The following is a 57,671-nucleotide window of genomic DNA, read 5'->3' on the forward strand; positions in this document are numbered from 1 at the left end:
GATCCCCCGGGGCGGCCCGCCGCGGATCCCCCGGGGCGGCCCGCCGCGGATCCCCCGGGGCGGCCCGCCGCGGATCCCCCGGGGCGGCCCGCCGCCGTGCCGCCCGAGGGGGTCCGCCGGTCGCCGGGTGTACCGGGGACGGCGTCGTCGAAGAGGGGTGCCGGTCGCCGATCGAGGTCGGGGACCGGGGGTCGGGTGCCGCCCGAGGGCGGGTCGGGCTCCTCGCGCCGGTGCGCGGAGACAGGGGTGCTGGCCTCGGAGTCCGGTCGTGTCACTGCGCCTCGGCAGCGACGGGAGCGGACGACGGGACAGCTCCGACCACGGGGGGCAGGTGGGGAAGCCAGGCCGTCAACATGAGCGCCGATGCTACCGGCGGGTTCGCGGCGTCCCCCGTGCGGCCGAGCGCGACCGGGTGTGCTGCGCGGGACGAACCGGACGTCCCGGGACGGCTGGCCCGCCCGTGTACCCGGTGGGGCGATCCGGGCCCGCGCCGACGCGCTGGGGATCACCCGATGGGGTCCTTGTAGGGTCCGGTCCCGAGATCGCCGCCGCACTCAGGGGGGACCGGACGGAATGGGGGACGGGTACACAGTGGAGAGCAACGGTCCGATCGGGATAGCCGTCGTCGGCGGCGGGTACTGGGGTCCCAACCTCGTCCGCAACGCACAGCAGACCCCGGGCCTGCACCTCGAGTACCTGTGCGACCTCAACGCCGACCGGGCCCGGCAGGTCCTCGGCAACTACTCGACCGTGCGGGTGTCCACCTCGCTCGACGAGGTGCTGGCCGACCCCGCGGTGTCCGCCGTCGCGATCGCGACCCCGGCCGCCACCCACTTCGACGTGGCGATGCGCGCGCTCGAGGCCGGCAAGCACGTGCTGATCGAGAAGCCGCTGGCGCCGACCTACGAGGAGGGCCGGCAGCTGGTCGAGGCCGCCGAGCGACTCGGCCGCGTGCTCATGGTCGACCACACCTTCTGCTACACGTCCGAGGTCCGGCACATCCGCGAGGTCGTGCGCAGCGGCCGGCTCGGCGACCTGCAGTACATCGACTCGGTGCGGATCAACCTCGGCATCGTGCAGCCCGATGTGGACGTCCTGTGGGACCTCGCCCCGCACGACCTGTCCATCTTCGACGCGATCCTTCCGGACGACGTGTTCCCGGTCTCGGTGGCCGCGCACGGCTCGGACCCGGTGGGCGCGGGACACGCCTGCGTCGCGCACCTCACGCTGCGGCTGTCCAACGGCGCGCTCGCCCACGTGCACGTCAACTGGCTCTCCCCCACCAAGATCCGCACCTTCGTGGTGGGCGGGTCGAACCGGACCGTGATCTGGGACGACCTCAACCCCACCCAGCGCCTCTCGGAGCACGACCGCGGCGTCGACCGGATCTCCCCCGAACTGGAGGACGCGGACGTCCGCGGCCGCCGGCTCGTCTCGTACCGCACCGGCGACACCGTCGCCCCGGCCCTGGCCAACCTGGAGGCCCTGCGGTCGGTCATGGTCGAGTTCGCGGCGGCCATCGCCGAGAACCGGCGCCCGCTCACGGACGGCTTCGCGGGCCTGCGGGTGCTCGCGATCCTCGAGGCCGCCTCCGAGAGCCTCGCGAAGGACGGCATGTCCGTGCCGATCCGCGCGATCCAGGAGACCCCGCGCACCACCGCCGGGGTGATCGAGGACGTTCCGACCACGATGGCCCAGCGCGGCCGCGGAGAGGTGACGGTGTGACCAGCAGCGAGAAGGCGGCCCAGCCGGTCGAGGGCCAGCGGGTCCTGGTCACCGGCGGTGCCGGAACCATCGGTTCGACCCTGGTCGACCAGCTCGTCGAGGCCGGCGCGGCCGAGATCGTCGTGCTGGACAACCTGGTGCGCGGGCGGCGGGAGAACATCGCCGCGGCGCAGGAGGCCGCGGGCGACCGGCTGACCCTCGTCGAGGGCGACATCAACGACCGCGGTCTGGTCGGTGAGCTGACCGCCGGCAAGGACCTGGTGTTCCACCTCGCCGCGCTGCGCATCACCCAGTGCGCCGAGCAGCCGCGGACCGCGCTGGAGAGCCTGGTCGACGGCACCTTCACGATCATCGAGGCCGCCGTCGAGCACGGGGTGAAGAAGATCGTCGCGAGCTCGTCGGCGTCGGTCTACGGGCTGGCCGAGGAGTTCCCGACCACGGAGCGCCACCACCCGTACAACAACGACACCTTCTACGGCGCCGCCAAGGCGTTCAACGAGGGCATGCTGCGCAGCTTCCACGCCATGAACGGCCTGGACTACGTCGCGCTGCGCTACTTCAACGTCTACGGCCCGCGGATGGACGCCTACGGCGTCTACACCGAGGTGCTGATCCGCTGGATGGAGCGGATCGCCCGCGGCGACCGCCCGCTGATCTTCGGCGACGGGAAGCAGACGATGGACTTCGTCCACGTCCACGACATCGCCCGCGCCAACGTGCTCGCCGCGCAGGCCCCGGTCACGGACGACGTCTACAACATCGCCACCGCCCAGGAGATCAGCCTGGCCGGCCTGGCCGAGGCACTGCTGAAGGCCATGGACTCCGACCTCACCCCGGAGTTCGGCCCGGCCCGGCAGGTCAACGGCGTCACCCGCCGGCTCGCGGACATCTCCGCCGCCGCCCGCGACCTCGGCTGGAAGCCGACGATCGGGATGGACGAGGGCCTGCGCGGGCTCGTGCAGTGGTGGAGCGAGGAGACCGGCACGAAGGTCGGCGCATGATCCCGGTGATGAAGCCCCTCCTCGGCGAGGAGGAGGCGGAGGCCGTCGCGGCCGCCGTCCGGTCCGGCTGGGTGGCCCAGGGTCCCCGGGTCGCCGAGTTCGAGAAGGCGTTCGCCGCCCACGTCGGCGCCGCGCACGCCGTCGCGACCTCGAACTGCACCACCGCGCTCCACCTGTCGCTGTACGTGCTCGGTGTGGGCCCGGGCGACGAGGTCGTGTGCCCGTCGTTCTCGTTCATCGCGACCGCCAACGCGATCCGCTACTGCGGTGCGACCCCGGTGTTCGCCGACGTCGAACCGGGGACGGGGAACGTCACCGCCGAGACCGTCGCGGCGGTGCTCACCCCGCGGACGAAGGCCGTGCTGGCCGTCCACCAGGGCGGGCAGCCCGCCGACATCCCGGCGATCGAGGCGGTCTGCGGGGACGTCCCGGTCGTCGAGGACGCCGCGTGTGCCGCCGGTGCCACGCTGCACGGGAACCCGGTCGGAACCGGTGCGCTGCTCGCGGCGTGGTCCTTCCACCCGCGCAAGCTCCTCACCACCGGTGAGGGCGGCATGGTCACCACGGACGACGCCGGGTGGGCCGCGCGGATCCGCCGGCTGCGCGAGCAAGGCATGACCGTCTCCGCGGCCGACCGGCACGCCGCCGGCACGAAGGTCGTCCTCGAGGGCTACGACGAGACCGCCTTCAACTACCGGATGACGGACATGCAGGCCGCGATGGGCCTGGTCCAGCTCGGCCGGCTGCCCGGCATCGTCGCGCAGCGCCGGGCCATCGCGGAGCGCTACCGCGAGCTCCTCGCCCCGCTCGGGGTGCGCGCGGTCGGCGACCCGCCGCACGGTACGTCGAACTACCAGTCCTTCTGGGTGGAGCTGCCCGAGGGGGCCGACCAGGTCGCCGTGCTCGGCGCGCTCGCCGAGTCGGGGATCTCCGCCCGCCGCGGGATCATGGCCGCGCACCTGGAGCCCGCGTACGCCGGGCACCCGCACGGGCCGCTGCCCGTCACCGAACACCTCACGCGCCGGACCGTGATCCTGCCGGTGCACCACGAGATCGGGGAGACCGAGCAGCGCGCCGTCGTCGACGCGCTGGCCGGTGCCCTCGGCCTCGCCACCAGCTCCCCGAGCCACTAGGAGCCGCATGGCCGCCCCCACCACCCCGGTCCCGCACGCCCCGATCCCCCTCGTCGACCTGGCGGCCCAGCACGCCGAGGTGGCCGCCGAGGTCGCCGAGGGCTGGGAGAAGGTGCTCGCCCGCACCGCCTTCGTCGGCGGACCGGCCGTCGCCGAGTTCGAGGCCGACTACGCCGCGTATTCCGGCGTGGACCACGTCGTCGGCGTCGCCAACGGCACGGACGCGCTCGAGCTCGCCCTGCGCGCCCTCGGCGTCGGACCGGGTGACGAGTGCATCGTCCCGGCCAACACGTTCATCGCCACCGCCGAGGCGGTCGCCCGCGCCGGGGCCGAGGTCGTGCTCGTCGACTGCGAGCCCGGCACCGCGCTGATCGACGTCGACGCCGCGCTGGCCGCGGTCACCGACCGGACCCGCGCGGTCATGCCGGTGCACCTCTACGGCCAGGTCGCCGACGTCGCGCGGCTGAAGGCGGGCCTGCCGGACCACGTCGCGATCTGCGAGGACGCGGCGCAGTCCCAGGGCGCGCGGCGTGACGGGCTGCAGGCCGGCGCGATCGGCGACATCGCCGGCACCAGCTTCTACCCGGGCAAGAACCTCGGCGCCTACGGCGACGCGGGCGCGGTGCTCACCGGCTCGGCCGAGCTGGCGGACCGGGTCCGGCTGCTCGGCGCGCACGGCTCGCCGCGCAAGTACGAGCACACCGTCGTCGGCGTCAACAGCCGGTTGGACGCGCTGCAGGCCTCGGTGCTGTCCGCGAAGCTGCGGCGCCTCGACGCGTGGAACACCCTGCGCCGGGAGGCGGCCGCGCGCTACGACGCCCTCCTCGCCGACCTCCCCGGCGTCACGACCCCGACGGTCACGCCGGGCAACGAGCCCGTCTGGCACCTGTACGTGATCGAGGTGGACCGCCGCGACGAGGTCCTGGCGCACCTCAACGCCCACGGCGTGGGCGCGGGCATCCACTACCCCACGCCGGTGCACCTCACCGGCGCGTTCGGGCACCTCGGCAAGACCGGCGACTTCCCGGTGGCCGAGGCGACGGCGGAGCGCATCCTGAGCCTGCCGCTCTACCCGCAGCTCACCGAGGAGCAGCAGCAGCGCGTGGTGGACACCCTCCGCACCGCCCTGTAACTCCCCGTGAGTGGCGATAGTCGCCAGAGCGACTATCGCCACTCACGAGGTCAGCGGGGGCCGAGGAACCACTCCTCCCAGTTGTCGAAGGCGCCGTTCAGGGCGGCGCGGAAGATCAGCGGGCGGTCGATCTGGGTGATGAAGGTGCGCGGGATCGTGCCCGCGGGCCGCGTGTCGACGGCCTGCGCGTACACCGTGCGGTAGACGCGGCTCGCGATGGCCCCGGCCTCCGGCGTCCAGTTCGCCGACTGCCCGAACGGGATGGCGAACTCGTCGATCCCGTGACCGAGCATCGTCTCCAGCCGGCGCCGGGACTCGACGAGCTCGCGCTCGGCCGCGGCCGGGTCGAGCCGGCCGAAGTCGGGGTGCGACGCCGAGTGGCTGGCCAGCGTGACCCCGGCCGCCTCGAGCCGGGCCAGCCCGGCCCAGTCGAGGACGTGCGCGTACCCGGCGTCGTGCCCCCCGTCCGCCCACCCGCTGACCGCGAACATGGTCGACGGGACGCCGTGGTGGCGCAGCACCGGCACGGCGTTGTCCAGCACGCTGGTGGCGCCGTCGTCGAACGTGATCGCCAGCTGCCTGAGCTCCGGGGCGGCCAGCACCTGGGCCGGGGTGGCGAAGGTCCAGCCGTCGTCCACGGCGACCTGCAGGTGCCGCTCGAAGTCGGCCGGCCGCACGTCGTTGACGCCCCACTCGTCCGTGCCGATCGAGTGGTAGGCGAGGATCCGGCCCGTCGCGGCGCCGCGGGGGCGGGTCAGGCCGGTGCGGGTCCGCAGCGCCTCGTCGAGGGCCAGACCCCACCGCTCCGCCCGCATCCGGCCGGCGACGGCGCACCGGTAGGCGGCCTGGGCGGCGGGGAGCTCGCCGAGGCTGCTGCGCAGGGAGGAGACCGGCACGTCAGCCCCTCCGGCCGACGCCGCTGAGGATCACCCCGGCGAGCAGCGCGGGGACCGTCCACTCGACGGCGTGGATGGTCGTCTCGGGGACCTCCTTGCTCCCCAGCACGGCAGTCCCGGCCACCGCGCCGACGGCGGCGGTGGTGAGACCGAGGCCGACCAGGTCGGCCCTGCTGCGGCGCTGGGCCAGCAGCCCGACGCTGCCGAGCAGGTGCGCGGCCGCCGCGGCGCGGAAGATCGGGGTCCAGCGCGCCCAGCCGGCGGAGACGACGCGCTCGCGCTCGAGCGGGCCCCCGGCGGCGTCTGCGGCGGCGTTGAGGCCCGACGCCCCCATCAGAGAGCCGCCGAACCAGGCGGCCGCGCCGACGTCGCGCAGGGCGCGCAGCGCTGTGCTCGCGGTGGAGGCGGTGGTCTGGGCGGCACGGGCCATCTCGGTCTGCTCCTCGGTCCGGTGTGGTCGGCACGGGACGCCCGGCTCGCTCCGCCGTCGGGGTGGCGGAGGCGGCGTCCCGCGGCGGGGCGGCCGGCCGGACGCCGGCGGGGACCCCGGTGGACTCTCCCGCCGGGGGACTCTAGCGACGGGCCGCTCGGGTCCGGACGCGCAGTCCCTCCCCCGCCCGCTCGTGCGCGGTCCCGCACTCCGGGCACACCAGGTCCTCGCCGAGCCGGTCGCCGCACACGCAGACCCAGCCCTTCACCCGCGCCGGGTTCCCGGCGACGAAGGCGTGGGCCGGCACCGAGCGGGTCACGACGGCGCCCGCGGCGGCGAAGGCGTGCTCGCCGATCTCCGTGCCGCACACCACGACCGAGCCGGCCCCGAGGGTCGCGCCCCGCCGGACCACGGTGGGCAGCAGGGCCTCGGGCCCGCGCTTGATCGCCGCGCGCGGGCGCAGGTCGTTGGTGAACAGCACGTTCGGGCCGAGGAAGACGTCGTCCTCACAGGTCACGCCGGCGAAGACGAGCGTGCCGTTCTTGACCGTGACGTTGTCGCCGAGCACCGCCCCGTCCTCGACGAAGGCGCAGTCGCAGATGTTGCAGTCCCGGCCGACCCGGGCGCCGGGCAGGACGTGCGCGAAGGCCCACACCCGGGTGCCCTCGCCGACGTCCGTGCTCTCGCAGAGGCCCTGCGGGTGCACCCGCACCCCGGTCGTGCTGCCCGTCGTGGCGGTCATGCGCGCTCCCGCTCGTCGTCCGTCGTGTGTGGCGCCGACGATAGCCGCGGGGTCCGACGGTCCCGTCCCCCGATCCCGTGAGCGCCGGGTGCGGTGGCGCACCGGGACGGGGCGTAACGCGCTCCGTGGGGTGACCGATGGACGACCGAGGGTCCGCCTCCGGACCCCCGCGCGCGAACCGGGCAGGTTACACCCGGAGATCGACGCCGGCGAGTCGACCATTAGGCTCGGGCGAACCGAGACGAAGAGCGGCGACCGGCGCCCGGCGGGTGCGCGCGGCACGGACAGGTCTGACGGGGTACTGCGGTAGTGGAGCGAGACAGGGGTCCGGTGCGCGGCGACGAGCGGATCGCGGGCGGCCCCGGCCGTCCCGCCGCGGCGGTCAACCGGATCAGCGGGCCGGGTGCGGACCCGTACGCCGATCCCCCGACCGAGCGCTTCGCCGCCGTCCAGGTCCCCGCGCCGGGCACCGCGGAGAACGCCGTGCTCGACACCGTCGGCCTCCGCACCGCGCAGGTGCCGGAGGTCGCGGAAGCCCCGGCGGTCCCGGCGGCCGAGCCGACGTCCCCGGAGACGGCCGAGCTCCCCGAGACGCCGGGCGCCGAGACGCCGGGCACCGAGACGCCGCGCAAGCGGCGCTCGCTGCTGCCCAGCCTCGAGCTCAACGCCTTCGCGCTCATGGCCGCGACCGGCATCACCGCGCTCGTCGGGCTCGGCTTCTGGGCGATCGCCGCCCGGCTGCCCGCCGCCGAGGTGGGCCGGTCCTCGGCGATCCTGTCCACCGCCACGATGCTGTCGCAGGTCGCGGCGTCGAACGTCGGACTGCTCTTCGGTCGTGTCCTGGCCTCCGCCGGCACGAAGGCGCGCAAGCTCGTCGTGGGCGGCTACGCCATCGCGACCACCATCGCCCTGCTGCTCGGCGCGGGCTTCCTCGTCTTCTTCCCGCACGACGAGCTGTTCCCCACCCTGTGGGACCGGGCGGCGTTCCCGCTGCTCGTCGCGCTGCTGGCGCTGTCCACGCTGCAGGACTGGGTGCTCACCGGGCTGCGCCGCTCCACCTGGATCCCGCTCGAGCAGCTGCTGTTCGCGCTGGGCAAGATGGGGCTGCTGATCCTCTTCGCGAACCTCGCGTTCGAGAAGGGCATCCTCGTCGCCTGGGCGCTCCCCATCATCGCGCTGCAGCTGGTGATCTCGCCGATCCTGTTCCTGCGGCTGCTCCCCCGCGTGCCCCCGCCCGGCGAGGGCACGCCGCCGATGCCGGACCGCCGCGGGCTGCTGTCGATCTTCCTGGCCGAGTACGCCACCGGCGCCGTCACGGTGATCATCCCGCTGGTGCTGCCGCTGCTGGTCGTGGCACGGCTGGGCACCGAGGCCAACGCCTACTACGCGCTGCCCTGGCTGATCGCCGAGTCGTTCAGCGTGCTCATCTGGAACATCAGCTCCTCCTACGTCGTGGAGGCCAGCCACGACCGGCGCGAGCAGTGGGCGCTGATGAAGCGCACCTTCCGGCTGAGCTACCTCATCGGCGGCCTCGGCGTGCCCGCGCTGTTCTTCCTGGCCCCGTGGGTGCTGTCCGTGCTCGGCGACACCTACTCCGACCAGGGCACCTGGGTACTGCGCTACGCGGTGCTCGCGATCCCGTTCACGATCATCAACATGAACTTCATCAACACCTCCCGGCTGCGCAACCAGATGGGCCGCGTCGTCGTGCTCGAGGTGTTCACCGCGGCCCTCGTCATCGGGCTCGCGGTGGTGCTCATGGACCGCATGGGCATCGGTGGCGCCGGCCTGGCCTTCCTCCTCGCCCAGGCCGTCACGGCGCTCGTCGTCGCCGTCCCGCTCGTCCGCTTCATGCGGACGCTGCGGCACGACGCCGTCGAGGAGGAGACCGGCCGTACGTCCGGGGACGGGGACGACCCCGCCGGCCCCACCGACCGTTCCGACCCCCCGACAGAGCCGACCCCCGTCGCCGGACTGGCGACGGGAGCAGGCCGGCGCCCGTCCTGACGGACGGCCTTCTTCACACACGAGGGAGACCCGAGGAGTGAACGCGCACAGCGCTCCCCGCGCGAGCCGCTGGCCCACGGACCGGCCGCTGCGCCTGCTCGTCGTCCTGCACAACCTGGACATCGGCGGCAGCCAGCGCAACTCCGTGGACCTGGCCGCCGGTGTGCGGGACATGGGCCACGAGGTCGTGGTCGCCGGGCCGCCCGGTGTCCTCGAGGACGTCATCCACAAGCGCGGGGTGCGGTTCGAGGCGGTCGAGGAACTGGTTCCGGACAACATCGCGCCCACCGCGCGGGCCGCGTACAAGCGGGTCCGGGACCTGTCCCGGCGGCTGCAACCGGACCTGATCCACGCCTACGAGCTCACGCCCTCGCTGCTGACCTTCCTCGGCCCGCACCGCCTGGACGACGTGCCGATGACGATGACGATCAACAGCATGTCCGTGCCGGACTTCATGCCCGGCTCGGTGCCGCTGCAGGTCTGCGGGCCGTTGATCGCCATGGAGACCCGGGAACGCAGCGGCTCGATCGGCGTCCTCGAGATCCCGACGGACACGGTCGGCCAGTACCCCGACTACCCCGGCGGCGACGCGTTCCGGGCCGAGCTCGGGATCGCGCCGGACGAGATCGCCGTGGTCGTGGTCAGCCGGTTCGCCCGGGCGCTCAAGCAGGAGGGCCTGGAGACCGCGATCCGCGCCGCGGGCCGCATCCCGCCGCACCACCGGCTCCGGCTGGTGATGGTGGGCGACGGGCCGGCGATGCCCGAGCTGCGGGCCCTGGCCGACGCGACGAACGCCCGCGCGGGCCGCGAGGTCGTGCTGCTGCCCGGGATGCGCGTCGACCCGCGCCCCGCCTACGCCTCCGCGGACATCGCGCTCGGGATGGGCGGGTCGATCCTGCGGGCGATGGCCTTCGGGAAGCCCTGCATCGTGCAGGGCGAGCGCGGCTACTTCCAGACGCTCGACCGCGAGTCGGCCCGGCTGTTCCGCTGGCGCGGCTTCTACGGCATCGGCGACGGCGGCACGGGCGAGGACGCGCTGGTCCGCGAGCTGACCACGCTCCTGGACGACCAGGTGCGCCGCAAGGAGAACGCCGCGTTCGCCCTCGAGCTCGTGCGCCGGCACTACAGCCTCGAGCACGCCCTGCGGGTGCAGATGGAGTGGTACCAGAAGGCGCTCGCCGAGCACGTCCGCCCGAGCCGCAGCGAGGTGGCGCGCACGGTCGCGTCCGTCGGCGCCTGGTTCGCGGCGCGGGCGGCGGGACGGGTCAAGCCGGACACGTTCAACAGCTCCGAGCGCATCGCGCCGGGCATCGCCGGCCCGGTGCCGGACTGGTTCGACCCGGACATCGACACCGACACCGGCAGCATCGACATCGCCAACGCCAAGACCCTGAAGCTGAGGGCGGTCCGCCGGGCCTGATCCCGCCGCGGCCCCGAGAACGACACCGGCCGGTGCCCCCGCGGGGCACCGGCCGGTTCGTGTCCGGAGGGATCAGCCGGAGTACTTGTACTCCTTGATCCAGTCGACCTGCATCTCCGAGGGCTTCACGTTGTTCGGGTCGCCGTCCTCGGGGAACCAGTCGAGCTGGATGCACAGGTGCATCGGGCCCGGCGGCAGCGTGTCCTTGTCCTCGATCCGGTACCACTCGCGGCCGTCGAGGTAGCCGATGACGTGGTCCGGGGTCCACTCCACGGCCCAGTTGTGCCACTCGGTGCCGTCGACGTCGACGGAGTGCTCGATCTGCTTGTTGTCCTCGCTGTAGTGCAGGAACGAGTTCACGTTCTGCCGGTCGCCCGAGGTCGCCTCCATGAAGTCGACCTCGCCGCCCTCCGGCCAGTTCTCCTCGTCCGGCCACAGCAGCAGCAGGGCGTGGTAGGTGGGGTCGCTGGCCGGCATCTTCACCCGGCCCTCCCAGCGCCCGTACATCTGGCCCGGGTTGAGCGCGAGGCCGCCGGTGTTGCCCTGCGCGTCGCCCTTGATGGTGAGGATGCCGTCGTTGACGTGGATCGACTCGGTGGTCCGGCGGCCGTTGCCGTCGTGCCCCTCGCCCTTGTAGATGCTCCAGCCGGCGGGGCGCGGCCCGTCGAACTCGTCGACGCGGCTGGGCTCACCCCAGCCCTGCAGGGTGGCGGCGCTGGTGTCGGAGCCCGCGCTCTGGGTCTGCGTGGGCGTGGTCGGGCCGGGCGGCTCGGACACGCTGCCGCTCCCGGAGGTGTTCCCGGAGTCCGACGACGGGCTGCCGACGAGCACGGCGATCAGCGCGAGCACGGCCACGACGGCCACGCCGCCGATGATCAGGCCGGTGCGGCGGGAGATCCCCCGGGTGGGCGCTCCGCCGCCACCGGGCCCGGACTCTTCGGACACTGGGACTCCTCGTCACATCGGACAGCTCAGATCGGACATTCCGGACAGATTGCGAGCGTAGAGCACCGCGTGGACGCCCCCGTCACCGAGTCCAACGACGTCAGCGGTCGGACGTGACGTACGAGTTCACCGGGGACAGCCGGGGCACCCGCCCGCCGACCCGCCGGGTCGCCCGGCGCCCCCGGACGTAGGCCGAGCCGCCGTCGACGATCCACGCGAGCCGCTCCCCCAGGCTCCCCGCGGCGACGCCCTCGCCGGCGGTGGACTCGCGCGCGCCGATCTGCCGGAACTGTGCGAACGCGGCCGGGATGCGCTTGGCCGCCATCGCCCCGGCCCGCGGGTCCAGGGCGATCTTGGTGAGGAACGCGCCCAGGCCCATCGAGTAGCCGCGCAGCTGGCTGCGCAGCTCCTCCGGCGACGACCGGTGGTGGTGCCAGACGAACGCGCCCGGGTCGTAGCCCACCCGGTGCCCGGCCAGGACCAGCCGGACCATGAACTCGCAGTCCTCGCCGCCGCGGGTCGGGGCGCCCGCGCCGAGCGCCTCGTCGAACCCGCCGACGGCGCGCGCGACGTCCGCCCGGACGGCGAAGTTCGCGCCGATCCCGAACAGGCCCGGCGAGAAGGGGAAGATCGCGGAGTCCGCGGGCGGGTCGGCCAGCGAGTAGCGGCGCGCCTCGAAGCCCCGGTTCCACACCAGGGCACGCTCGGCGGCCAGCTGCTCCTCGGTCTCCAGCACGGCGCCGATCACCGGGCCGCTGAGGCAGGCCAGGTCCGGCTCGGCGGCGAACACGGCGGCGATGCGGCCGGCCCACTGCCGGTCCACCTCGGTGTCGTCGTCCGTGAACGCGACGAGCCGGGTGACCGCCTCGCGCAGCCCGCGATTGCGGCCCACCGAGAGGCCGCGGCGCCGCTCGCGGACGTAGACCACGCCCCGGTCGGCGAACTCCTCGGCGACGAGCCGGGTGCTCTCGTCCGGCGGGTCGTTGTCGACCACGACCACGGTGACGGCCGGGTGGTCACCGGCCACCACGGCGGCGATGCTGGTGCGCAGGCTCTCCGCCCGGCCGCGCGTCGCGATCACCACGGTGAGCGGCTCGACCGACGGCGGCAGCGCCTGCTCCTCCCCCGTGTCCGGACCAAGCTGCTCCTCGATCGCGGCCCGCACGGTCGACGTGGTCGCGCGGCCGCCGGTGAGGCCGACCGAGATCAGCCCCGCGGGCACGCCGCCCGCGGTCACCAGCAGCCGGGCCGCCAGGTACCGGGGGTCCACCGACAGGTCGAGGGCGTCCGGCCCGTCGGTCCGCCGCTCGACCCGGCCGACCCAGGCCGGCGCCCGCCCCGGCAGCTCCATGGTTCTCCTTCGTGGTTCGTCGGCGGTGCGCCTCCCGCACCGCCCGGTCGCGTCAGGCCTGGCCGGCCGGCGCCACCACGTCCTCGGGGGCCGCGGACGGCCGCGCCTGCGAGACGACCTGCGGGCGGGCGAGGTGCACCGGCTCCAGCGGCGTGTTGCCGAGGATCATGTCCGACGCCTTCTCGGCCACCATCAGGGTGGGCGCGTAGGTCTGGGTGTTGGTCACCGTCGGGAAGATCGACGCGTCGACCACGCGGATCCCGTCGACGCCGTGCACCCGCAGGGTGTCGGGGTCCACGACGTCGTCCGGGGTGCGGCCCATCCGGGCGCTGCCCGTGGGGTGCAGCCCGGTCTGCGCGGTGTGCGAGATCCAGTCGAGGATCTGCTCGTCCGTCTGGAACTCCGGCCCCGGGACGACCTCGCCACCGTCGACGCCCGAGAAGGCCGGCTGGGCCATGATGTCGCGCGCGATGCGGATCGCCTTGACCCAGTCGTCCCGGTCCCGCTGGTTGTCCAGGTAGTTGAAGATGATCCGCGGGTGGGCGGCCGGGTCGGCCGAGCGCAGCGTGACGCTGCCGCGGGAGCGCGCGGCCATGGTGCCGACGTGCACCTGGTAGCCGTGCCCCTCCACGATCCGCTTCTCGTCGAAGGCCATCGCCATGGGCGCGAACCCGACGATCACGTCGGGGAACTCCATGTCCTCGTTGCTGCGGATGAAGCCCGCCGCCTCGAACAGGTTGCTCCCCGCCGGGCCCCGGCCGGCGAGCCACTGCAGGCCCATCTTCGGCCAGTTCTTCTTGTCCTTCATGTGCACCATCGAGATGGGCTGGGTGCACCGGTGCTGGACCTGGACCGCCAGGTGGTCCTCGAGGTTGTGGCCGACCCCGCGCAGGTCGTGGATCGGCGCCACGCCGACCGCCTCGAGCTCCTCGGCGCGGCCGACCCCGGACAGCTGCAGCAGCTGCGGGGTGTTGAAGGCGCCGCCGGACAGGATGATCTCCTTGGCCCGGACGATCTCCTCGTGGCCGCCGGCGGCGCGGAACGTCACCCCGACCGCGCGCGTCCCGGAGAACACGACCTGCGTGGCCAGTGCGCGGGTGCGGACCTCGAGGTTGGGCCGCCCCATCACCGGGTGCAGGTACGCCTGCGACGACGACTGCCGCCGGCCCCGCCGGATGTTGCGGTCGAACGCCGCGAAGCCCTCCTGCACCGCGCCGTTGAGGTCCGCGGTGAGGTTGTACCCGGCCTGCTGGGCGGCCTCGAAGAACAACGCGAACAGCGGGTGGTCGGCCGGGGCGCGCTCCACCGTCTGCAGACCGCCGCGACCGCGGTACTCGTTCCCGCCGAAGGTCAGCGAGTCCTCGATCTTCTTGAAGTACGGCAGGACGTGCGCGTAGTCCCAGGCGTCGTCGCCGACGACCTTCGCCCACTGGTCGAAGTTCGCCGGGTGGCCCCGGACGTAGGTCATGGCGTTGATCGAGCCGGAGCCGCCGAGCAGCTTGCCGCGCGGCAGGTCCATGCGGCGGTTCTGCATGAACGGCTCGGGCTCGGAGACGTAGTGCCAGTTGTGGCTCTTGCTGGCGATCGCCAGGCCCATCGCGGCCGGCATGTGGGTGAACACGTCCCAGAACGGGTCCGATTTCCCGGCCTCGAGAAGGAGCACCCGGTGGGCGGGATCGGCGCTCAGGCGGTTGGCCAGGACGCACCCGGCCGCACCGCCGCCGACCACGACGAAGTCGTAGACCTTGTCCGACATGAGGTGTTGAGCCCTCCTCCTGGGAACGCTGCGTGCCTGCCCCCCGCGTCGCCGCGGCCCGGCACTCCCCGGGTCGCCGCGGCCGCAGCGGCGGTCACGATATCGCGGTGAAATCCACCACCCCGACTCAGGTCAGGGCGCGGCTCCTGCCGCGGGTGCGTTCGGGTCTGCGTTCGGATCAGCGTTCGGGTCGGTGGCCGCGGGGGCGTTCGGGTCCGCCGCGGCGGGGGCGTTCGGGTCCGCGGGCGGGGCCGGAGCAGGCTGTCGCGGCTGGTCCAGCGGGAGCCCGGTGACGGGGTCGGTGCGGGTCAGGACGGAGTGCACGACCTGCTGTCCACCCTGGACGGTGAGCAGCGCGACGACGACGGCGACCACGCCGACCGAGGCCGCCGTGAGCGCCCGCACCCGCGTGGGCGTGCGCCCCGGCCGGCCGCGGCTGCTCTCCACCACCCAGGCCCGGATGCCGAGGACGACCAGCAGGCCGAGGAACGACAGCCACACCCACTTGTCGAATCCCGGGTCGATCGTCATCCGGGCCTCCCCGCGGTACCGCCGGGGAGCACGGGCGCCCCGACCTTGCGCAGCACGTAGTCGTACGGGTCGTCCGGGCTCTGGTACCAGAAGTAGTACGTGCCCTGCTGGACCAGGGTGTTGGCGTAGTCCAGCGACCAGTTGTGCGGCTTGCCGTAGAGGTAGACGCCCTGGGCCTCGATCGACCCGAAGTTCACGATGACGTCGGGCGAGACCTTGGCCGTGCAGCCGATCGGGTCGTCCGAGACGCCGATCCGGCCGCAGCCCGGCACGCCGCCGCCGCGCCCGAAGAGCGTGAGGCCCTCGATCGCGAACGGCCCCGGGTCGGAGACCGGGATGACGTTCTGCCCGGGTGGGGTCGTCGCGACGACCGACCGGAACATCGCGGCGTCCTCGGGGTAGACGACCTGGTAGGAGTCGTTGCCGCCGCGCAGGAACACGAGCATGCCGAACAGCGCGACCATCCCGACCGCCAGCACCGGCCGCATCCACGCGCGCTTGCGGACCGTCCAGCGCAGGAAGTCCGCGCCCAGGATCGTGAGGATCGGCAGGCCGAACAGCACGATCCGCAGGAAGCCCTCGCTGCCGTAGCCCTGCGCGGCGAACGCCATCGGCACCACGGCGAGCCCGATCGGCACGAGGTCGCGGCGGCGCCGCCAGTAGACCCACGCGCCCACGATGCCCAGCAGGTACGACAGCCCGGCGACGAGCACGCGCCCGTACTTGACGACGATCTGACCTGCGTCGCCGGTCAGCCGGTCGGCCACGCCCTCCTGCAGCGCGGCGCCCGTGTCGCCGGTGCCGATGAACAGCGTGATCTGGTTCATCCAGATGGAACGGGCGGCGATCAGGATGAAGAGGATGACGCCGATCATGCCGACCAGCACGAGCCCGCGGCCCCGGTAGCGGCCCACGACGGCCAGCAGGAACAGCTGGCCGAGGATCGCGAACGGGGTGAGCTGGTGCGCCGGGATGACGGCGAGGATGCACAGCGCCGCGCAGAAGTAGACCAGCAGCAGCTGCCGCGGGGGCAGCGTCGGCCGGTTCGGCGGCGTCATGCCGGAGACCAGCCAGCGGTGCAGCAGTGGCAGGCGCTTCGCGCCGCGGTGCGGGGCCGGCCAGCCCGGCACGCCGCTCGGGTCCGTCCGGCGGGTGGCCAGCGGGCCGAGGGCGAACGTCAGCACCGTGAGCAGCAGGCAGATGCCCGTGGCCTGCGGCGAGAAGTAGTCCTGCTCGATCCAGTTCAGGCCGACGAACAGCCAGGCCGCGGCCCAGGGGGCACGGGTGCCGCCGAGCATCGAACGGGCCAGCGCGTAGATGCCGATCGCCCACACCGTGACGACGGCGGGCGGGAACCAGCGCAGCACCTCGTCGAGCTGGTCGGCGCCGCCGGCCTGGCGGAACCACGCCCACTGGGCGAAGAACGCGGGCCAGGAGAACCGGGCGTCGAGACCCTGCGGCGGGACGCCGTTGGCGACCGCCACGGCGTCGACGAAGCCGGTGATCGTCCAGGCCGTGCCGAACCGCGCGGCGGGCTCGACGACCGACGGCAGGCCCGTCGAGCAGAGGATGAGGACGCCGGTGGCGGTGCCGAGCATCGGGATGCGCGGGCGCCGGGCGTAGAGCTCGGAGAGGCAGGAGCCGATCGCGAACAGCAGGGCCAGCCAGCCCGGGATGCCGAGCACCTTGGCCAGGCCCCAGCCGTCGAGCGCCTGCAGGTCGGTGGTGACCACCGCGAGCGGCAGCATGGCCACCGCGAGCAGGGCGAGTGCCGGCGAGAGCCAGCGGTCGACGACGACCCGGTTGCGCCGGAACCACGACGGCTCGGCGGGCGGCTCGGCGTCGACCGGCGGTGCCGCGGGCGGGACGACCGGGATCGCCGCCGTGGGCGGGTCGGTGCCGTCCGGGCCGTTCCCCGGCGTCGCGCCGACGGGGCGGAGGACCTGCGTGGCCTCGGGGTCGCTGCGGACGGCGCCGCCGCCCTGCGCGTCCGCGGCGCGGCCGCCGTCCTCGCGCGGGGTCCCGCCGTCGCGGGCATCCCGGCGGGTGTCCTGCGTGGTCACTGGGCGACCACCGCGTGCCGGAGCAGGAAGGGGATGCTGATCCCGGTGACGATGTAGAGCATCAGGTCGGGGTGCCACCAGACGGTGCTGACCATGATCTGCGCGGCGAGCAGCGTGGTCGCCACGCCGACGCCCAGGGTCAGCAGCCAGACGTGCGCCGCGGGCGCGCGGCGCAGGAAGCCCGCCGCGGACCAGCCGGGGCCCAGCAGCAGGAAGCCGATCGTGACGAAGAGGCGGATGTCGCCGACGGTGCCGCCGGTCACCTTCAGCAGGCTCAGGGCGCAGGCCGCGACGCCGGCGACGACGAGCATCAGCGCGACGCCGCGACGCGCGGTGCGGGCGCGCGTCAGCTCCGCCGCGGAGGGCATGCTCACCGCGTCACTCCGTTCCCTCGCCGGACGTCGTCCGTGGCCGACACCGTTCCCGTGCCCGGCACCGTGGGGATGCTCGGCACCGTCTCGCTCGACACCGCGTGGCGCACCGGCCCGCGCGGCGGGACCAGGGCACACCGTCCGGCGCCGGACGGACCCCGGCGCCCGTCAGGAGTATGCCGGGCGCCGGTGATCCGCAGGAGGCGACCCCTCAGGAGGCCTCCTCCTCGAGGGCGTAACGCGCGTCGAGCGCCTCACGCTGCGCCGTGGCGCGCTGGGGCGCGGGACGGTCGGTCCCGGCCGCCGGACGGTTGCCCGGGCGCGGCGACGGGCGCGGCGGGGCGGTCGCCGCGGGAGGCGACGGGGGCACGGCCGTGGCCGTCTCGACCTGCTCGATCGGCTCGGCGGGCTCGGTCGTCGGGGGCACCGGCAGGGTGTCGGCGGTCCCGCGCGGGCGGCCGTTTCCGTGCCCGTTCGCGTGCCCGTTGATGTGGCCGTTGGTGTGGCCGTGGCCGTTCACGTGTCCGTTGTGGACGGCGTGCCCGTTCTGTCCACCGTGGCCGTTCGACGGCGCGTGCCCGTTCCGCGTGTGCCCGTTGACGGCACCGTTCACGGATCCGTTCACTGCACCGTTCAGCGGGGCGCTCACCGGGCCGTCGAGGGGCGTGCCGTACCGCGCCGCGACCGGAGCCGCCACCGCCGGTGGCTCCACTCGCCGCTGGTTGGCGCGCCGCCGCTCGGCGGCCAGGGTGCGCAGGACCCGCGTGCCGTCGGCGAAGGTCCGCAGGTTGGTGTCGCCGAAGAGGCGCTCGCGCTCGTAGGACGGCACCTCGGTGACCTTGAGCTCGGCCGCGGCGACCCGGCAGGCCAGCACGGTCTCGATCTCGAAGCCGTCCCCCCAGAGCATCGACCCGTCGTCCGGTGCGGGAGCGTCCACCGCCGGCAGCTCCAGCAGGGGCAACAGGTCGGCCCAGAAGGCGTTGTAGCCGTAGCAGAGGTCCGAGTGCCGCGTGCCGAACAGCGCGTTGGCCACGCCGTTGAGCCCCGCGTTGCCGGTCCGCCGCAGCAGCGTGATGTCGTCGCTGCCGCCGCCGCGCGCGAAGCGGCTGCCCTTCGCGAAGTCGGCGCCCGCCTTCAGCGCCGCCACGAACGCCGGGATCTCCGCCGGGTCGGCCGAGCCGTCGGCGTCGAACATCACGATGATGTCGCCGGTGGCGGCGGCGAACCCGCACGCCATCGCGTTGCCCTTGCCCTTGCGCGTCTGCTCGACGATCCGCACCCACGGCAGCACCCGCCGCGCGGTCTCCACCGTGCCGTCGACGGAGTTGCCGTCGACGACGATCACCTCGTGCACCGCGGGCCGCACGGCCGCGATCGCGGGCAGCACCACCTGGAGGTTGCGGGCCTCGTTCCGGGTGGGGACCACCACGGACACGGTCGGATCGTCACTGCGCTCAACCCTGCGCCGATCACTGCGCTGCATCGCAGTCTCCCCCTCGTCGCACCTCGTGTGCTGTCGCGCTGACGCTTCGGCGCCCGACTTCTGCAGGTCGAGATGTCACCCGGTACTCCGTCATCGCTTGGCTTATCTGTCGGCCTCGTCGGCGCGTTACGTGACGGGGCGCTGCCCCGACTGCGTGTACTCCGTTCGCACCGTCCCCCGTTCGGGCCCCGGACAACCACGCTCCGGTCGCTCCGCGGGCGCTCGGCTGCTCCGGGTCCACGACGCGAACCTTACGGACAGTGCGATCGGCCCGCCGACCGGGGGCGTCCTGTGTGCTCGGTAGAGTGCCGCCCCATGGACAGCACGGACCGCCACGCCCACGCGGCGGAGCAGCGGGAACCGGGCGCCCGGTGACCGCGGCCGGCTTCCCGGGCGCCTACCAGGCCACCGTGTCCGTGGCCGCGGCCGTCACGGACGGCGAGCGGCACCTGGCCGAGACGATCGGCTCGGTCCTCGAGCAGACGGAGCCCGAGTTCGAGCTCGTGCTGTTCGACAACGCCAGCACGGACGCGACCCACGAGATCATGCGCTCCTTCGCCGACCCGCGCATCCGGGTGGAGCGGACGGGCGAGCGGCTCCCCCGGGCCGAGGCCCGCAACCGGGCCGTGGCGCTGAGCCGGTCCCCGCTCGTGAAGACGATCACGGACGGGGACATCCTGCACCCGCGGTGCCTCGAGCTGCAGACCCAGCCGCTGCTCGACGACCCCGGCCTCACGCTCGTCGCGGCCCGCCGGCACGTCGTCGACGACAAGAGCCGGGTGCTCGTCCCCCGCCGCGGGCTGAACGGACTGATCGGCACCCGCAGCGGCGACGAGGTGGCCCGCAAGATCGTGCGCAGCCGCAGCAACCTGGTCGGCGACGCGTGCAACGTCACGTTCCGGCGGGAGAGCTTCACCGCGGCGGGCGGCTGGCGGGGCCGCCGGGACGAGCTGCTCGACCTGGACTGCTGGCTGCGCCTGCTGCACCACGGGGACTTCCTCGGACGGCCCGAGCCGCTCGCGGCCGTGCGGATCAGCGGCGGCCCGCGCCAGCCGGGCTACGCCGAGCGGGTCCGCGGGGAGCACACGGCGATCGTCGCCGAGCTCGGCGACTCCCCCGCCTACGAGGTCCGTGCGCTCGACCGGCTGGTCGGCGCGGTGCTCGCGCCCGTGGGTGCGCTGCGGCGGGCCGGCCTGTCGGTGCTGGCCTCGCGCTCGGAGAAGCGCGAGGAGCGGGAGCGCGAGCGGGCGCTCGCCGCGGCCTGACCCCGGACCCCGGCCGGCGGCGGACCGACCGGACCGGACCTGCCCGTCGGGCGGGCCGGCCCCTCCGACCGGACAGTCGCACCGGTCTCGCTCCCGCACATTGTTTGCGATTGCCTCGCCGACGCGTTGAGATGGGGGCGGCGCCGTGTCCGGCGCTCCCCTCGGCACCCGGGAGGTCTCCTCCATGGTCACCATGGTCACCGCCATGCACATGAGCGACGGGCTGGTGAACGCCACGACCTCGCTCGTCTTCGGGGCCGTGGCCGTCGTCGGCCTCGTGCTCTGCCTCGTCCGCGCCCGCGCGGACCTCGACGAGCGCACCGCGCCGATGGCCGGGTTGGTCACCGCGTTCGTGTTCGCCGTGCAGATGATCAACTTCCCGATCCTGCCCGGCGCCAGCGGCCACCTCCTCGGCGGCGCCCTCGTCGCGATCCTCGTCGGCCCGTGGGTCGGCACGGTGTGCATCGCGATCGTGCTGCTCGTCCAGGCGCTGCTGTTCGCCGACGGCGGGCTCACCGCGCTGGGCACGAACATCACGAACATGGCGCTCATCGGCGTCTTCACCGGCTACGGCGTGGCCCTGTTGCTGCGCCGGGTCGCCCGGCGCAGCCGCAGCGGCCTGGTCGCCACGGCGTTCGTCGCCGCCTTCGTCAACACGGTGATCGCCTCGCTGGGCTTCGTCATCGAGTACGCCATCGGCGGCAGCGGCGGAGCCGGGCTCGGCACGGTGTTCGCGCTGATGGTCGGCCTGCACGCGCTGATCGGCGTCGGTGAGGGCGTGATCACCGCCGCGACCGTCGGCGCCGTCGCGGCCGTTCGGCCGGACCTCGTGTACCTGCTGCGGGGCACGGCGACACCGCTGGTCCGCAGGTCCGCGCCGGCCACGCCGGCCGCCGGGGGTGCGGCGTGAACGGGCGGCGCGGGTTCCTCCTCGGCTTCCTGGTGGTCGCCCTGCTCGTCGCCGGCGGGCTCTCCTACTTCGCCAGCTCCAGCCCCGACGGGCTGGACACGGTCGCGCTGCACGGCTGCCAGGTCACCGAGACCGGGGGCGGCGAGCAGCTCGACGGCACGTGCATCGCGCAGAACGCCGGCGAGCACGCGACCTCGGGCTCGCCGCTGGCGGACTACTCGGTGTTCGGCGGCGACGGCACGGTCGGGATCGCCGGCGTCGTGGGCGTGCTGGTGACCCTCGGCGTGGCCTTCGTGCTGTTCCGGGTGCTGGCCCGGTCCGCCCGGTCCGCCCGGTCCGCCCGGTCCGCCCGGTCCGCCCGGTCCGCCCGGTCCGCCGAGCCCGAGGACGACTGACGTGGGCGCGGGACACGCCCACCCGCTGCACCTGCATCGCGACTCCCCCGTCCACCGGCTGCCGCCACAGGTGAAGATCGTCGCCGCGTTCCTCGGCGTGGTGTGCGTGGTCGCGACCCCGCGCGAGGCCTTCCCGGTCTTCGCCGGCTACCTCGTGCTGCTCCTCGGCGTCTGGGTCGCGGCCCGCATCCCGGTGGGCTGGATCCTGCGCCGCTCGGTGATCGAGCTGCCGTTCGTGGTGCTCGCCGTGCTGCTGCCCATCACCGGACCGGACCCGCGGATCGAGTGGCTCGGGATGTCGCTCTCCGAGCCCGGGCTGCTCGGCGCGTGGAACATCCTGGTCAAGGGCACGCTCGGTGTCCTCACCTCGCTCACGCTGGCGGCCACCACGCCGATGCGGGACCTGCTCGTAGGGCTGCAGCGGCTGCGCGCCCCGGCGCTGGTCACCACGATCGCCACGCTCATGCTCCGGTACGTCGACGTGATCGCCGGGGAGGCCCGGCGGATGCGGCTGGCCCGGGTCGCCCGCGGGCACGACCCGCGGTTCCTCTGGCAGGCCGGTGCGACCGCCCGCGGCGTCGGCGCGCTGTTCGTGCGCTCCTACGAGCGCGGCGAGCGGGTGCACCTCGCCATGCTGTCCCGCGGCTGGACGGGCGCGATGCCGGTCCTCGCCGAGAACCGCACGACCCGGCGGGACTGGGCCACCGGGCTGGCGCCGGTCGCCGTCGCCGCGGCGCTGGCCGTGACCGGATGGGTGATCGCATGACCCGGGCCGACCCGCTGGCCGCCGCCGACGCGGTGGTCCCCGCGCCGCCGTCCCTCCTCGTGCGGGACCTGCTGTTCGCCTACCCGGACGGCCACCAGGCGTTGCACGGCGTGGACCTGCGGATCGAGCCGGGCGAGCGGGTCGCCCTGCTCGGGCCCAACGGCGCCGGCAAGACCACCCTGGTGCTGCACCTCAACGGGATCCTCGTCCCCGGCGAGGGCACTGTCGAGGTGGGCGGACTGCCCGTGAGCAAGGAGCACGTGCAGGAGATCCGGCGCCGGGTCGGGATCGTCTTCCAGGACCCCGACGACCAGCTCTTCATGCCCTCGGTCCGCGAGGACGTCGCCTTCGGGCCGGCCAACTTCGGGCTGAGCGGGCCGGCGCTCGCCGAGCGGGTCGACCAGGCGCTCGCGGCCGTCGGGATGGGCGAGCACGCCGACCGCTCGCCGCTGCACCTCTCCGGCGGGCAGCGCCGCCGGGTCGCGCTGGCCACCGTCCTGGCCTGCGACCCCGAGATCCTGGTGCTCGACGAGCCGTCGTCGAACCTCGACCCGGTCGCCCGCCGCGAGCTCGCGGAGGTGCTGCTCGGGCTGGGCCGGACCATGCTGATGGTCACCCACGACCTGCCCTACGCGCTGCAGCTCTGCCCGCGCAGCGTGGTGCTCGACGACGGCGTGGTCGTGGCCGACGGGCCGACCCGGGAGCTCCTCGCGGACCGCGCCCTGCTGGAGCGGCACCGCCTGGAGCTCCCGTTCGGCTTCGCCCTGTCCTGATTCGCATTATGGAACCATAGTGCGGATTCCGACCGGCTTTCGTCGCGTTATGGAACCATAATGCTCAGAATGGGCCGCCTGGGAGGCGTTGTGGAACCATAATGCGCTGAGTGATCCAGTTGGCCGCGCATTATGGTTCCATGATGCCGGTCAGCGGGGCGGGGCCTCCTCGGACCAGTCGCCGCGGGCGGGGACGCCGTTGGGCGGGAGCCCCCCGGTGCCCAGCGCGGGTCGCGCCTCCTCCCCGATCGCCGGCACGTGCTGGGTCGCCTCGGCCGTGGCCGCCGCGACCTGCCGCGCGATCTCGGGGTCCCCGGTGGTGTCGAACCAGTCCTTGACGGACTCCTCGTCCTCCTCGGGGACCGAGCGCACGCCGTCGTCGGGCGAGGGGGTGTACTTGAAGACGCCGTCCTCGCCGGGCGCGCCGAGCATCTTGGTGAAGCCCTCGAGCGCCTTGCCGAAGTCCGACGGCACCAGCCACACCTTGTTCGCCTCGCCCGCCGCCATCTGCGGGAGGGTCTGCAGGTACTGGTAGGCGAGCAGCTCCGGCGTCGGGCGGCCGGCCTTGATCGCGGCGAACCGCTTCTCGATCGCCTTCGCCTCACCCTGCGCCCGCAGGTACTGCGCCGCCCGCTCACCCTGCGCCCGCAGGATCCGGGACTGCCGCTCGGCCTCGGCGTTGAGGATCGCCGCCTGCTTGGCACCCTCGGCGGTGAGGATCTGGCTCTGCTTCTGGCCCTCCGCGCTGCGGATCGCCGACTCCCGCTGGCCCTCGGCGGTGAGGATCATGGCCCGCTTCTCGCGGTCCGCCTTCATCTGCCGCTCCATCGACTCCTGGATCGACGGCGGCGGGTCGATGGCCTTGATCTCCACGCGCTCGACGCGGATGCCCCAGCGGCCGGTGGCGTCGTCGAGCTCGCCGCGCAGCACGTTGTTGATCTGGTCCCGGGAGGTGAGCGTCTCCTCCAGCGTCATCCCGCCGACGACGTTGCGCAGCGTGGTCGTGGTGATCTGCTCGACGCCGGTGATGTAGTTCGAGATCTCGTACACCGCGGACTTCGGGTCGTTGACCCGGAAGTAGACGACGGTGTCGATGTTCACCGTGAGGTTGTCCTGCGTGATCACCGGCTGCGGCGGGAAGGACACGACCTGTTCGCGCAGGTCGATCCGCTCCCGGATCCGGTCGACGAACGGCACCAGGAACGCGAGCCCCGGGTCCTGCGTGGTCTTGTACCGGCCGAGCCGCTCGACCACCGCGGCGGTCGCCTGCGGGATGATCTGCACCGCCTTCGCCAGCGTGATGATCACGAATATCACGATCAGCACGACCACGACGAGCAGTCCGACGTTCACCGTCTCCATGTCCCTTCCCCCGTCTACTCGGCGAGCACGAGCACGGTGGCGCCCTCGATGCGCACCACCGTGACCCGGTCCCCGGGCTCCATGACCTGCTCGCCGTCGAAGGATCGGGCGGACCACTCGTCCGGCCCGATCCGGACGCGGCCGCCGTGTCCGTCGACCCGCCGGGAGACCACCGCCGGCCCCCCGACGATCTTGTCGGTGTGGTGCACGTAGCCCTCCACCGACTTCTGCGCCTTGCGCCGCAGCACCGGCCGCACCCCCGCGAGCAGCAGCACCGAGGAGATCGCGAACAGCAGTGTGCTGCCCAGCCACCCCAGGCCGAGCAGCGCCGAGCCCCCCGCCGCGACGAGCGCCCCGCCGCCGAGCATCAGCAGCACGAACTCCCCCGCCAGCATCTCGCCGGCGAGCAGGGCGATCCCGGCGATCAACCAGATCAGCGGAACCATGGCCCCAGGATGGCAGAGCTCACGGACCGAGGTGGCCGAAATGATCATTTCGGTCGCACAACGGTCGCGGTCAGCCCTCCTGGGTGACGAAGTCGATCAGCTGCTCGACGGCGCCGATCAGCGAGGAGTCCAGGTCGCGGAAGGACTTCACGGCGCCGAGCACGCGGCGGGCGCCGTCGGCGGGCTCGCCCCAGCGCAGCGCCTCGCACACGCCGGTCTTCCAGTCCTTGCCGCGCGGGACCTTCGGCCACGCCCGGATCCCGACGGCCTGCGGCTTGACCGCCTCCCAGACGTCGACGAACGGGTGGCCGGTGACCAGCACGTTCGGCCCGGCAGCCAGATCGTTCATGACGGAAGCGGCCTGGCGGGTCTCCATGCTCCCGGCCACGAGGTGGTCGACGAGGATCCCGAGCCGCCGGTGCGGGGCCGGACCGAACTCGCGGACGGCGGCGGCGAGGTCGTGCACGCCGTGCAACGGCTCCACGACCACGCCCTCGACCCGCAGGTCGTGACCCCAGACGGTCTCGAGCAGCGCGGCGTCGTGGATGCCCTCGACCCAGATGCGGGCCGCACGGGCGGTGCGCGCCTTCAGGTTCTCCACCCGGACCGAGCCCGACGCCGAGCGGACCGGCCCCGTCGGCGCGGCCGCGGGCTTCACGAGGGTGGCCGGGCGACCCTCGAGCAGGAAGGCCGCCGGGCGCAGGGGGAACACCCGTCGCGCGCCGAACCGGTCCTCGAGGGTGACCTCGCGGACGTCGACCTTCACCACCGCGCCGCAGAACCCGCTCGCCGGGTCCTCCACCACGAGACCGGGCTCGGCGGGGACCTCCGGGATCTCCTTCCGCGTGCGGACCCGGGTCCCGTCGGCGCCGAACGCGCCGTGGTAGTCGTGCGTGCGGGGTGCGGGCATGTCCGGGTTGTATCCCAAGGGGCACATCGGGTCGCGGGCGACACGCGGAGGGGCGCCCGAAGAGTGCATCACCCCCGCGGCCGACCGGCCGCCGTTCACCGAACGTCACGCAGCGTCACCCGCACGGCAGAGGCCGGGTTCCCGTCGCCCGTGGTTAGCCTGGCGTTCGTGCCCCGCTCCTCCGCCACCTTCGCGGTGTGGTCCTCGGCCTGGCTGGCCGGGTCCGCCGCGCCGGACGACGTGCTCGACGCGCTCACCCCCTGGGCCGAGGCGCACGACGTCGTCGCCGCCGACGAGGCCACCGCCGCCGCCACGGACCTCCCCGCCCCGGGCGCGCCCGTCTCGTCGCTGACCTTCCTGCTCGCGGCGCTGCGCCGGGCACCGCGCGGCGCCGGCCGCCTGGTGCTCCCGGTCGCCGGCGACATCCGCGGCCTGCCCGGGCCCGGGTCCTTCACCTCCGCCGCCATCGCCGCCGGAGAGGGCGTACTGTACGGCGAGGCGGGGCTGGGCGTGGTGCCGAGCCCGATCGCCGACGGCGTCCTGCGCTGGACCGTGCACACCGTTCCCGCGCCGGTGCCGCCCGCGGAGTACGTGCCGCTGGCGGAGGCCGAGCACGAGCTGCGGTCGCAGGTGCGGCAGTCGACGTCGCTCCTCACCGAGCTCGGCGTCGCCCGGCACCGGCCCGGGGTGCGCGAGGAGATCGCCGCCGCCCTGCGCGCCCGGCCGGCCACCCACTGGCCCGCCGGGATGCCGGGGCGCGCGCTGCGGGTGCTGCAGCAGGCGGACGAGGTGGAGGCGATCCTCGCCGCCGCCTCCGCCGACGAGCCCGGCGGTGCCCTCTCGGCCTCCGCCGCCACCGCCCGTCGCGAGGCCCTCCGCCCCCTCGACACCGCCGTCCGGATCGCCCGCCGCGCCGCGGTCGCCGAAGCGGTCCGCACCTACGCCCCCACCCCTTAAGGCGACGAGCTCCGAGGTTCGACAGCCCGGTCCCGCGAGTCGGGACTTCCAGCACCGCGAGTCGGGATTTCCGGCACCGCGAGTCGGGATTTCCGGCACCGCGAGTCGGGAGTTCCGGCACCGCGGGTCGGCAGTTCCGGGCGACCGAGAGGCACATCTCCGTCGCTCCCGACATGTGTCGTTCGGTGGCCCGCAAATGCCCACTCGCGGGGCTCAGCTCCGGGCCCGCGCCGCGGCGATGAGGGCCCGCGCCGCAGGTCCGTTGGGACCGCCCGCCCGCCACGCCAGCTCGATGCGGCTCCGCACCTCCGGCACCAGTCGCGCGGCCCCGACGTCTAGCCCCGCCGCGCGGATCGCGCTCGCCGGCAGCACCGCGACCCCCAGGCCGCGCGCGGACAGCCGCGCGAGCAGCAGCGGGTCCCCCGCCTCGAAGGCGACCCGAGGGCGCACGCCGGCCGACGCGCACGCCGCGTCGAAGGCGCCGCGCGGCCCCGTCCCCGGCGACATGCACATCAGGGGCCGGTCGAGCAGCTCGTCCAGCCCCACCTCGTCGGCGTCCAGCCCGACGGCGACCAACGGCTGCTCGGTGATCGTCCGCGTCGCGACGCCCGGCGGCGGATCGCCCGCGACACCCGCCCACACCAGGTCCACCTCCCCCGCGACCAGCTGCGCGAGCAGCGCCTCCGAGGTCCCCTCCCGCAGCGAGATCTCGACCGCGGGGTGCGCCCGGCGGAACTCCGCGAGCAGGTCCGGCAGGTCGGTCGCGGCCAGCGACGGCGCCATCCCGACCGCCACCCGCCCGCGGACCAGGCCCTTCAGCTCGTCGACGGCCAGCTGGGCCCCCTCCACCGCCGCGAGCGCCGCCCGGGCGTAGGGCAGCACGGCCTCCCCCGCGGCCGTCGGCGTGACCCCACGGGAGGTCCGGGTCAGCAGTGGCTCGCCGAGCTCGCGCTCGAGCTGTCTGAGCTGGGCACTCACTCCGGGCTGGGCGACGTGCAGGCGGGCGGCCGCCGCCGTCACGGTGCCCTCCTCGACCACGGCGACCAGATACTGCAGGTGACGCAGCTCCATAACCGCGCATGCTAGTCGAGATACAATCCATCTCTTGGACTTCTGGTCGAAGCCGGCCGAGGGTGGAGCCATGTCCACGACCAGCACCCTCACCGGCACCGTCCTCCGCCCCGACGACCCCGGCTACGACGCCGAGCGCGGCGGGTTCCAGGCCGCCCGCACGCACCGTCCGGACCTCGTGGTCGTCGCCTCGAGCCCGGCCGACGTCCGTGCCGCCGTCAACCATGCCCGCGACCACGGGCTCGACCTCGCCGTCCAGTCCACCGGGCACGGCCTCGCCACCCCGCTCGACGGCGGACTGCTCGTCAGCACCCGTCGGATGTGCACGGTCACGGTGGACCCGACGACCCGGCGCGCCCGCGTCGAGGCGGGTGCGACGTGGGGCGACGTCGTTGCCGCAGCAGCTCCGCACGGCCTCGCGCCGCTCAGCGGCAGCTCCCCCGGCGTCGGGGTCGTCGGCTACCTGCTCGGCGGCGGGTTCGGTCTGCTCGGCCGCACCTTCGGGTTCGCCGCCGACCGGATCGGTCGGGTCGAGGGCGTCACGACCTCCGGCGAGGTGGTCGAGCTCGACCACCTGCCGAAGGACGGCACCGTCATCACGGCCGTCGAGACCGAGCTCGTCGAGCTCAGCGAGGTCTGGGGCGGCTCGCTCGCCCTCGAGCTCACGCCGGTCGTGCTCGACGGTTGGGCCGCCTGGAGCGCGGACCTGCCGGAGGAGGTGACGACCGGGATCTCGCTCGTGCCCTTCCCCGACGACCCGGCCATGCCCCCGCCGTTCCGCGGCCGGCACATCGCCATGATCACGGTCGCCGCCACCGCGGACGTCGACGGTCTCGTCGGACCCCTGCGCGAGCTGGCGCCGGTGCTCCACGAGCGGCTCGGGTGGCTCCCGGTGGCGGAGTCGCACACGATCCACCACGACCCGACCGAACCCGAGCCCTACGCCGGCGACGGCCGCCTGCTCCGCACGCTGGACGGCGACGGGCTGCGGGCGATCCCGGCTCTGACGGGCCCGGCTGCGCCGGTCCCCTCCGTGGTGGAGGTGCGTCGCCTGGGTGGGGCGTACACGCGCGGCCGGACCGTGCCCGCCGCGTTCCGCGAGGCCGGATATCTGCTCCGGGCCATCACCATCCTCGACGGCCCGGACGAGCCGGCCGCCCGCGCGCTCCACCGGGAGCTGTTCCGCCCGTTCGCCGCCGACGACCTGGGCCGGGCGTGGACCTTCGCCTACGGCCTCACCGCTCCGAACTAGTCATTGACAAGTTCTCTCGGTCGCGCCAGTCTTGTCAGTGCCTAGTTCGAGGAGGGAGCTCGCGATGTCCGTCCTGACGACCACCGTCCCCACGCCCCTGGTGCGGGGGAACTGGCAGGTCCTGGAGCCCGTGCACGCGGTGCTCTACTACGCACCCGAGGTCGCCGCGGAGGTGGCAGCGCTCGGCTTCGACACCGCCACCCGCTGGCCGTCGTACTTCCCGCTGCGGGCCGCGCCGCTCGGCCGGCCTGGCGCGAAGGTCGTGACCTCGGCCTTCTACAGCTTCAGCCCGGCGATGGTGGCCGAGCACATGCGGAGCGCCTGGGCCACGTCCTCGCCCGACGACGTCCTCGCCGCCCGGCTCCGCGGCGTCGACGCCGGGCTCCGCGCGCTGCTCGGCCCGCTCGCCGACGCGCCGGCCACCACGGAGGCCGCCGAGCTCGCGTGGCGGGCGGCCGAGGCGGCCGTGACCGCGGGCCGGCCGTTGGCGGCCGCCAACGCGGAACCTCACGCCCCGGACGAGCCGCTGCTGCGGCTCTGGCACGCCGCCACGATCCTGCGCGAGCACCGCGGGGACGGGCACGTCGCCGCCCTGCTCGACGCGGAGCTCGACCCGTGCGAGGCGCTGGTCTCGTTCGCCGCCGTCGGGGCCGCGCCGCGGGAGACCTTCGCGAGCCGCGGCTGGAGTGACGACGAGTGGGAGGCCGCGGCCGAGCGGCTGCGTGCCCGGGGCCTGCTCGACGACGACGGCGTGGCCACCGAGGCCGGGCGGGCGCTGCGCGAGCGGGTCGAGGCCCGCACGGACGCGCTCGCCGCCCAGCCCTACGCCGCCGTCGGGATGCCGGAGATCGCGCGGCTCCCGCAGCTCGTCGGGCCGCTGACCGCGAAGATCGCGCAGTCCGGACTGCTCCCGGCCGTCAGCACGCTGGGCATCCGCAAGCCCGAGTGACCCGCGAGTCGGCGGTTCCGGGCGACCCGAGTTGACATCCCAGGACCCTCCGGGGTGTGGTTCGGACTCCCGAACTGCCGACTCGCGGTGCAGGAACTCCCGACTCGCGGTGCCGGAACTCCCGACTCGCGGTGCCGGAACTCCCGACTCGCGGTGCCGGAACTGCCGACTCGCGGGGCCGGCTACGGGCGGGTGGGGCGGCGGACCGGTTCGCAGCAGGTGACGGCACAGGGGGCGCCGTCCGTCGTGCAGCCCGCCCGCGCGACCCCGCCGAGGGATCGGGCGGGCGCGTCGACCAGGTGCTCGGCCATCAGCTCCACCACCATGTCGGCGAAGCGGGGGTCGGGGCCGGCGGTGGCGGCGCGGGCGAAGGCCATGCCCAGCTCCTCCGCCTTCTCCGCGGCCTCGTTGTCGAGGTCCCAGATGACCTCGATGTGGTCGGACACGAACCCGACCGGCGCCACGACGACCGCCTCGACGCCCTTCTCGTGCAGCGCCTCGATGTGGTCGACGACGTCCGGCTCCAGCCACGCGATCTGCGGCGGGCCGGACCGCGACTGCCACACGACGTCGTAGTCGGTGATCCCCACCTGGGCCGCGACCAGCCGGGCGGCCTCGGCGATCTGCCGCGAGTACCGGTGCCCGCCCTCCTCCGGCACCCCGGCGGCGGCGTCGGCGGCCACCGGGATGGAGTGCGCCGTGAACACGACTCGCGCCCCCTCCGGCACGGTCGCGAGGGCGGCCCGCACCGCGTCGGCGTTGGCCTCCACAAACAGCGGGTGGTCGAAGAAGTGCCGCAGCTTGGTCAGGTGCGGTGCTCCGTCGCCGACGGCGGCGCGGGCGCGGGCGATGTCGTCGTCGTACTGCCGGCAGGCCGAGTAGCCGCCGTAGGCGCTGGTGGCGAAGACGAGCGCGTTGCGCACGCCGTCCCGGGCCATCTCCGCGACGGTGTCCTCGACCATCGGGTGCCAGTTGCGGTTGCCGAAGTACACCGGGAGGTCCGTCCTCGACCGGATCGCCGCGATCAGCTCCCGGTTGCGGGCGTTGATCGGCGAGACGCCGCCGAAGTGCTGGTAGTGCTCCTCGACGGCGTCGAGCCGCTCCGGCGGCACGCCGCGGCCGCGCACCACGTTCTCCAGGAACGGGCGCACCTCGTCCGGCCCCTCGGGACCGCCGAAGGACAGGAACAGCAGCGCGTCGTAGGAACCCACGGGCCTCATTCAACCGCGCGCCAGTGGGCCCCGCGCGTCACACCCCGACGGCGTGGAACCCGCCGTCCGCCATCACCATCGAGCCGGTGGTGGTGGGCAGCCAGTCCGACAGCACCGCGCACACGGTCTTGGCGACGGGCACCGGGTCGGTGACGTCCCAGCCCAGCGGGGCGCGGGAGTCCCAGTTGTCCTCGAACGCCGAGAAGCCCGGGATGGACTTGGCGGCCATGGTCTTCACCGGGCCGGCGGCGACCAGGTTGACCCGGATGCCCTTCGGTCCCAGGTCACGAGCCAGGTACCGGGTGACGGACTCGAGCGTGGACTTGGCGACGCCCATCCAGTCGTAGGCCGGCCAGGCCTGCCGGTTGTCGAAGTCCATCCCGACGATCGACGCGCCCGGCCCGAGCAGCGGCAGCAGCGCCGTCGACAGGGACTTGAAGGAGTACGCGCTGACCTGGATGGTCGTGGCGACGTCCTCCCACGGGGCGTTGAGGAAGGCCCCCTCCCCCAGGCAGGACGCCGGCGCGAACCCGATGGAGTGCAGCACCCCGTCGAGCGAGGGCGAGTCCCCCAGGTGCGGGGACACCCGCTCGACCAGCGAGTCGAGCTGCTCCTGGTTCGACACGTCGAGCTCGACGACCGGGGCGGGCTTCGGCAGCCGCTGCGCGATCCGCTCGACCAGCCGCATCCGGCCGAACCCGGTGAGGACGACCTCCGCGCCCTGCTCCTGCGCGATCTTCGCCGCGTGGAACGCCAGCGACGCGTCGGTGATCACACCGGTGATCAGCAGCTTCTTGCCCTCGAGCAGTCCCATCAGGACCCTTTCGCCGTCGTTCGGGGAGTTCGGGGAGTTCGGGGAGGTGACGCTCAGTGGCCCATGCCGAGGCCGCCGTCGACCGGGATGACGGCCCCGGTGACGTAGCCGGCCTGCTCGGAGCCGAGCCAGGTCACGGCCGAGGCGACCTCCTCGACGGAGGCGTAGCGGCCCAGCGGGACCTGCTTGGTGATCTCGGCGCGCCGGTCGTCGGAGAGCGCGCGGGTCATGTCCGTGTCGACGAACCCGGGGGCGACGACGTTGGCGGTGACGCCCCGCGACCCGAGCTCGCGGGCGACCGAGCGGGCCAGCCCGACCAGCCCGGCCTTGGAGGCGGCGTAGTTGACCTGCCCCGCGCTGCCCAGCAGCCCGACCACGGACGAGATGAAGATCATCCGGCCGCCCCTGGCCTTGAGCATCCCGCGGGAGGCACGCTTCGCGACCCGGTAGGCGGCGGTGAGGTTGGCGTCGAGCACCGAGGTGAACGAGTCCTCGCTCATCCGCATGAGCAGCCCGTCGTCGGTGATCCCGGCGTTGGAGACGAGGACCTGGACCGGCCCGTGCTTCTCCTCGACGGTCGTGAACGCGGCGTCGACGGCGGCGGCGTCGGTGACGTCGCACTGCACCGGCAGCAGCTCCCCGGGGAGCCCCTCCGCCGAACTGCGGTACGTCACCGCCACCTGGTCCCCCTGGGCCGCGAACGCCTCCGCGATCGCCAGGCCGATGCCGCGGTTTCCTCCGGTGACCAGCACGCTCCTACCCACGGGCACAGAACCTAGTGCACGGGCGTCCGCGGGGCCGCGACACGCGTCACGGCAGGCGGCGGCCCAGCAGCAGCCCGCTGCCGAGACCGACCACGAGCAGCAGTGCCCCGCCGGCGAGCCACGGCCTGCTGGTGTCGACGCGGCGCACCTCGTACCCGATCTGCTCGGACAGGTCCGCGTATACCCGGCGCAGCTCGTCCTCGCTCGCGGCGGTGAAGAACTGGCCCCCGGAGAGGTCGGCGATCTGCTTCATCGAGGCGTCGTCGACGGCGACGCGGGTGCGCCCGCCCTCGATGTCGATCGTCCCGTACTCCGTGCCGAACGAGATCGTCGAGACCGGGATCTTGGCCTCGGCGGCCTGCCGGGCCGCGGTGAACGCGCCGCGCGGCTCGTTCTCCCCGTCCGGGCCGGGGACGGTCTGCTTGCCGTCGCTCATCAGCACGATCCGGGCGGGTGGGGGCGCGTCCTCGGTGCCGGTGCCGCCCGCGCCCGCGACGGACTGCGAGAACGACTCGATCGACTGCATCGACGCGAAGATCGCCTCACCGGTCGCCGTGGACTCGGACAGCTTCAGGCTGTCGACGGCCCGCTTGACCGCGGTGCGGTCCGTGGTCGGCGAGACGAGCACGGCGGCGGTGCCGGCGAACGACACGAGCCCGAGGTTGATCCCCGGCGTGAGCTGGTCGGCGAACGACTTCGCCGCGGCCTGCGCGGCCGCGAGCCGGGTGGGCTCGACGTCCGTGGCCTGCATCGACAGCGACACGTCGATCACCAGCATCACGGTGGCGCGGTTGCGCGGGACCTTGGCCTCGGCCTGCGGCCCGGCGAGCGCGATCGTGAGCACCGCCAGCGCGGTGATCAGCGCCGCCGCCGGGAGGTGCCGGTACCAGCCGGGACGTTTCGGGGCGACCTTCTCCAGCAGCTCGAGGTTGGTGAACCGGACGACGTCCCGGCGCCGCCTCCGCTGCAGCAGCAGGTAGCCGGCCACCGCCGCGGCGACGACCAGCAGCCCGAGCAGCCACCAGGGCGAGGAGAACGTCACCGCCCGCCCCCCGACCAGGTCCGCTTGCGGGCCAGGGCGAACCGCACGATGTCGGAGATCCAGTCCGAGTCGGTGCGCAGCCGCAGGTGCGCGGCCCCGCAGCGGCGCAGCGCGTCGGCCACCTCGTCGCGGTGCTCGGACGCGGCCGCGGCGTACTCGCGGCGCAGCAGCGGCGTGGTCTCGACCTCGCGCTGCCGGCCGGTCTCCGGATCGGCCAGGACGACCGTCCCGACGTCGGGCAGGTCCAGCTCGCGCGGGTCGAGGACCTCGACGGCGAGCAGGTCGTGCCGGGCGCTCAGGCCGCGCAGCGACCGCTCCCAGTCCGGCTCGCCGAGGAAGTCCGAGATCACGACGGCGAGGCCGCGCCGGCGCGGCGGGCGGCGCAGCTGTTCGAGGGCCGCGGTGAGGTCGCCGCGCGTGCCGTCCCCGGCCCGGGGCACCTCGGCGACCCGGCGCACCACGCTGCGGGTGTGGGCGAGCCCACCGCGGGCCGGGATCCGCACGGTCTCCGCCCCCGTCGAGACGATCGCCCCGATCCGGTTCCCGCCGCCGCGGGTCAGGTGCGCGACGGCGGCCAGCGCGGCGACCGCCAGGTCGCGCTTCTCGCAGTCCGCGGTGCCGAAGTCGAGGCTGGGCGACAGGTCGACGACCACCCACGTCTCGAGCTCGCGGTCGGCGATGGTCTCGCGGACGTGCGGCTCGGTGGTCCGCGCGGTGACGGCCCAGTCCATCCGCCGGACGTCGTCGCCCGCCCGGTAGGGACGCGCCTCCGCCGGGTCGGACCCGGGCCCGGGCAGCAGACCGAGGTGGTTGCCCTGCAGCAGCCCGTCGAGCCGGCCGCGCACGCTCAGCTCCAGGGTGCGCAGCGCCGCCTCGAGGTTCCCCCCGCGCAACGACGGCGGGCCGTGGGAACGGCCCGTGCGGGGGCCCGCCGGGCTCGGGGCCGTCACGACGGACCGGGCGCCGGCGGATAGGCGGCCGTCGGCTGTGCCGGCTGTGCGGCCGGCGCGGGCTGCACCTGCGGCCGGGCGGTGACCTGCGGCAGCGGCACGGTCTGCAGCACGCGCTGGAGGATGTGCTCCATCGGGACCTGGTCGGCCACGGCGTCGTAGGACAGCACGAGCCGGTGGCGCAGCACGTCCGGCGCGACGTCGAGGACGTCCTGCGGCAGCACGTAGTCCCGGCCGCGGACCAGCGCGAGCGCGCGGGCGCCCGCGACGATGCCGAGCGTGGCGCGGGGCGACGCGCCGTAGGAGACCCAGCCCGCGATGTCCTGCAGGCCGTGGTCCGCCGGGGTGCGGGTGGCCACGACCAGCCGCACGACGTAGTCGACGAGCGCGTGGTGCACGAAGACCTGCGAGGCCACGCCCTGCAGCCGGACCAGCTCCGCCGGCTCCATGATCTGCTCGGCCACCGGCGGCGTCGCGCCCATCCGGTAGACGATCTCGCGCTCCTCCTCGACGCCCGGGTACTCCACGATGATCTTGAAGAGGAACCGGTCCCGCTGCGCCTCGGGCAGCGGGTAGACGCCCTCGTTCTCGATCGGGTTCTGCGTGGCCAGGACCAGGAACGGGTCGGGCATCGGGAAGGTGCGGCCGCCGATCGACAGGTGCCGCTCGGCCATGACCTCGAGCATCGCCGACTGGACCTTGGCCGGGGCGCGGTTGATCTCGTCCGCCAGCACGAAGTTGGCGACGACCGGGCCCAGCTCGACGTCGAACTCCTCGCGGCCCTGCCGGTAGATCCGGGTGCCGAGGATGTCCGAGGGGACGAGGTCCGGGGTGAACTGCAGGCGCGCGAACGTGCCGCCGACGACCTTCGCGACCGTCTCCACCGCGAGGGTCTTCGCGACGCCCGGGACGCCCTCCAGCAGCAGGTGCCCCTTGGCGAGCAGCCCGACGAGCATCCGCTCGACCAGCCGGTCCTGCCCGACGATCACGCGCTTGATCTCGAAGACCGCGCGCTCCAGGAGCTCGGCGTCGTCCTTCGGGGTGGAGGTGGCGGCGGGGACCGCCGGGGTACCGGAGGGCGGCGTCGACTCGGGGGATGGCTGCACGCTCACCGCACCATCACACCGGACACCCCGTGAACTACGGGTGAGCGGGGCGCGACGGCGTTCCTAGATCACCCGAGCGACGGTCGGCAGCAGCCCACCCGAGTACCGCACTGGCGAGATCTTCACCGACGCGCCGGAGTAGGGCGCCTCGATCATCTTGCCGTTCCCGATGTAGAGGGCGATGTGGTATACGCGGCCGTTGCGGGCCCACGACAGCATGTCGCCGGGCCTCATCTGCGCGAGCGGGACCTGGTCGCCGAAGGCGTGCTGGTTGCCGCTGTACCGGGGCAGCTTCACCCCGACGCCCGCGAAGGCGTAGAGCATCAGCCCGGAGCAGTCGAAGCCGACCTTGCGGTAGTCGCCGAAGCTGTCGGCCACGCCGCCGTCGCGGATGCCGCGCGACGGGCCGCGGGCCGTCCCGCCGCCCCAGGCGTAGGTCACGCCGAGCTGCGCCATCGCCCGGTCGATCACGGTCTGCACCGCAGCGGATCCGGTCCGCCGGGTCGTCGGCGGCGGCGCCGAGGCGGAGGAGCCGGCCCGGGAGGCGGCCTCCTCGCGGGCGGCGCGCTGGCGGGCCGCCTCGGCCTCCTCCTGCGCCCGCTGCCAGTCCTGGAACCGCTGCCGCTGGGCGCGGAGCCCGGCGTCGGCGTTCTCCGCGGCGTCGAGCTGCGCCTGGACCTGTGCCTGCTCGCCCGTCACCGCCCGCAGCCGCTGAGCCTGCTCGTCGGCGGCCTGCTGCGCACCGGCGAGGGCCTGGTCGGCCGCGGTCTTGGCCTCGGCGGCGGCCTGCCGGCGCTGCTCGGCCTCCTCCTGCGCCTTCCGCGCGGTGGAGTCCGCGTTGGCCTGCTGGACGCGGGCGCGCTCGAGCCCGTCGAGCGCGGCGGCCTGCTGCTGGGCGAGGGCGTCGGTGAGCTGGGCCCGGTCGACGAGGTCCTGCGGGCCGGTCGCCGTGGTGAGCAGCCCGATCGGGCCGAGGTCGAGGCCCTGCGAGTAGGTGCCGGCGACGAAGTCGTCGAGCCGGGTGCGGGCGGCGTCGACGGCCTTGCCCGCGGCCTGGGTCTGCGCGCGGGCCGAGTCGGCGCGGGCGGCCGCGGCGTCGGCCTCGGCCTGGGCGCCGGTCAGCACGTCGAGCGCCTGGTTGGCGGACTCGTGCTGCTCGGCGACCTGGATCTGCAGGTCGTCGGCCTCCGCCTGGAGCTCGGAGAGCCGCTGGGTCAGTCGGGCGACGTCGGCGGCCCGTCCGCTCACGGCGTCGCGGCTGCGCTGCAGGTCCTCGTTGCTCGGGTTCGGCGGCGGGGTCGGGTCGGGCGCGGCACCGGCGGTCGTCACCGAGGTGACGGTGAGCAGGGCGACGAGCAGGACCAGCAGCAGCCCTCGCGCGATCCGCACCGCTCTCCCCCCACCGGTGATCGACTGGATGGTCGGCACCCTGGCACCGCCGGGTCGTCACGCCCGGTCGCCACGCCGGTACGGCCCGGCAACTTCCACCACTCGGTGGACTGCGGCACCGCCGGGGCGGGGCGGGCGCTGCTCCGGACGGAGCACCGCATCTCGGTACTTCCACCCTGTTCGGACAGCGGCACGTCCACCATGATCCTCCGGACGCATCCGGTCCCGGGTGCCCGACGAGGGGTGGGAACAGTGAGCGACGGCGGACACCGACCCGGCGCGGTGCCGGGCGGCCCGGACCCGGCCGACCCCCGGTGGGCCGACCCGCAGGGGGCGGACCGGCAGTGGGCGCAAGGCCCGGGCGCGGGCGCGGCCCCGGACCCGTACCGGCAGGGGTGGTCGCCGCAGGGGCAGGGGACGGCCCGGTACCCGGCGCAGCACCCCGCACAGCCCGGCTCGACGCAGCAGTACCCGGCCCCCCACTACCCGACCCCGCAGTACCCCACCCCGCAGTACCCCACCGAGGCCTACCCGGCGCAGGCGCCGCAGTACGGCGGCGGTCAGCCGCCGGCCTGGGGGCCGCCGCCGGGGTACGGCGACGGCGGGGCGCCCCGGAAGAAGCGTCGGTGGCCGCTGATCACGGCGATCGTCGCGGTCGTCGTGCTGCTGGCGGGCGGCGGCCTGGCGGCGTGGACGTTCCTCGGCGGCAGCGGCGGCACGAGCAGCCCGAACGCCGCCGTCACCGCGCTGGCCGCGGACCTGGAGGGCCGCGACTACCTGCGCGCCTACAGCCGCATCGCACCGAACGAGGCGACCCTGCTCACCGACCTGAGCTCGGTGCTCACCACCGAGCTGCAGCGTCTCGAGGTGCTGCGGCCGGACGCCCGCGCCGACGCCGGCCTCGACACCGTGACCTTCGCCGGGCTGCGGTTCGACGAGGCCGGCGCCGAGCAGGTCCGCCCGAACGTCACGATCACCAAGCTGGTCGCCGGCACCATCACGACCACGCAGGACCCGGCGAGCCTGCCCTTCACCGACTCGTTCAAGGCGAAGGTCTACCCGAACGGGGCCCCGCCCGCGGACGTCCCGGAGACGATCGACATCGCACAGGTCGTGCGCGAGCAGGGCGAGCCGATCCGGATCGCGACCGTGCAGGTCGGCGGCGAGTGGTACGTCAGCGGCCTCTACACCGCGGCCGACTACGCGCTGAAGGACGCCGTGGAGCCGTGGCCCACGACGTCGATCGACGCCCGCGGGGCCACCACCGCCCAGGACGCCGTCCGCGACCTGGTCCAGGCCGCGCTCGACGCCGACGTCCGCCGGGTCGTCGAGCTGACCGACCCGACCGAGATGGCGGCCCTGCACGACGCCGGGCCCGCCCTCGTCGACGGGGCGGCCGCCGCGCAGCCCACCGGGGCGAAGATCGTGGACCTGCAGACCACCGAGACGGACGTCCGCGGGCACACCGCCCTGTCGCTGGCGAGCGTGACCGTCGACGACGGCAGCGGCGCCCGGGTCACCGTGACCCGCACCGGCGACTGCGTGACGATCAGCGGCGTCGAGGGTGCACCGCCGCAGCTGTGCGCGAACCAGCTCGGCTCGCTCGTCGGCGCCCAGGTCGGCACCTCGCCCGCCCTCCAGGAGCTCACGCCGCGGCTGGCCACGGCCGTGCTCGACGTCAAGGTGGTGACGTCCGAGGACGGCGGGTCCTGGTACGTCTCCCCCGGCCAGACCGTCGTGCAGCTCTACGCCGACCTGCTCGGCGCGCTGCAGCCCGGTGATCTCGACGCCCTGATCGCCGGCAACTGATCCCCGCCTGATCCCCCACCCGACGCGACGGCCGGCGGCGCACCCGCGCCGCCGGCCGTCGTGCGTTCCCGGGCGAATTCGGGGTACGCCCGTGACCTGCGACCCCCTGCCTCGACCCCGTATATAGGACAGGCGTACTGTTTGGGGCGGGACGGGGGTCACGCTGCCGTGGAGCCCACGGTGCGCGAGACTCCCGCGGGACACCCGAGAAGACGCGCCCACCACGCCACCAGGAGGAGAGCCGAACAGTGGCCAGTACCGACAGCTTCGGAGCCAAGGGGACCCTCGGGGTCGGGGGCAGCGAGTACGAGATCTTCCGGCTTTCGGCCGTCGAGGGCTCGGAGAAACTGCCCTACAGCCTCAAGGTGCTGCTGGAGAACCTGCTGCGCACGGAGGACGGTGCCAACGTCACCGCCGACCACATCCGGGCGCTGGCGAACTGGGACCCGACGGCCGAGCCCGACACCGAGATCCAGTTCACGCCCGCCCGCGTGATCATGCAGGACTTCACCGGCGTCCCGTGCGTCGTCGACCTGGCGACCATGCGCGAGGCCGTGACCGAGATGGGCGGTGACCCGTCGAAGGTCAACCCGCTCGCCCCGGCCGAGCTGGTCATCGACCACTCGGTGATCATCGACATCTTCGGCCGGCCGGACGCGTTCGAGCGCAACGTCGAGTTCGAGTACGAGCGCAACCGCGAGCGCTACCAGTTCCTGCGCTGGGGCCAGGGCGCGTTCGACGAGTTCAAGGTCGTCCCGCCGGGCACCGGCATCGTGCACCAGGTCAACATCGAGCACCTGGCCCGCACCGTCATGGCCCGCAACGGCCAGGCCTACCCGGACACCCTGGTCGGCACCGACTCGCACACCACGATGGTCAACGGCCTGGGCGTGCTGGGCTGGGGCGTCGGCGGCATCGAGGCCGAGGCCGCGATGCTCGGCCAGCCGGTCTCGATGCTCATCCCGAAGGTCCTGGGCTTCAAGCTGACGGGCGAGATCCCGCCGGGTGCCACCGCCACGGACGTCGTGCTCACGATCACCGAGATGCTGCGCAAGCAGGGCGTGGTCGGCAAGTTCGTCGAGTTCTACGGCGAGGGCGTCGGCGCCGTGCCGCTGGCCAACCGCGCCACCATCGGCAACATGAGCCCGGAGTTCGGCTCCACCGCCGCGATCTTCCCGATCGACGACGAGACGGTCCGCTACCTCAAGCTCACCGGCCGCTCCGCCGAGCAGGTCGCCCTGGTCGAGGCCTACGCCAAGGAGCAGGGCCTCTGGCACGACCCGCAGGCCGAGCCGCAGTACTCCGAGACCCTCGAGCTGGACCTGTCGACGGTCGTCCCGTCGATCGCCGGCCCGAAGCGGCCGCAGGACCGCATCGAGCTGTCGCAGGCCAAGGAGGCGTTCCGGTCCTCCCTGGCGGACTACGCCTCGACGCCGGACCAGACCGACCCGGACGACGCCGCGTCGTCGGGCTCCACGGTCGACGAGGCCGGCGAGGAGTCCTTCCCGGCCAGCGACCCCGCCTCCCCGGCGCACGACGGCAACGGCGACGCCGGCAAGCCGCACGCGCCGATCTCGGCCGCCGCCGGCTCCGGTGGGCGGGTCAGCAAGCCCACCAAGGTCACCATGGGCGGCGCGGAGTTCGAGATCGACCACGGCGCGGTCGTGATCGCCTCGATCACCTCCTGCACCAACACGTCGAACCCGTCGGTCATGCTGGGCGCGGCCCTGCTGGCCAAGAACGCCGTCGACAAGGGCCTCGCGGTCAAGCCGTGGGTCAAGACCTCGATGGCGCCGGGCTCGCAGGTCGTCACCGACTACTACGAGAAGGCCGGCCTCTGGCCCTACCTCGAGAAGCTCGGCTACCACCTGGTCGGCTACGGCTGCACCACCTGCATCGGCAACTCGGGCCCGCTGCCCGAGGAGGTCTCGGCGGCGGTCAACGAGGCCGACCTCGCCGTCGTCTCGGTGCTGTCCGGCAACCGGAACTTCGAGGGCCGGATCAACCCGGACGTCAAGATGAACTACCTGGCGTCCCCGCCGCTGGTCATCGCGTACGCCCTGGCCGGCACGATGGACTTCGACTTCGAGTCCCAGCCGCTGGGCAAGGACACGGACGGGACGGACGTCTTCCTCGCCGACATCTGGCCGTCCGCCGAGGACGTCCAGGCGACGATCGACGGCGCCATCACCGAGGAGATGTTCGCCAAGGACTACGCGGACGTCTTCCGCGGCGACGAGCGGTGGCGTTCGCTGCCCACGCCGGAGGGCCGGACCTTCGAGTGGGACCAGGAGTCCACCTACGTCCGCAAGCCCCCGTACTTCGAGGGCATGGCGTCGGAGCCCGCGCCGGTCGAGGACATCTCGGGCGCCCGCGTGCTCGCGCTGCTCGGGGACTCGGTCACCACCGACCACATCTCCCCCGCCGGCGCGATCAAGCCGGGCACCCCGGCCGCGCAGTACCTCGACGAGCACGGCGTGGAGAAGAAGGACTACAACTCCTTCGGCTCGCGCCGCGGCAACCACGAGGTGATGATCCGCGGGACGTTCGCGAACATCCGGCTGCGCAACCAGCTGCTCGACGACGTCTCCGGCGGCTACACCCGGGACTTCACCAAGGACGGCGCCCCGCAGGCGTTCATCTACGACGCCGCGCAGAACTACGCGGCCGCGGGCACCCCGCTGGTGGTGCTGGGCGGCAAGGAGTACGGCTCCGGGTCGTCGCGCGACTGGGCGGCCAAGGGCACCGCGCTGCTGGGTGTCAAGGCCGTCATCGTCGAGTCCTTCGAGCGCATCCACCGCTCGAACCTCATCGGCATGGGCGTCATCCCGCTGCAGTTCCCGCAGGGCGAGTCGGCCTCGTCGCTGGGCCTCGACGGCACCGAGACCTTCGACATCGCGGGCATCACCGAGCTGAACGACGGCACCACCCCGCGCACCGTCAAGGTCACCGCGACCAAGGCGGACGGCGGGAAGGTCGAGTTCGACGCGGTCGTCCGCATCGACACCCCCGGCGAGGCGGACTACTACCGCAACGGCGGCATCCTGCAGTACGTGCTCCGGGGCATGCTCGCCTCCTGACCCCGTGAGTGGCAACTGCCCCTAGAGGGGCAGTCGCCACTCACGACCTGCCCTGAGCTGCGAGAACGAGCCACGCACCATCCCGGTGCGGGGCTTCGTTCGTTCTCGGCTCCCGCCGCACCGGTGATCACCGTCTGCGTGCGCTGATGGCCGGCTGCGCAGCCTGACCGCACACAAATGACGATCATGGACCGGGCCGACTCCTGCCGCGCCTCGGTGATCGTCATCAACGTGCACTGGGGGCCGTGAGCACAGCCCTGTGCGCACCCTCCCGCCGATCACCGACGAGCCCGACGCGGGCCGCCCATCATGAACACCGTCTGCGTGCGGTGGCGGCTTCCAGCACGACCTGCACTGCACACGAACGACGATCACGGCGCGCGAGTCGTCCGCCGACCGCCCGCACCACCTACGGTCGAACCCGTGGTGGTGCTGTGGGCCGGCCTGGTGGTGGCGGCGGGGGCGGTGATCCAGGGGACGGTGGGGTTCGGGCTGGCGCTCGTGGCCGCGCCGCTGCTGGCGCTGCTGGACCCGCAGTACGTGCCGGTGCCGCTGATCGTCGTCGCGGGCGTGCACGCGCTGTTCCAGCTCGTGCGGGAGTGGCACGACGCCGACTGGCGGGGCGTGGGATGGGCGCTGGCCGGGCGTGTCCCCGGCGCGGTGCTCGGCGCGACCGTGGTGGCGTTGCTGCCGTACCGGGCCTTCGCGTCGTTCGTGGCCGTCGCCGTGCTGCTGTGCGTGGCGGCCTCGCTGGTCCGGCTGCATCTGCGCCCGACGCGGCCCGCGCTGCTGGTGGCCGGGGCGGTCAGCGGGGTGTCGGGCACGGCGGCCGCGATCGGCGGTCCGCCCGTCGCGATCCTCTACCAGGACGAGCACGGCGCAACGGTCCGCGCGACCCTCGGCGCCTACTTCGGTGTCGGCACCGCGTTGTCGCTCGGCGTCCTCGCCGCCGGCGGCCAGGTCGACGCGTCCCATTTGCTGCAGGGCGCGGTGCTGGTCCCGTTCGCGGCCGCCGGCCTGCTGCTGTCGAACCCGCTGCGCCGGATCCTCGACCGGGGGTGGACGCGCCCGGCCGTCCTGGGCCTGGCCGCGGCCGGCGCTGTCACACTCCTCGTCCAGGCCCAGTTCACGTAACCGCACGTCAACGGGGGTCGTGAGTGCCGACTGCCCCTCTAGGGGCAGTCGGCACTCACGGGGTCAGGAGGCCAGCCAGTCCAGGGCGACGGCGGCGGTCCAGGACTGCATGGCGGAGCCGAGGGCCTCGCCGGTCATCGGGTCGAAGTACTCCGCGAAGCCGACGTGGCGCAGCGAGTCGAGGGAGGCCTCGCGCAGGGCGGCGGCACGGGCGGTGTCGCCACCGTCCCGCAGGCCCTTCCAGTACAGCCAGTTGACGATCGGCCAGACCGGGCCGCGCCAGTAGTTGCGCGGGTCGAAGCACACCTCGCGGGGGCTGGTGCTCGGCAGCATCGCCCAGCGCAGATCCGGGTGGCCGGCGAAGTCCTCGGAGTCGAACAGTGCCCGGGCCCGGGCGCGCTGCACGGTCGGGGCGCCGGCGTCGAGCAGCGGGGACATGCCGGCGAAGGTGGCGACCTGGATCGGCGCCTCCGTCCCGAGGTCGACGTCGTAGGCCATCCCGCTCGCGGCGTCGGTCGCCGCTGCCACGCCGGCGCGGGCCCGGTCGATCCAGCCCTGGATCGTGGCGCGCTGCGCCTGGGTTGCCCCCACGACGTCCGCGATCTCCAGCAGCGCCCGGTTCGCCATGATCAGCACCGAGGTGAAGAAGACGTCCTTGACCAGGAACGGGTAGCGCTCGTGGATCACCGCGTCGTCGTAGCGGTACCGCTTGAGCAGCTCGAGCAGCCAGAGGAAGCGGTCGTAGTGCGCGTCGGTCGGCCGCTGCCCGGCGTCGGCGACGTGCTGGACGTCCCGGCGGGTGTAGGCGGGGACCTCGCCGACCTCGAGCCGGCCGAGCACGCCGTCCCAGCGCGGGGAGTTGTCGATGCCCTCCCACGGGTGGTAGGTCGTGACCAGGCCCGACGCCGACGGGTCGCGGTTCTCGGCCAGGTAACGGTGCCAGGCGAGGAGCTTCGGGAACAGCGCCCGCAGCTGCGTCCGGACGTCCTCCTCGGCCTCGGTCCCGAGCGCGATCTCCCAGATGCGCGCCACGGCGATCGCGTGCACCGGCGGCTGGCAGATGCCACTGGTCTCCGCGACACCCACCGGCGCCTCCGGCGACACCTCCACGGCCCAGCGCGCGGGGTCCGGGAAGTACGACTCCGGGCCGGCCAGCGAGTTGAAGACGATCTGCGGCACCATCCCGTTGCGCCACTGCGCCTCGAACAGCCGTTCCTGCTCGGTCATCGCCCGGCGCACGTCGACCTGGGCCCAGCCGATCGACACGAACGCGCTGTCCCAGCTCCACTGGTGCGGGTAGAGCAGCGGGGCCGCCTTGGTCCACCCACCCATGTCGTTCGTCCGCAGCACCTCGGCGGCGTGGGCGCCGAGCCCGACCTCGGTGAGGGCCGTGCCGTACGCCGCGCTCGACGTCCCGGGACCGGGGGGAGCGGTGAAGGGAGCGGTCGGATGGTTGCCGGTGTCGGACTCCGTGCTCACGGGGATGTGCTTCCTTCCGGCGTAAATCCACGCCTCATCGGTATCAGCGGTACTTAACTGCAGAGTAACAACGGGTATCCGACCGCTCAATACCTCGCCGCTCGCTCCATCGGGGTCGCCGCAGAGGCCTTACGCCGTCCGGGTCACCGGTACGGGTGGTCAACGAGCAGGGCGGCGTCACGATGCGTCGACCTGCGGCGGGGATGGGCCGCGCCGGAAGGGACGAATCGTTTCCCTGTACTCGGGTCACGATTCCGGCGCGTTACGCCCGGTCACCGCACAATCCGGTGTGGACACCGGACGGAAAGGTGCTCAGCCGCTGCTCACGGCGGCGCCGGCGCGGTCGGTCCCGGCGCGGTCGGTCCCGTCGAGGGCGCGCTCGCTCGCCGGGTCGAACCAGCGCACCCGCTCCGGGGGCACGCGCAGCCACAGCCGGCTGTCGTCGCCGGCCGGGAAGTCGGTCGGCGTGAGGAGCTTCACGCTCTCGTCCCCCACCGTCACGGACACGAGCAGCTGCGACCCCAGCGGCTCGACGAGCCGGACGCGCGCGGGCAGCGCCCCGGGCACCTCGGTCGTCGAGGGCTCGATGTTCTCGGCGCGGATCCCGGCCCACAGCTCGTCGCCGACGCGGTCGGCGTGCTCCTCGGGCACGGCGAAGGGCTCGCCGGCCGCTGTCCACCCGTCCTGCGCGCGCCGGACCGGGAGCAGGTTCATGGGCGGGGTACCGAGGAAGCCGCCGACGAACCGGGTGGCGGGCCGGTCGTAGACCTCCATCGGCGTGCCGCACTGCACGATCTCGCCGGCACGCATCACCGCGACCCGGTCGCCCAGCGAGAGCGCCTCCACCTGGTCGTGGGTGACGTAGACGATCGTGGTGTTGAGCTCCTTGGCCAGCGCCTTGAGGTCGGAGCGGAAGCTCAGCCGGAGCAGGGCGTCGAGGTTCGACAGCGGCTCGTCCATCAGCAGCACGCTGGGGCGGACGGCGACGGCCCGCGCCACGGCGACCCGCTGCCGCTGCCCGCCGGACAGGGCGGAGGGGTAGCGGTCGAGGACGTCGTCGAGCCGGACGAGACCCGCGGCGTACTCCACGGCCTCGGCGATCTCCTGCTTCGGCGCCTTGCGCATGGCGAGCCCGAAACCGATGTTCTCGGCCACGGTGAGGTGCGGGAACACGGCGTAGCCCTGGAAGACCATGGCGATGTCGCGCCGGCGCGGCGGCAGCCCGGTGACGTCCCGGTCGCCCAGGTGGACGGTGCCGGCGTCGGCCTGCTCGAGGCCGGCGATCGTGCGGAGCAGAGTCGTCTTGCCGCAGCCGGACGGGCCGAGGAGCACGAAGAACTCCCCGTCGCGGACGGTCACGGACACGTCGTCGACGGCAGGGGCGGCGTGGCGCGTGTACCGCTTCGTGATCCCGGTGAGCCGGATGTCGGACAACGGATGCTCCTCTACCGCAGCGTCGGGCCGCCGCCGACGCCGAGCAGCCGGCGCCGGATCAGCAGGATGAACAGGAAGGCCGGGGCCAGCAGGAACAGCGCGCCCGCGTAGCGGAAGGGCAGCGGCGCCTGGGTCAGGCCGGTGAGCACGAAGACCGGCAGCGTGGGCTGCTGGAGGGTGAGGATGGAGGCGGCGAAGACCTCGTTGTAGCTGAGCAGCACGGCGAAGGTCGCGGCGGCGGCGAGCCCGGGGGCGGCGTTGGGCACCACGGCCCGGCGGAAGGCGCCGAACCGGCTGCAGCCGAAGACCTGGGCGGCCTCCTCCAGGTCCACGGGCACCCCGGCGAACACGGCGCTCACCATGAGCACCACGAAGGGCAGCGCCAGCGCGGTGTGCATCAGCGCGACGCCCCAGACGGTGTCGTAGATCCCCCACTGCAGGAAGAACACGGCCAGCGGGATGGACAGGACGACCACGGGGAACGCGCGCGTGGACAGCACGGCCAGCCGGTAGGCGTCCGCCCCGGGGAAGACGAACCGGGCCAGGGCGTAGCCCGCGGGCGCGGCGAGGAGCAGGGTGACCACGCCGGTGAGCACCGCGACGATCACGCTGGACAGCAGCGCCTGCGGCACGCCCGCGGAGGTCACGAAGAACCGCATCGACTCCAGCGACCAGTCCGGCCAGGCGGCGAGCGGGTAGGAGTAGACGGCGTCGGCCGTGCTGAACGCCCCGACGACCACGAACCAGATCGGCACGAGGACCCAGCCGGCCAGCAGGACCGCCCCGCCGTAACCGAGGACGCGCCGCGCGGTCACTCGCCGCGCTCCTTCCGGGTGGGCAGCGCGACCAGGATGATCCCGACCGCCACCAGCGAGACCAGCAGGATGACCAGCCCGTAGGCCGAGGCCAGGTGCGCGTCCTGGTACTCGGTGTAGGCGCGGTTGGCCTGGGTGGCGAGGACGTCCGTGCCCGTGCCGCCCAAAGCGATCACGGTGGCGAACACCTCGAAGGCGAGCACCGTCCGCACGATGAGCGCCGTCCGGATCGTCGGGCGCATCATCGGCAGCACCACGTGCCGCATCCGCTGCCACGGCCCGGCGTGGAAGACGTCGGCGGCCTCCAGGTAGTCCCGCGGGATGGCGCGCAGCCCGCCGACCAGGATGATCACGATCAGCGAGGTGGACCGCCACGCCTCGGCGACCACGATCGTGCCGATCACCCGCCACGGCTCGCGGTAGTCCAGCCAGATCACCGGCCGGTCGATCAGTCCGAGGGACTGCAGCACGGTGTTGAGCCAACCCTGCTCGACGAAGATCGAGTACCAGAGGATGCCGGCCCCGAGCTCGCTGACGCCGAGCGGCAGCAGGAACACGTAGAGCCAGAGGCCCGATCCCCGCAGCCGCGAGGTGATCACCATCGACATCGCCATGGCCAGCGCGAACTGCAGCGGAAGCAGCACCACGAGCAGGATCACCGTGGTCCACACGGCGGGCCAGAAGCGGTCGTCGCCGAGCATCGCCCGGATCGACCCGAGCCCCCACTCCCCCGTCGTGCTGGTGAACGCGAGCCCGAACGCCTGGATCATCGGCGACGCGAAGAAGATCAGCAGGTAGGCGACGCTGGGCGCGAGCAGCAGGTACGGCAGCCAGCGCTGCGGCCCGCCACGGCGCTCCGCCGCGACCACCGGGGCCTCGGTCACCGCCTCAGCCAACGCGACACACCCCCTCGCCCACCGGGTCCGGCGCCCAGCAGGCGGCCTGAGCGCTGTCGAGCACGCCCTGCAGCGCGGCGGCCTGGGTGGCGAGCACGCCCCGGACGTCGCCGCCGTCGAGCACGATCGAACGGAACGCGTCCGTGAACACCTTGTCGTAGGTGCCGCTCTGCCCGCCGAGCCCGACCGCGAGCGACGACGCCACGGCCCCGGGGGTGCCGACCATCCGCTGCAGCGTCTCCGCCTCCTGCCCGACACCCGGCGGCAGCCCGCCCGGGATCGCCGCCAGGTCCTGCGGCGGGAACCACGCCACGGTCCGCAGCGTGGTGGAGACCCGCGCGGGATCGGTGAGGTGCCGGATCAGCTCGATCGACGGCTGCGGGTCGGCGACCGCCTTCGGGATCGACAGGCCGCCGAGCACGGGGAGGTAGCCCAGTCCCCTCGGCCCGGTGGGCGCGGGGAAGGAGACGATGTCGTCCGGCCGGGTCTGCAGCGCGTCCACCAGCCGGACGGCGTGGTCCCACGCCACCCACACCTCACCGGAGAGCAGCGGTTCCTGCATGAAGCCGTAGGTCACGGACTGCGGGTTCGCGGTGCCCCAGATCGCGCGGAGCCACTCCCACATCGCGGCGGCGTCGGCGCTCGCGAAGGTGGTGTTCACCCCGCCGGTGAAGCTCGGGTACGCGTAGCCCTGCAGGAACCGCTTGAGCAGACCGTTCTCGCCCGCGGGCAGCCCGAACCGCGGCGAACCGGTGGCCAGCTGGATCGCCCGCGTCCAGTCCAGCAGCTGGGTGTAGGTGAGCGCCTGCAGATCGGCGCCGGCGGGCAGGAACTGCAGCGCCTCGCGGCGGGCGGCCATGATGTAGCTGGCCGAGATCCACGGGACGAAGGCGTACCGGCCGTCGATGCGGGCGAGGTCGAGGTACTGGCGGGTGAACCCGCGGTCGCCGAGCTGCTCGACGACGTCCGTCATGTCCCGGAGCAGGCCCTCCTTCGCCAGCGTGGCGAACTCGCCGTGCAGTGCCCCGAGCAGCGCGATGCTCGAGGAGCCGGCCCGCGCGTCGGCACGGACCCGGTCGAACATCTTGGTGGCCGAGCTGTCGCCGGCGAACTGCACCTCGCGCGGGAACCCGGCGAGGATCTGCCGCCGGACGGCCTCGGCCTCCTCGGTCGTCGCCAGCTGGGTCGAGTAGAAGACCAGGCCGTCCGATCCTCGGGACCCGGGGGCGCCGGTGGTGTCGAGCGCGCAGCCGGCGAGCAGACCGGTCGCGGCCGCACCCAGCCCGAGACGCAGCACCTCGCGCCGCGACAGCTGCATGCCGCCCTCCCCCGCCTCGGTGGGGCGAACACTATCCAGTAAGGACCGATCACGCAGAGCGAGAGCGCACCATGGAGCCATGACGCGTCACACCGGCCGCCGAGAACGCAGTAGGGAACCATGACGCGCCAGAAAGCGGCCTGAAGTCGCGTTATGGTTCCCTACTGCGGTTCAGACGGCTGTGGCCAGGGAGAGGGCGAAGCGGCGGTCCTCGTCGGCCCACCAGCGACCCAGGTCGAAGCCCGCCTCGGCCAGCATCTCCCGCACGCCGGCGGGCCGGAACTTGGCCGAGATCTCCGTGCGCATCTCCTCGCCCTCGGCGAAGTCGACCGCGAGGTCCAGCTCCTCCACCCACACCCGCATGTCCTTCTCCGCCCGCAGCCGCATCTCGATCCACTCGTGCTCGGCGTCCCAGGCCGCGACGTGCGAGAACGCCTCGGGGAGGAAGTCGGCGCGCAGCTCGCGGTTGAGCACGTGCAGGACGTTGCGGTTGAACTCCGCGGTGACGCCCGCGGTGTCGTCGTAGGCGGCGAGCAGGGTGGGCTCGTCGATCACCAGACCGGTGCCGAGCAGCAGCTGCTCGCCGGGCTCGAGCACCGAGCGGACGTGCGCGAGGAACGCCGTGCGCTCCGCGGGCCGCAGGTTGCCGATCGTGCCGCCGAGGAAGGCGATCATCCGACGCCCGCCGGTCGGCAGCGCGGTGAGGTCCTTCGTGAAGTCGCCGACCACGCCGTGCAGCGCCAGGTCGGGGTACTCGACGGCGAGCGCGTCGAGCGCCCCGCGCAGCGCCGCCTCGCTGACGTCCTGCGGGACGTACCGGCGCAGGGTGCCGGCCGCGCGGAAGGCGTCGAGCAGCAGCCGGGTCTTGGCCGACGAACCCGACCCGAGCTCGACGACCGTGTCCGCCCCGGAGGCCTCCGCGATCGCCGCGACCGACTCCTCGAGCAGGGCCCTCTCGGTGCGTGTCGGGTAGTACTCGGGGAGCTCGGTGATCTCCTCGAAGAGCTCGCTGCCCCGGGCGTCGTAGAAGTACTTGGGCGGGAGCTCCTTGGGGTCGGCGGTGAGCCCGGCGCGGGCGTCCGCCCGGAGGGCGGCCTCGGCGTCGGCCGCGGTGAGGTGGACGTCGAGCTCGGTCAGGCGGTTCGGCCGGGTCATGATCGTGCTCCTCGCGGTGCGTCCGGGCGGGCCCGGTCGAGCAGGGGGCCTGCTCAGGAGTGGGGCGCGCGGGTCCCGCGGTCCGGGATCCCGGTGTCGGTGGGGAGGTCGGTGCTCGAGGGCCCGATCGGGCGCCGATCCAGCCGGCCCGGCGTCGCGACGACGAGGTGCCGGTCCGGCAAGGGCTCCCAACCCGGGTCGGTGTCGATCGGCTCCGACGCCACGGTGGCGGCCCGGTCCGTGACCCGCACCGACAGCGCGTGGTCCCAGGCCGTGCCCCAGATCGTGGTGCCGTCGGTGAGCAGGAGGTTGAGCCGGGACGCGGGCGCGGCGGCCTCGACGGCGAGGACGGTGTCGGGCAGCACCCGCGCCGGGTCCTCCCCCGCCCGCAGCCGGTTCCGGACCAGCGCCCACAGCAGGGCCGAGTCCGTGGGGGCGTCGAGGGTCAGCAGGTCGACGACGGGCAGCCCGGCGGCCAGGTCCGCGACCGCGCCGGGCCACCCGCGCACCACGCCGTTGTGGCTGAACAGCCAGCGGCCCTCGGCGAACGGGGCGGCCGCGGTGCTGGTGACCGGCATCCCCGTGGTCGCGGACCGGACCGCGGCGAGCACCGCGGAGCTGCGGGTGGCCGCGGCCAGCGAGGCGAACGCACCGTCCGACCACATCGGCTGGTCGGAGCGGTACCGGGCCGGTTCGGACGGGTGGCCGTTGCCGCCCGGGTCGCCCGGCGGGTACCAGCCCGCGCCGAACCCGTCCGCGTTGACGGTGCCCCCGCCGCGCATGTCGGCGGGGGCGTAGGACTGGTGCAGCAGCCCGTGCGGCGGCTCCAGCAGCAGCGCGGACAGCGTCGTCGGCGGGCCCAGGTGGGCCAGGTGGCGGCACACCGGTCAGGGCAGACCGGCGGCGTCGGCCCTGTCGGCCGTGTCGGCGGGCGAGGCGTCCCGCGCGCAGCGGAAGCCGGAGAAGATCTGCCGGCGGACCGGATGGTCCCAGTTCCGGAAGGTCGCCCGGACCGCCGACGGGTCCGTGCCGAACGAGCCGCCGCGCAGGACCTTGTAGTCGCCGCCGAAGAACACCTCGGAGTACTCGCGGTACGGGAAGGCCTCGAACCCCGGATACGGGTGCCAACCCGAGTCGCACCACTCCCACACGTCCCCGATCAGCTGCTCGACGCCCAGCGGCGACGCGCCCTCCGGGTAGGCGCCGACCGGGGCGGGACGCAGGTGGCGCTGGCCGAGGTTGGCGTGCCGCTCGGCCGGGGACTCGTCCCCCCACGGATAGCGCCGGCTGCGCCCGGTCGCCGGGTCGAAGCGGGCGGCCTTCTCCCACTCCGCCTCGGTGGGCAGCCGCTTGCCGGCCCACCGGGCGTACGCCGCGGCCTCGTGGAAGCAGACGTGCACCACCGGCTCGTCCGCCGGCACGCGCTCGACCACGCCGAACCGCCGCCGCCACCACTCGCCCGCGGAGTCCCGCTCCCAGAACCGCGGTGCGACCAGGCCCTCGGCGGTGCGGTGCCGCCAGCCCTCCGCGCTCCACCACCGCGGGTCGGTGTACCCGCCGGCCTCGACGAACGCGACGTACTCGCCGTTGGTCACCGGGTGGGTGTCGATCCAGAAGGCCGGCAGCGACACGGCGTGCGCCGGGCGCTCGTTGTCCAGCGCCCACGGCTCGGTGGACGTGCCCTGGATGGACACGCCCGCGGGCACCAGCACCTCGCGCGCGGCGAGCCGGCGCCCGGGCGGGGGCTCGGGCGCCTGCAGCACCGGCGCCCCGGCCCGGAGCTGGTGGGTGGCCAGCATCGTCTCGTCGTGCTGCTGCTCGTGCTGCACGATCATGCCGAAGGCGAAGCCCTCGTGCTCCAGCCGGCGGCCGCGCAGCGGGCTGCGCTCCAGCGCGTCGAGCGCCTTCTCCCGCACCTCGGCGACGTACTGCCGGGCCTCGGCCGGGGTGAGCAGGGGCAGCTCGATGCGGCTGGCGCGGCTGTGCTGGAACGCGTCGTAGAGCCCGTCGATCTCCGGGCGCAGCGGCTCCCTGCCGCCGACGTCCCGGACCAGCCAGAGCTCCTCCTGGCTGCCGATGTGCGCGAGGTCCCACACCAGCGGGGACATCAGCGGCGAGTGCTGCGCGACGAGGTCGCCCTCGTCGACGGCGTCGGTGAGGCCGGTGCTGCGGGTACGGGACCGGTCGAGCAGCGCCGCGACGTGGCCGCGGAGCTGCTCCGGGGTACAGAAGGGGTCGGTCTCGGGCGTGATCGTCACGGGAGTGCTCCCTCCGTCGGGGACGGGATGATCTCGAGGGTCTCGAGGGGGCCGCCGGCGGGCGGCTCGCCGGGCAGCGGGTCGTCCGCGGGGCAGCGGCCCGCGGCGACGCGGCGTTCGGTGACCTCCACCAGCCGGGACAGCAGGCCCGGCGGCGGGTCGAGCGCGGGCAGCTCCGCGCAGGCCAGCGCGAACACCTCGGCGGCGGCCGCGGCGAGGACGCGGTCCTCCAGGCCGTGCCGGGCCGCGGAGGTCCAGCGCAGCCGGGTGGGGGCGCAGATCTCCCGGACCCGGTCGACGACGGCGGGCCGCGCGGTGAGCGCGGCGAGCACGGCCACCGGGAGCGCCCAGTCCGCGCCCTGCTGCCCGTCGACGTACCGGACCTCGAGGAACCCGCGCGGGCGGACCGGCGGGAACAGCGTGGAGATGTGGTACTCGAGGTCCGCGACGGTCGGCCGCCGGCCGTCCAGCCGGCCCTCGACCCAGTCGGCGAAGGTCACGCCCTCCGGCGTGGTCCACTCGCCCGCGCCGCGCACACACAGCAGCGGCGTGTCCACCACGCGTTCGGCCCAGGCGCCGGCCGGGTCGCCGTCGACGGACGGCGGCGGGGCGGTACGGGCGGGGTCGAGCGCCAGCCAGGCGGCCAGCCTGCTGGACTTCCAGCCGGTGCGCCGCCCGTGCAGCAGCGGGGAGTTGGCGAAGGCGGCCACGAGGACCGGGCCGAGGTCGTGCAGCGCCGCCCAGCGGGCGGGGAGCTCCGTGCGCTCCCCCGCGTCGAGCGCCACCTGGACCGCGGACGTGGAGCACATGCCGCTGCGGCCGTGCGGGCCGAAGCGGTCGAAGGCGCGCTCCATGGCGCGGTAGCGCGGGAGCTGCAGGAGCCGGCGCGCGGGCCGGACGGGATCGGCGGCGCGGGGCTCGGGGCTCAGACCGCGGGCGGCGAGCCGGGCGTGGAGGGCGGCGGAGTCGGCCTCGACGGCGGCGACGAGGGGGCCGAGCCCGGCGATCGGCGGGCTGGCGAGCTCGACCTGGCCGCCGGGCTCGACGGTGACGACCGAGCCGTGCGGGAGCGGGGCGGCGGGGGAACCGGGGACGAGCGGGGCGGGGGCGTGCGGGCCGAGCGCGCCGAGCAGGTCGGCGAGGTCGGCGGGGTCGGCGGGCCGGGCGGGGCGCAGGAGCCACTCGAGCTCCACGCCCAGGTACCGCGGGGGGCCGTGTTTGAAGCAGACCGAGGCCACGTACGCCTCGGCCTCCGCCCGGCTGCGCAGCTCGGTACCGGCCGCGGGCCGCTCCGCCCCCTGGCCCGCCTGCACGGGGATCCCGGAGTGCGCGCGAGCGCCCTCCGGCCCCGGGACGGCGGGCACGATCCCCGCGTCTGGAAGCACGGATCGAACGCTACCCGCGGGGTCCGACAGTTGCAGGTCCTTCCCGCGGCCTTTCCCGGCGCGCGTCGCGCGTCCTGCACCACAAGACGTACGTACGGGATACTGGGCCGGTGCCCCGTGTGAGTACCGACCAGCTCGCCGCCCGGCGCCAGCACATCCTCGACGGCGCCCGGCGGTGCTTCGCCGCGCACGGGTACGAGGGGGCGACGGTCCGGCGGCTCGAGCAGAGCACCGGACTCTCCCGCGGCGCGATCTTCCACTACTTCCGCGACAAGGACGCGCTGTTCCTCGCCCTGGCCGAGCAGGACGCCCGCCGGATGGCCGACGTCGTCGCCGAGCAGGGCCTGGTCCAGGTCATGCGGGACTTGCTGGGGACCGCCCGCGGCGAGGGGACGGACGGGGCCGCCGAGGCGGACGGCGCGAGCGACCGCAGCTGGCTCGGCACCCGGCTGGAGGTGTCCCGCCGGCTCCGCACCGACCCGGACTTCCGGCAGCGGTGGCAGGCGCACTCCGCCGAGCTCACCGCGGCCACCCGGGAGCGGCTCGAGCGGCAGGCCGCGGCCGGGGCCCTGCGCGACGACGTCCCGGTCCCGGTGCTGGCCCAGTACCTGGAGCTGGTGCTGGAGGGGCTGGTCTCGCACCTGGCCATGGGCCTGCCGGCCGACGCGCTCGACGGCGTGCTCGACCTCGTCGAGCAGAGCGTGCGCACCCTCCCCCGCTGACCCGGCGTCCGAACACGCCCTCCGACGACGGCAGGCCCGCCGGCCCCGGAGGGGGTGCGGGGCCGGCGGGCAGGTCGGGAGCGGACGGGTCGGACGGACCCCCTCAGGCGGGCTCGACCTCGACGCGGGTGTCGGAGAAGGTCGGCGCGTTGCCGAGATCGGCGAACTCCGTGGGGTTGACGGCGTTGACGGTGGCCAGGCCCTTGGCCTGCGACCGCCACTGCCCCATCGACGCCAGGACGACGCCGCGGGCCACCTCGTCGGACACCTTGACCTTGACGAGGAACTCCCCGCGCTCGTTGAAGACCCGGATCAGCGAGCCCTCGACGATCCCCCGGGTCTCCGCGTCGGCCGGGTGCACGATCGCGGACGGCTCGCCCTGCACCCGCTGCTGGGCCCCGAGGTTCCCGTAGGACGAGTTGAGGAACGCGTGCGCCTTGGGCGAGACCAGGTGCAGCGGGTAGTCGCTGTGCGCGGGCGGGATGTAGTGCGGCAACGGGTCCACCTCGCCGCCGGGCTGGGCCTCGTTGCTGCCCTGCCGGAACAGCGGGAGCACGAAGTTCCCGCCCGCCGCCGCGGCGGACGCGAACTCCTGCTTGCCCGACGGCGTCGGGAAGCCGCCGATGTCGTGCGGGGCGTAGTGGTCGGCGTCGGGCAGGGTCAGCCGCGCCCACCCCGTCTTCGCCAGCGACTTCGGCGTGATCCCCTGCAGCGCCGGCGCGCCCCAGTCGTACGCCTGCTCGATCAGCTCCTCGTCGGTCATCCCGAAGCACTCGTCGTCGAACCCCATGGCGGCGGCCAGCCGCCGGAACAGCTCGGTGTTGGGGATCGCCTCGCCCACGGGCGCGATCGAGGGCCGGTTGAGGCCGATGTAGAAGTGCCCCCACGAGAACATGACGTCGAGCTGCTCGAGCTGCGTGGTGGCCGGCAGCACGATGTCCGCGAACTGGGCGGTGTCAGTGAGGAACTGCTCGCTGACCACGGTGAACAGGTCCTCGCGGGACAGCCCGGCGACCATCTTCTCCTGGTCCGGGCACACGATCATCGGATTGGCGTTGTAGACCATCAGCGCGTGGATCCCGGGGTCGAGCCCCAGCTCCCCGGTCAGCGCCTTGCCGAGCAGGTACTGGTTGACCACGCGGGTGCCCTCGGGCCGCAGCTGCGGCTGCGACAGCGCGTCCCAGTTCACCGGGAAGGCCCACAGCGGCAGGGCCAGCAGGCCGCCGCCGGGCTTGCGCCAGGCACCCACCAGGCCGGGCAGGCACGAGATCGCCCGCACGGTCTGCCCGCCGCCGGAGTGCCGCTCGATCGCGACGCCGATCCGGATCATCGACGGCTGGCCGGCCGCGTACTCGCGGGCGAGGGTCCGGATGTCCTCGGCCGGGACGCCGGTCTCCGCGGCGGCCCACTCCGGCGTGCAGTCCCGGACCCGCTTCTCGAGGTCCTCGACCCCGACGGTGTGCTCCGCGACGTACTCGGCGTCGGTCAGGCCCTCGGCGAGGATGACGTGGATGAGCGCCAGGGCCAGCGCGCCGTCCGTCCCCGGGCAAATCGGGATGTGCCAGTCGGCGCGCTTGGCCGTGCGGTGCTTCACCGGGTCGATGACCACGACCTTGGCGCCCCGCTTCTGCGCCTCGGCCACGAACGGCCACAGGTGCAGGTTGGTCGAGACCATGTTGCAGGCCCAGATCACGATGTACCGCGAGTGCACCAGGCTCTCGGGGTCGACGCCGGCCGTCGGGCCGAGGCTCATGACGTACGCCGTCGACGCGCCGGAGTCGCAGAAGGTGCGCTCGGCGACCGTGGCGCCCAGCTTGTTGAAGAAGGGGTCGCCGACGTTGAGCCCGTTGAGCGTGCCCTGGGTGCCCAGGTAGCTCACGGGCATGATCGCCTCGGCGCCGTGCTCGGCGACCACCGCCCGGAACCGTGAGGTGATCTCCGCGATCGCCTCGTCCCACGAGATCGGCTCGAACCGGCCGGAGCCCTTCGGTCCGCTGCGCCGCAGGGGCGTGGTGACCCGGTCGGGGCTGTAGACCCGGTCCACGTAGTTGTTCACCTTCACGCACAGCCCGCCCCGGGTGAACGGGTGGTCGGGGTCGCCCCGGACCCCGGTCGCCCGCCCGTCCTCGACGGAGACGAGCATCGAGCAGCCGTCGGGGCAGTCGTGCGGGCAGATGGCGCGGTGGGTGCCCGTCTCCCCGACGGCGAGGAGGGGCAGGTCGGCGAGAGTCATCGCGGTCGCTCCCGGATCGTGGTGGGGTGATCCATCCTCGGTCGCCGCGGCCCGGCCCGGCTTGGCACCGAGCGACCGGAGGTGGGCAGCGAGTGACGGCCGCGCGCGGACCCGTTGGGCGCGACCGCGTTTGACGTGCCCGCAACACACTGCGAACCTTCGTCTGGTTCCCTCCGGAACGGGCCGGCGGGAAGGCCGCCGTCCGCAGGAGGTGACCGTGGTCCTCGCACCAGGCTCCGCGCCCGGCGGCACGGACAGGCACGCCACCCGCCGGTTCGACGAGTGGCGGGACACCATCCGGCACGACTTCGTCGCCCTCGACATCGCCGCCGACCGCCGGCTCGGCACGTTCGCCGGCACGGTGCGCAACGCCACCGTCGCGCACCTGCAGGTCTCGGAGGTCTGCTCGGTCGACCAGGTCTGCCGCCGCACACCCTCGCTGGCCGCGGCCGACGACCAGGAGTTCCTGCAGATCGGGATGGTCACCCGGGGCACGGGCGTGCTGGAGCAGGACGGCCGCCGGGCCGCGCTCGCCGGGGGCGACTTCGCGATCTACGAGACCGGCAGGCCGTTCCGCTGGCGGCTGGGCGGGGACTGGTGCCTCGAGGTCTTCACCTGGCCCCGGGCATCCGTCG

Annotated in this window: 50 protein-coding genes (1 of these 50 running past the window's edge); 19 read left to right on the forward strand and 31 right to left on the reverse strand. The window is 73.9% G+C overall.

What is annotated here, in order from left to right; all coding sequences use genetic code 11:
* Positions 1 to 591 precede the first annotated feature (591 nt).
* From PKE99_RS13935 to PKE99_RS13950, 4 genes are read left to right on the forward strand one after another with little or no spacing between them, the layout of a single operon-like run.
* Positions 592 to 1,725 carry a Gfo/Idh/MocA family protein gene (locus PKE99_RS13935; protein ID WP_231497986.1) on the forward strand — a complete coding sequence of 378 codons (1,134 nt, stop codon included), beginning with the start codon at positions 592 to 594 and terminating at the stop codon, positions 1,723 to 1,725.
* Positions 1,722 to 2,726, forward strand: coding sequence for an NAD-dependent epimerase/dehydratase family protein (locus tag PKE99_RS13940; protein WP_037038800.1), 1,005 nt, complete (start codon positions 1,722 to 1,724; stop codon positions 2,724 to 2,726). The genes PKE99_RS13935 and PKE99_RS13940 overlap by 4 nt, the downstream gene beginning before the upstream one ends.
* A complete protein-coding gene (locus tag PKE99_RS13945) occupies positions 2,723 to 3,859 on the forward strand; it encodes a DegT/DnrJ/EryC1/StrS family aminotransferase (RefSeq protein WP_271214880.1) in 1,137 nt (378 codons plus the stop codon). The genes PKE99_RS13940 and PKE99_RS13945 overlap by 4 nt, the downstream gene beginning before the upstream one ends.
* Positions 3,860 to 3,866: 7 nt before the next feature.
* Positions 3,867 to 4,991, forward strand: a complete 1,125-nt coding sequence (locus PKE99_RS13950) for a DegT/DnrJ/EryC1/StrS family aminotransferase (RefSeq protein ID WP_051736518.1) — start codon at positions 3,867 to 3,869, stop codon at positions 4,989 to 4,991.
* A gap of 50 nt (positions 4,992 to 5,041) precedes the next feature.
* Here the strand turns inward: PKE99_RS13950 and PKE99_RS13955 are convergent, their stop codons facing one another.
* From PKE99_RS13955 to PKE99_RS13965, 3 genes are all read right to left on the reverse strand, one after another.
* Positions 5,042 to 5,887 (reverse strand): polysaccharide deacetylase family protein, encoded by an 846-nt coding sequence (locus PKE99_RS13955; RefSeq protein ID WP_051736517.1) that lies wholly within the window; start codon positions 5,885 to 5,887, stop codon positions 5,042 to 5,044.
* Position 5,888: 1 nt separating this feature from the next.
* Complete coding sequence (locus tag PKE99_RS13960; RefSeq protein ID WP_051736516.1) at positions 5,889 to 6,317, reverse strand: hypothetical protein; 429 nt, start codon at positions 6,315 to 6,317, stop codon at positions 5,889 to 5,891.
* 142 nt (positions 6,318 to 6,459) lie between these two features.
* Complete coding sequence (locus tag PKE99_RS13965) at positions 6,460 to 7,059, reverse strand: acyltransferase (RefSeq protein ID WP_037038798.1); 600 nt, start codon at positions 7,057 to 7,059, stop codon at positions 6,460 to 6,462.
* Between the two features lie 330 nt (positions 7,060 to 7,389).
* Here PKE99_RS13965 and PKE99_RS13970 point away from each other — a divergent pair, with 330 nt between their 5' ends.
* Together PKE99_RS13970 and PKE99_RS13975 are read left to right on the forward strand one after the other, a co-directional pair.
* On the forward strand, positions 7,390 to 9,066 hold the full coding sequence (locus PKE99_RS13970; protein ID WP_037038796.1) for a lipopolysaccharide biosynthesis protein: 1,677 nt from the start codon (positions 7,390 to 7,392) through the stop codon (positions 9,064 to 9,066).
* A 37-nt stretch (positions 9,067 to 9,103) separates the two neighbouring features.
* Positions 9,104 to 10,486, forward strand: a complete 1,383-nt coding sequence (locus PKE99_RS13975; protein WP_051736515.1) for a glycosyltransferase family 4 protein — start codon at positions 9,104 to 9,106, stop codon at positions 10,484 to 10,486.
* A gap of 72 nt (positions 10,487 to 10,558) precedes the next feature.
* On the opposite strand, the gene PKE99_RS13980 is transcribed toward PKE99_RS13975, so the two are convergent.
* The 7 genes from PKE99_RS13980 to PKE99_RS14010 form a co-directional block, all read right to left on the reverse strand.
* Positions 10,559 to 11,431, reverse strand: coding sequence for a glycoside hydrolase family 16 protein (locus PKE99_RS13980; protein WP_037038794.1), 873 nt, complete (start codon positions 11,429 to 11,431; stop codon positions 10,559 to 10,561).
* Positions 11,432 to 11,531: 100 nt separating this feature from the next.
* Positions 11,532 to 12,782 (reverse strand): glycosyltransferase family 2 protein, encoded by a 1,251-nt coding sequence (locus PKE99_RS13985; RefSeq protein WP_051736514.1) that lies wholly within the window; start codon positions 12,780 to 12,782, stop codon positions 11,532 to 11,534.
* Positions 12,783 to 12,834: 52 nt separating this feature from the next.
* Complete coding sequence (locus tag PKE99_RS13990; RefSeq protein ID WP_051736513.1) at positions 12,835 to 14,538, reverse strand: choline dehydrogenase; 1,704 nt, start codon at positions 14,536 to 14,538, stop codon at positions 12,835 to 12,837.
* Between the two features lie 132 nt (positions 14,539 to 14,670).
* Positions 14,671 to 15,069, reverse strand: a complete 399-nt coding sequence (locus PKE99_RS13995) for a hypothetical protein (RefSeq protein WP_037038792.1) — start codon at positions 15,067 to 15,069, stop codon at positions 14,671 to 14,673.
* Positions 15,066 to 17,132: a hypothetical protein gene (locus tag PKE99_RS14000; protein ID WP_037038790.1), complete on the reverse strand. Its 2,067-nt coding sequence runs from the start codon at positions 17,130 to 17,132 to the stop codon at positions 15,066 to 15,068. The genes PKE99_RS13995 and PKE99_RS14000 overlap by 4 nt, the downstream gene beginning before the upstream one ends.
* Positions 17,129 to 17,506 carry a hypothetical protein gene (locus tag PKE99_RS14005; protein WP_037038788.1) on the reverse strand — a complete coding sequence of 126 codons (378 nt, stop codon included), beginning with the start codon at positions 17,504 to 17,506 and terminating at the stop codon, positions 17,129 to 17,131. Before PKE99_RS14005 ends, PKE99_RS14000 begins: the two co-directional genes overlap by 4 nt.
* A gap of 208 nt (positions 17,507 to 17,714) precedes the next feature.
* Positions 17,715 to 18,938, reverse strand: coding sequence for a glycosyltransferase family 2 protein (locus PKE99_RS14010; RefSeq protein WP_231497985.1), 1,224 nt, complete (start codon positions 18,936 to 18,938; stop codon positions 17,715 to 17,717).
* 419 nt (positions 18,939 to 19,357) lie between these two features.
* On the opposite strand from PKE99_RS14010, the gene PKE99_RS14015 reads away from it, so the two are divergent.
* The 5 genes from PKE99_RS14015 (at position 19,358) to PKE99_RS14035 (ending at position 23,095) form a co-directional block, all read left to right on the forward strand.
* Positions 19,358 to 20,251 (forward strand): glycosyltransferase family 2 protein, encoded by an 894-nt coding sequence (locus PKE99_RS14015; protein WP_051736512.1) that lies wholly within the window; start codon positions 19,358 to 19,360, stop codon positions 20,249 to 20,251.
* A gap of 184 nt (positions 20,252 to 20,435) precedes the next feature.
* A complete protein-coding gene (locus PKE99_RS14020) occupies positions 20,436 to 21,161 on the forward strand; it encodes an energy-coupling factor ABC transporter permease (RefSeq protein ID WP_051736511.1) in 726 nt (241 codons plus the stop codon).
* Positions 21,158 to 21,556 (forward strand): PDGLE domain-containing protein, encoded by a 399-nt coding sequence (locus PKE99_RS14025; RefSeq protein WP_051736510.1) that lies wholly within the window; start codon positions 21,158 to 21,160, stop codon positions 21,554 to 21,556. Before PKE99_RS14020 ends, PKE99_RS14025 begins: the two co-directional genes overlap by 4 nt.
* Position 21,557: 1 nt before the next feature.
* Entirely contained in the window at positions 21,558 to 22,322 is a 765-nt protein-coding gene (gene cbiQ / locus PKE99_RS14030; RefSeq protein ID WP_037038786.1) for a cobalt ECF transporter T component CbiQ, read from the forward strand.
* Entirely contained in the window at positions 22,319 to 23,095 is a 777-nt protein-coding gene (locus PKE99_RS14035; RefSeq protein ID WP_051736509.1) for an energy-coupling factor ABC transporter ATP-binding protein, read from the forward strand. The genes cbiQ and PKE99_RS14035 overlap by 4 nt, the downstream gene beginning before the upstream one ends.
* Before the next feature lie 150 nt (positions 23,096 to 23,245).
* Here the strand turns inward: PKE99_RS14035 and PKE99_RS14040 are convergent, their stop codons facing one another.
* The 3 genes from PKE99_RS14040 to PKE99_RS14050 all read right to left on the reverse strand — a co-directional run bounded on the left by PKE99_RS14040 (position 23,246) and on the right by PKE99_RS14050 (position 25,813).
* Positions 23,246 to 24,457 (reverse strand): SPFH domain-containing protein, encoded by a 1,212-nt coding sequence (locus tag PKE99_RS14040; protein ID WP_051736508.1) that lies wholly within the window; start codon positions 24,455 to 24,457, stop codon positions 23,246 to 23,248.
* 14 nt (positions 24,458 to 24,471) lie between these two features.
* Complete coding sequence (locus PKE99_RS14045; protein WP_037038783.1) at positions 24,472 to 24,903, reverse strand: NfeD family protein; 432 nt, start codon at positions 24,901 to 24,903, stop codon at positions 24,472 to 24,474.
* 70 nt (positions 24,904 to 24,973) lie between these two features.
* The gene (locus tag PKE99_RS14050; protein WP_051736507.1) at positions 24,974 to 25,813 is read right to left on the reverse strand and encodes a DUF3097 domain-containing protein; all 840 of its coding nucleotides are present in this window, start codon (positions 25,811 to 25,813) and stop codon (positions 24,974 to 24,976) included.
* 168 nt (positions 25,814 to 25,981) lie between these two features.
* Here PKE99_RS14050 and PKE99_RS14055 point away from each other — a divergent pair, with 168 nt between their 5' ends.
* Positions 25,982 to 26,770 (forward strand): Rv1486c family protein, encoded by a 789-nt coding sequence (locus tag PKE99_RS14055; RefSeq protein ID WP_037038780.1) that lies wholly within the window; start codon positions 25,982 to 25,984, stop codon positions 26,768 to 26,770.
* Between the two features lie 213 nt (positions 26,771 to 26,983).
* Here the strand turns inward: PKE99_RS14055 and PKE99_RS14060 are convergent, their stop codons facing one another.
* Positions 26,984 to 27,841 (reverse strand): LysR family transcriptional regulator, encoded by an 858-nt coding sequence (locus tag PKE99_RS14060; RefSeq protein WP_037038777.1) that lies wholly within the window; start codon positions 27,839 to 27,841, stop codon positions 26,984 to 26,986.
* A gap of 70 nt (positions 27,842 to 27,911) precedes the next feature.
* On the opposite strand from PKE99_RS14060, the gene PKE99_RS14065 reads away from it, so the two are divergent.
* Positions 27,912 to 29,093 carry an FAD-binding oxidoreductase gene (locus PKE99_RS14065; protein WP_051736506.1) on the forward strand — a complete coding sequence of 394 codons (1,182 nt, stop codon included), beginning with the start codon at positions 27,912 to 27,914 and terminating at the stop codon, positions 29,091 to 29,093.
* Between the two features lie 64 nt (positions 29,094 to 29,157).
* Positions 29,158 to 30,042 (forward strand): SCO6745 family protein, encoded by an 885-nt coding sequence (locus tag PKE99_RS14070; RefSeq protein ID WP_051736505.1) that lies wholly within the window; start codon positions 29,158 to 29,160, stop codon positions 30,040 to 30,042.
* A gap of 182 nt (positions 30,043 to 30,224) precedes the next feature.
* On the opposite strand, the gene PKE99_RS14075 is transcribed toward PKE99_RS14070, so the two are convergent.
* The 7 genes from PKE99_RS14075 to PKE99_RS14105 form a co-directional block, all read right to left on the reverse strand.
* The gene (locus PKE99_RS14075) at positions 30,225 to 31,262 is read right to left on the reverse strand and encodes a ferrochelatase (protein WP_037038774.1); all 1,038 of its coding nucleotides are present in this window, start codon (positions 31,260 to 31,262) and stop codon (positions 30,225 to 30,227) included.
* A gap of 28 nt (positions 31,263 to 31,290) precedes the next feature.
* Positions 31,291 to 32,067 (reverse strand): enoyl-ACP reductase FabI, encoded by a 777-nt coding sequence (gene fabI / locus PKE99_RS14080; protein WP_037038772.1) that lies wholly within the window; start codon positions 32,065 to 32,067, stop codon positions 31,291 to 31,293.
* 53 nt (positions 32,068 to 32,120) lie between these two features.
* Positions 32,121 to 32,831: a 3-oxoacyl-ACP reductase FabG gene (gene fabG, locus PKE99_RS14085; RefSeq protein ID WP_037038770.1), complete on the reverse strand. Its 711-nt coding sequence runs from the start codon at positions 32,829 to 32,831 to the stop codon at positions 32,121 to 32,123.
* A gap of 46 nt (positions 32,832 to 32,877) precedes the next feature.
* The gene (locus PKE99_RS14090; RefSeq protein WP_197040381.1) at positions 32,878 to 33,873 is read right to left on the reverse strand and encodes a VWA domain-containing protein; all 996 of its coding nucleotides are present in this window, start codon (positions 33,871 to 33,873) and stop codon (positions 32,878 to 32,880) included.
* Positions 33,870 to 34,823 carry a DUF58 domain-containing protein gene (locus tag PKE99_RS14095; RefSeq protein ID WP_037038766.1) on the reverse strand — a complete coding sequence of 318 codons (954 nt, stop codon included), beginning with the start codon at positions 34,821 to 34,823 and terminating at the stop codon, positions 33,870 to 33,872. The genes PKE99_RS14090 and PKE99_RS14095 overlap by 4 nt, the downstream gene beginning before the upstream one ends.
* The gene (locus PKE99_RS14100; RefSeq protein WP_369075873.1) at positions 34,820 to 35,842 is read right to left on the reverse strand and encodes an AAA family ATPase; all 1,023 of its coding nucleotides are present in this window, start codon (positions 35,840 to 35,842) and stop codon (positions 34,820 to 34,822) included. The genes PKE99_RS14095 and PKE99_RS14100 overlap by 4 nt, the downstream gene beginning before the upstream one ends.
* A gap of 150 nt (positions 35,843 to 35,992) precedes the next feature.
* Positions 35,993 to 37,318, reverse strand: a complete 1,326-nt coding sequence (locus PKE99_RS14105) for an NlpC/P60 family protein (RefSeq protein ID WP_051736503.1) — start codon at positions 37,316 to 37,318, stop codon at positions 35,993 to 35,995.
* A 252-nt stretch (positions 37,319 to 37,570) separates the two neighbouring features.
* Here PKE99_RS14105 and PKE99_RS14110 point away from each other — a divergent pair, with 252 nt between their 5' ends.
* The 3 genes from PKE99_RS14110 (at position 37,571) to PKE99_RS14120 (ending at position 43,341) form a co-directional block, all read left to right on the forward strand.
* A complete protein-coding gene (locus tag PKE99_RS14110; protein WP_051736502.1) occupies positions 37,571 to 39,127 on the forward strand; it encodes a hypothetical protein in 1,557 nt (518 codons plus the stop codon).
* A 248-nt stretch (positions 39,128 to 39,375) separates the two neighbouring features.
* Positions 39,376 to 42,207 carry an aconitate hydratase gene (locus PKE99_RS14115; protein ID WP_037038763.1) on the forward strand — a complete coding sequence of 944 codons (2,832 nt, stop codon included), beginning with the start codon at positions 39,376 to 39,378 and terminating at the stop codon, positions 42,205 to 42,207.
* Positions 42,208 to 42,630: 423 nt separating this feature from the next.
* A complete protein-coding gene (locus PKE99_RS14120; RefSeq protein ID WP_037038762.1) occupies positions 42,631 to 43,341 on the forward strand; it encodes a sulfite exporter TauE/SafE family protein in 711 nt (236 codons plus the stop codon).
* Positions 43,342 to 43,404: 63 nt separating this feature from the next.
* Here the strand turns inward: PKE99_RS14120 and ggh are convergent, their stop codons facing one another.
* The 9 genes from ggh to egtA all read right to left on the reverse strand — a co-directional run bounded on the left by ggh (position 43,405) and on the right by egtA (position 54,081).
* Complete coding sequence (gene ggh / locus PKE99_RS14125) at positions 43,405 to 44,820, reverse strand: glucosylglycerate hydrolase (RefSeq protein WP_051736501.1); 1,416 nt, start codon at positions 44,818 to 44,820, stop codon at positions 43,405 to 43,407.
* Positions 44,821 to 45,132: 312 nt separating this feature from the next.
* Positions 45,133 to 46,254, reverse strand: a complete 1,122-nt coding sequence (locus PKE99_RS14130; protein WP_051736500.1) for an ABC transporter ATP-binding protein — start codon at positions 46,252 to 46,254, stop codon at positions 45,133 to 45,135.
* An 11-nt stretch (positions 46,255 to 46,265) separates the two neighbouring features.
* Positions 46,266 to 47,069, reverse strand: coding sequence for a carbohydrate ABC transporter permease (locus PKE99_RS14135; RefSeq protein ID WP_037038760.1), 804 nt, complete (start codon positions 47,067 to 47,069; stop codon positions 46,266 to 46,268).
* Positions 47,066 to 47,953 (reverse strand): carbohydrate ABC transporter permease, encoded by an 888-nt coding sequence (locus tag PKE99_RS14140; protein ID WP_051736499.1) that lies wholly within the window; start codon positions 47,951 to 47,953, stop codon positions 47,066 to 47,068. The genes PKE99_RS14135 and PKE99_RS14140 overlap by 4 nt, the downstream gene beginning before the upstream one ends.
* Before the next feature lie 4 nt (positions 47,954 to 47,957).
* Entirely contained in the window at positions 47,958 to 49,283 is a 1,326-nt protein-coding gene (locus PKE99_RS14145; protein WP_051736498.1) for an ABC transporter substrate-binding protein, read from the reverse strand.
* Between the two features lie 171 nt (positions 49,284 to 49,454).
* On the reverse strand, positions 49,455 to 50,438 hold the full coding sequence (gene egtD, locus PKE99_RS14150) for an L-histidine N(alpha)-methyltransferase (protein WP_037038759.1): 984 nt from the start codon (positions 50,436 to 50,438) through the stop codon (positions 49,455 to 49,457).
* Positions 50,439 to 50,491: 53 nt separating this feature from the next.
* Entirely contained in the window at positions 50,492 to 51,322 is an 831-nt protein-coding gene (gene egtC / locus PKE99_RS14155; RefSeq protein ID WP_051736497.1) for an ergothioneine biosynthesis protein EgtC, read from the reverse strand.
* A 3-nt stretch (positions 51,323 to 51,325) separates the two neighbouring features.
* The gene (egtB, locus tag PKE99_RS14160) at positions 51,326 to 52,696 is read right to left on the reverse strand and encodes an ergothioneine biosynthesis protein EgtB (RefSeq protein ID WP_037038758.1); all 1,371 of its coding nucleotides are present in this window, start codon (positions 52,694 to 52,696) and stop codon (positions 51,326 to 51,328) included.
* The gene (gene egtA, locus PKE99_RS14165) at positions 52,693 to 54,081 is read right to left on the reverse strand and encodes an ergothioneine biosynthesis glutamate--cysteine ligase EgtA (protein WP_231497984.1); all 1,389 of its coding nucleotides are present in this window, start codon (positions 54,079 to 54,081) and stop codon (positions 52,693 to 52,695) included. The genes egtB and egtA overlap by 4 nt, the downstream gene beginning before the upstream one ends.
* Before the next feature lie 110 nt (positions 54,082 to 54,191).
* Between egtA and PKE99_RS14170 the strand changes: the two genes are divergently transcribed.
* The gene (locus PKE99_RS14170) at positions 54,192 to 54,803 is read left to right on the forward strand and encodes a TetR/AcrR family transcriptional regulator (RefSeq protein WP_037038757.1); all 612 of its coding nucleotides are present in this window, start codon (positions 54,192 to 54,194) and stop codon (positions 54,801 to 54,803) included.
* 103 nt (positions 54,804 to 54,906) lie between these two features.
* Here the strand turns inward: PKE99_RS14170 and PKE99_RS14175 are convergent, their stop codons facing one another.
* On the reverse strand, positions 54,907 to 57,036 hold the full coding sequence (locus PKE99_RS14175; protein ID WP_051736496.1) for a molybdopterin-containing oxidoreductase family protein: 2,130 nt from the start codon (positions 57,034 to 57,036) through the stop codon (positions 54,907 to 54,909).
* 217 nt (positions 57,037 to 57,253) lie between these two features.
* Here PKE99_RS14175 and PKE99_RS14180 point away from each other — a divergent pair, with 217 nt between their 5' ends.
* Positions 57,254 to 57,671, forward strand: partial view of a helix-turn-helix domain-containing protein gene (locus tag PKE99_RS14180; protein WP_197040380.1) — the 5' portion only. 551 nt of this gene lie beyond the right edge of the window; the window shows 418 of its 969 coding nt (coding positions 1-418); the start codon lies at positions 57,254 to 57,256; the stop codon falls past the right edge of the window.

The sequence above is a fragment of the Pseudonocardia halophobica genome (genome assembly GCF_027922425.1).
Classification (GTDB): Bacteria; Actinomycetota; Actinomycetes; order Mycobacteriales; family Pseudonocardiaceae; genus Pseudonocardia; species Pseudonocardia halophobica.

Coding starts and splice junctions, on each gene's coding strand:
- PKE99_RS13945 (WP_271214880.1), top strand. CDS start 2,723: ATGATCCCGGTGATGAAGCCCCTCCTCGGCGAGGAGGAGGCGGAGGCC.
- PKE99_RS13950 (WP_051736518.1), top strand. CDS start 3,867: ATGGCCGCCCCCACCACCCCGGTCCCGCACGCCCCGATCCCCCTCGTC.
- PKE99_RS13960 (WP_051736516.1), bottom strand. CDS start 6,317: ATGGCCCGTGCCGCCCAGACCACCGCCTCCACCGCGAGCACAGCGCTG.
- PKE99_RS13965 (WP_037038798.1), bottom strand. CDS start 7,059: ATGACCGCCACGACGGGCAGCACGACCGGGGTGCGGGTGCACCCGCAG.
- PKE99_RS13985 (WP_051736514.1), bottom strand. CDS start 12,782: ATGGAGCTGCCGGGGCGGGCGCCGGCCTGGGTCGGCCGGGTCGAGCGG.
- PKE99_RS13990 (WP_051736513.1), bottom strand. CDS start 14,538: ATGTCGGACAAGGTCTACGACTTCGTCGTGGTCGGCGGCGGTGCGGCC.
- PKE99_RS13995 (WP_037038792.1), bottom strand. CDS start 15,069: ATGACGATCGACCCGGGATTCGACAAGTGGGTGTGGCTGTCGTTCCTC.
- PKE99_RS14020 (WP_051736511.1), top strand. CDS start 20,436: ATGGTCACCATGGTCACCGCCATGCACATGAGCGACGGGCTGGTGAAC.
- PKE99_RS14035 (WP_051736509.1), top strand. CDS start 22,319: ATGACCCGGGCCGACCCGCTGGCCGCCGCCGACGCGGTGGTCCCCGCG.
- PKE99_RS14040 (WP_051736508.1), bottom strand. CDS start 24,457: ATGGAGACGGTGAACGTCGGACTGCTCGTCGTGGTCGTGCTGATCGTG.
- PKE99_RS14045 (WP_037038783.1), bottom strand. CDS start 24,903: ATGGTTCCGCTGATCTGGTTGATCGCCGGGATCGCCCTGCTCGCCGGC.
- PKE99_RS14050 (WP_051736507.1), bottom strand. CDS start 25,813: ATGCCCGCACCCCGCACGCACGACTACCACGGCGCGTTCGGCGCCGAC.
- PKE99_RS14060 (WP_037038777.1), bottom strand. CDS start 27,841: ATGGAGCTGCGTCACCTGCAGTATCTGGTCGCCGTGGTCGAGGAGGGC.
- PKE99_RS14065 (WP_051736506.1), top strand. CDS start 27,912: ATGTCCACGACCAGCACCCTCACCGGCACCGTCCTCCGCCCCGACGAC.
- PKE99_RS14070 (WP_051736505.1), top strand. CDS start 29,158: ATGTCCGTCCTGACGACCACCGTCCCCACGCCCCTGGTGCGGGGGAAC.
- PKE99_RS14075 (WP_037038774.1), bottom strand. CDS start 31,262: ATGAGGCCCGTGGGTTCCTACGACGCGCTGCTGTTCCTGTCCTTCGGC.
- fabI (WP_037038772.1), bottom strand. CDS start 32,067: ATGGGACTGCTCGAGGGCAAGAAGCTGCTGATCACCGGTGTGATCACC.
- PKE99_RS14145 (WP_051736498.1), bottom strand. CDS start 49,283: ATGCAGCTGTCGCGGCGCGAGGTGCTGCGTCTCGGGCTGGGTGCGGCC.
- egtD (WP_037038759.1), bottom strand. CDS start 50,438: ATGACCCGGCCGAACCGCCTGACCGAGCTCGACGTCCACCTCACCGCG.
- PKE99_RS14175 (WP_051736496.1), bottom strand. CDS start 57,036: ATGACTCTCGCCGACCTGCCCCTCCTCGCCGTCGGGGAGACGGGCACC.